This window comes from Arthrobacter sp. NPDC056727 (assembly GCF_042790555.1).
GTDB lineage: Bacteria > Actinomycetota > Actinomycetes > Actinomycetales > Micrococcaceae > Arthrobacter.
Genome location: NZ_JBHTZA010000007.1, coordinates 174,373 through 228,725 on the forward strand (window position 1 = coordinate 174,373; position 54,353 = coordinate 228,725).

Below are 54,353 nucleotides of genomic sequence, written 5' to 3' on the forward strand. Positions count from 1 at the left end.
TTTTTATCCAACTCGCGTTAGGCGCTGTTATTTATCCGACCGGCCAACAGCGGGTACACCCCCCCGTCCTCACCTGCTCCCGGCCCCCGCGGGTCGGCTCCCCCGGGCACCCCCCTCGGCGGGGGCTTTGTCGTTGCCTCAGTCCTTGCGAACGCTGTAGGTGCTCACGACGTTGCCTTTGCTGGTCCGGTACTGGTCCTTCAGCACCAGCCTGGTCAGCGGGTCGCCGTCCTCGAAGAGCCGCCGCCCGCTGCCGGCCACCACAGGGTGGGTCATGAGTGTCAGCTCATCCAGAAGCCCGCCGAACAGCAGCTGCCGCGTTACCGAGATGCTGCCGCATACAGCGATCTCGCCGCCGTCGCGGGTCTTGAGGCCGGCGATGAACTCCTCCAGCGGTCCCTCGATCAGACGCGAGTTCTCCCATTCCAGGGGCTCCGACAGGGTTCGTGATGCGACGAACTTTTCCACCGGGTTGATGAAGGCCGCGAAGTCCTCGTCCCGGGAGGCGTTGGGCCAGTACCCCGCCCACTCCTGATAGCTGACCCGGCCCAGGACCACCGTGTCCACGGTGTTGATCATCCTGGTCAGACCCTTGCCCAGGTCCTCATCGAAGCTGTCGAACTGAAACTTGAACGGGTCCTGCACCACGCCGTCCACGGAGTGGAACAGTCCGGCAGTAACTTTGCGCATGCGTGCCTCCAATATCCGGTTGTCAGGCCTTACGGTATTTCGCGGCAGCGGCCCTGTGAAGACTCTGGCGCCCGGCTTCTTCTGACGTCCGCGGGCTACCGGCTGTCCAGGACTGTGGTTGCGTAGCGGTAGCCCAGGCTGATCAGCCCGGCCAGTACGGCTTCATCGACGTCGGCCAGCCTGGTGACGTAGAGGCACCCGGCCCCGGTCTTGTGCTTGCCGAGCCGTCCCAGCAGCGCGGCCGACTCCGGCGCGTTCGTCAGGCCGTACAGCGAGAGGCTGGCCTTGCGGGGAGAGAACCCCACGGCTGCGGTGTCCCCTTCCCGCCCGGTGGCGTACCTGTAGTGCACCCTGCCGAAGCCAACGATGGTGGGACCCCACATCTCCGGCTCCTGTCCTGTCAGCTCCGCCATGAGGACGCGCAGGCGCCGGCCGTCCTGCCGCCGGACCGGGTGGTCCACCGCCGCGATGAAGTCGTCCGCCGAAGCGCCTGTCACCTGGGTCTTGTTTTCCGCCATGGAAGGCATGCTACCGGCCGGGGCCGCGACACCCGGGGTCACAGGGACCGGGGCGGCAGCCCGGCCCGCAGCCCGCCGCCGGAATAAATACTGGTACGCTCAGGTTCAGCAGATAGATGCAAATGCATGTAGAGCCGCAATCAGAGGAGACCATCATGGAGACCCGCCGCATAACCGTCCTGTCCGCCGGCCTGGGGGTCCCGTCGTCGACCCGGCTTCTGGCCGACCAGCTGGCTGTCGCGGCCGCACAGAAATTGACTGCCGCCGGCTACGAGGTGGTCACCGATGTCGTGGAGCTCCGGGAACTGGCCGTGGACATCGCCAACAACTTCGTGACGGGGTTTGCCCCGCCCCGGCTGGCCGAGGTGATTGCCGGCGTGGAAGCCTCGGACGGGATCATCGCCGTCTCCCCCGTGTTCAGTGCCTCCTACAGCGGCCTGTTCAAGTCCTTCATTGACGTCCTCGACCCCAAGTCCCTGGACGGCAAGGCAGCCCTCCTGGGCGCCACCGGCGGAACGGACCGCCACCAGATGGTCCTCGACCACGCCATGCGCCCGCTGTTCAGCTACCTGCGCACGCGCACCACGTCCACGGCCGTCTTCGCCGGCCCCCAGGACTGGGGAAACACGGACGACGGCGGGACTCCCCTTTCGCTGCGGATCGAACGGGCCGCGTCGGAGTTCAGCCACCTCCTGGCAGGGGACCAGCCGGGCCGCAAGCCGGCTCCCCTGGAGTCATTGCCCTTCGAGCAGCTGCTGGCCGGCATCTCTGGCGGACAGTAAGCCGAACTAATCCCGGCTTCTGCTCGTTGTGCCGGGCATGAAATGTCCCATTGATTCTTTAGACCTGGTCATGAGCGAACGCAGCGGGGTGGAAATCGACTACTGCCCGCAATGCCGGGGTGTGTGGCTGGACCGCGGCGAGCTGGACAAGATCATCGACCGGGTCAACTCCGGGGCGCCCGCGGCGCCTCCCGCGCCGATGCCCCCGGCAGCACCCGCGCCCGGCATGGCACCGCCGCCGCTGTACCGTGAACCGCGGCGTGACTTCGAACCGCGCCGTGACCAGCCGCGCTACGACGACCGAAGCTATGGCAAGGGCTATGACCGGGACTACGACCGCCGCCGCCACAAGAAGAAAGAGGGCTGGCTGGGGGATCTGTTCGACTTCTAGCGGACGGCGGACGGCGAGGCGCTTGTCGGTCGGCCCCCTTGTCAGGCGTCCAGTTGTCAGTCGTCCAGCAGGGCGATGAATTCGCGGGCCTGCTTCATGGTGATGTCCGAGTGCCGGGTCAGCGCGGTGGCAGCTGCTTCGACATTGCCGCTCCTGGCGAGGGTGCGGATGCGGCCGTAGATCTCGTCATTGAGCATGTTGCTGCTGACCTCCCGGGTGACGTCGCCCTTGCTGGCAATGGCCCGGTACCGGTACGGGAACCGCTGCGGCGGCTCCTCGTCGTCCTCGGGCTGGCTGGGTTCCTGGGCCGGAGGGCGGAAAGGCTGGGGATGGGCCGCCAGCGCGGCCACCGCGTCCCGCGACGCGCGCAGGCCCAGCCCTGATACCTCGTAGTACAGCTTGATCGCCGCCATGGCCTGGCCCTGGGCAATGAGCGAGTACAGCCTCCGGTGTTCATCCTCGGACAGCTTGGCTGCGGCTTCCCTTGCGAGCTCTGCCGACTCTGCCGGCGGTTGGGAGGGCTCCTTAACAGTGCGCCGGCGCCGGCTCCACGCGCGCGCCGCGAGGGCCACGGCGACGGCAACGGCGATAAGGATCAGGAAGGGGATCAGGAGCGATTCCATGGTTACAGCCGATCTACAAATTGCTTGGCGGTCAAAAGGTCGGAATGGGTGGCCTGGCGCAGGAGCCTGACGGCCTGGAGCTTCTGACCGTTGCGCACCAATGCCTGCAGCTGCAGGGCCAGCTGCGGGTTCAACGTGGTTCCGGTCAGAACCGCCGCAAGGTCGGAGCGCTGTGAATTATCAGGATGGCGGCCGGGATCGCGACCCGGTTGGCCCGGTTGGCCGATGCCTGGCGGCCCGTGCTGCCGGATCTGCTGCCGGTTCTGGCTCGGCAGGGCCGCCGCCTCAATGCGTGCGCGGGCGGCCATGGCAGCCTGGACCTGGGCTGCGTAGTGGGCTTGGGAGCGCCGTGCCAGATCCTGCTGGTAGCGGTCAGCGTCGGACATTCCTCCGTCGCGCGGCTTCAGTGCCGTGGCGAAAGCCCAGAGGGCTGCGGCGAGGACAAGGGCAGGAACCAAAACCGTCAGAACGTCGCCCATACCTAGAGCTTAACGCCAGATCAGCGTTATCCACAGCATATGCCCGGCTACGCATGATAGGGCCCCGCGGTGGACCCTTGGCCGCGGTTGACGGAACGGAGTCGACCGGAAGGCATGCACGCTGCGGAAGATACGGACATATGCCGGTGAGCTGTATCACAAAGCGGGAATCCAGGGGCCAAAAACCCGCCCCAACGGTGGAATTACCGGCCGGTATCCCCAGCCGGCAGTTAAGGCTGTGGATGAAGGTTGGCGCGGAAATTTAATTTGTCCACAGCGAAATTCCGGTGTTTCCGCAGGTCAGAGGCCATATATGCCTCGAAGAAAATTTCTATCCACAGCTTCGCCCACAGGCTGTGCACAAGCAGCAGTATCTTGTGCACACGTTATCCACAGAGGTGCGGATCTGCCGGCTTTGTGAGTGGGCACCCGGGCGCTAACGTAGCGTCAGACACCCCATCCGGGTGCGTTTTCCCTTACGGCCTGAAGGCCGGAGCCTGCGGACAGCTGGACTCCGGGAGATTCGTGCTGCCCTGTGGAAAACCTGTGGATGAGGCGTCGCCCGGGTTCAACGGCCAGGACCAAAAAATGTCAGCGCCTGCTGATTTAGTTGCACTGGCGCGCGCGGCAGATTCAGCCGCGCGGCACCCACGGCACACAGCACACGCGCCGCAGTCCTCCTCCAGGGACTGCGGACACAATGGAGGACGGCAGCTTTGTCAGTTACGCACCTGGACTCAATCGAAGGTACCCGCGAATCCGAGAACAGCCGTAAGCCTCCGCAGGATATTCCCGCTGAGCAGTCCGTCCTGGGCGGCATGATGCTCTCCAAGGACGCGATTGCGGACGTGGTGGAAATCCTGCGCGGGCAGGACTTCTACCGCCCGGCCCACGAGACCATCTACGAGGCCGTCATCGACCTCTACGGCCGCGGAGAACCCGCGGACGCCGTCACCGTATCCGATGAGCTGACCAAGCGCGGCGAGATCAATCGGATCGGCGGTCCGGCATACCTGCACGAGCTCATCCAGACGGTGCCCACGGCTGCGAACGCTGGCTACTACGCCGAGATCGTGGCCGAGCGTGCCGTGCTCCGGCGGCTGGTCAATGCCGGCACCAAGATCGTGCAGCTCGGCTACGGCCAGGACGGCGAAGTGGAGGACCTGGTCAACCAGGCCCAGGCGGAGGTCTACGCCGTCGCCGAACGCCGCACTGCCGAGGACTACGTCGTCCTGAAGGACGTCATGGAGTCCACAGTTGATGAGATCGAGGCCTCCGGCCACCGTGGCGAGGGCATGGTGGGCGTTCCCACCGGTTTCTATGAGCTGGACGAACTGACCCACGGGCTGCACCCGGGCCAGATGATCGTCATTGCCGCCCGCCCTGCTGTGGGTAAGTCCACCTTCGCGCTGGACTTTGCCCGCTCGGCCGCCATCAAGAACAACCTCAGCACCGTCATGTTCTCCCTGGAAATGGGGCGCAACGAGATCGCCATGCGTCTGCTCTCGGCCGAGGCCACCATCGGCCTGCAGGATCTGCGCAAGGGCACCATCAAGGATGAGCAGTGGTCCAAGATCGCCACCACCATGGGACGCATGAATGACGCCCCGCTCTTCATCGATGACAGTCCCAACATGTCCCTCATGGAGATCCGGGCCAAGTGCCGCCGCCTCAAGCAGCAGCATGACCTCAAGCTCGTGATCCTTGACTACCTGCAGCTCATGAGCTCAGGCAAAAAGGTGGAGTCCCGCCAGCAGGAAGTCTCCGAGTTCTCGCGTGCGCTGAAGCTGCTCGCCAAGGAGCTCCAGGTTCCCGTCATCGCTCTGTCGCAGCTGAACCGTGGTTCTGAGCAGCGCCAGGACAAGCGGCCCATGGTCTCCGACCTCCGTGAGTCCGGGTCCATCGAGCAGGACGCAGACATGGTGATCCTGCTGCACCGCGAGGACGTGTACGACAAGGAATCCCCGCGCGCCGGTGAGGCGGACATCCTCGTGGCGAAGCACCGTAACGGCCCCACCAAGGACATCGTCGTTGCCTTCCAGGGGCACTACTCGCGGTTCGCCAACATGGCGGGGGATGCCGGAGGCGGCGGCGGCTTCTAAGCTGCGCCAGTCCCGGACGGCAGCAGGTGGTTGGGCAGCCTGTTGCCCGGGGCGGCTGCCCTGATTTCCAGGAGGTCCCGGGCGTGGGCGTGCAGACGCCTGTCCTCCTCGGACACCGGCGTCCACGGCGGGATGGGAACAGAAGTGCCCTCGGCGTCGCGGGCGACCATCACCGTGAGGCAATACGTGGTCAGGTTCAGCTCCCGGCCCTTGGGGTCGCCGGAGCGGACGTGTACGGCAATGTGCATGCCCTTGGTGCCCGTGTAGACCAGGCGGGCTTCAACCTCCACCACGTGGCCGATCAGCAGCGGCCGGTAGAAGCGCACTCCGCCGGAGAAGACAGCCACGGTATCCCGGCCGCAGTAGCGCGAGGCGCACACATACGCGGCCTCGTCGATCCATTTCATGACGATGCCCCCGTGGACTTTACCGCCCCAGTTCACGTCGGTGGGCGCCGCCATGAACCGGAGGACGACGCGCTCGGCGGTTCCGGCGTCGGTATATTCCTGGGCGCTCATGGCTTCGACGATCTGCTCGCGGATCCTGATCCGCGCCAGGGCGTGGTCCCGCTGTTCCAGTTGCTCCGGCGTCGCGGGTTCGAACTGCGTGACCGGGACGGGTTTTCCATCCTCGCCGACAGCCACGAAGATCACCATGCACTGGCTGCGCATGGTGGCCGGGCCTCCCTTGGGGTCCCCGGAGGAAACCACTGTCCGGATATGCATTGAGGAGCGGCCCGTGTAGACGATGGTGGCCGTGACCTCCACCATGTCGCCGCTGTTGACCGGATCTGCGAAGTGGATGTTCCCCACATAGGCGGTGACGCAGTAGGACTTGGCCCAACCGACGGCGGCCGCATAGGCCGCCTTGTCCACCCACTCCAGCACGGTACCGGCGTCAACGGATCCGCTGTGGCCCACGTCCATGGGGGCGGCAAGGAAGCGGAGGGTTACAGAATTGGCGGCAGTCTCGCTCATGCCCGCAGTTTACTGAGCGCAGTCCTTCGGGCCGATCCGGGCCTTCACAAACACGTTCATAGGCGCCATAACGCCGGCGGCGCGGGCACCCTTCGTCCATTAGGGGGCGGGAGTGGCAATCGCGCTAACGATAATGATTATCATTAGTTACATGTTTACGAGACCATTCACACCTCCTGTCCCGATCACCGCCCGCCGGCGCGGCCGCTCAATGGATCCAAGGGCCAAGCCGTTCGTAAGGCCAGTCGCGGCGCCGTTGGCTGCGGCCTGTGGTGCCGCCCTGTTGCTGTCAGGCTGCGCCGCCGGTCCCGGGCAGAGTGCGGCCGGGAGTTCCAGCACGTCCCGGGAGGCCGAAGCCGCCGAGGCCAGGGAGCTCCGCGCCCCGAAGACCCGCCTGGTCTACACCTACGCCGGCGGTGTGGGAGTGCTCGACGCCGCAACCCTGGAACCGGAGGGGGACATTGCGCTGGACGGGTACAAGCGCATTAGCCCGGCCGGGGACGCCCGCCATGTCCTGGTGGCGGCGGGCGATTCGTTCAAGGTCCTCGATGCCGGCGTTTGGACCGAGCGGCACGGCGACCATGGCCATTCATATGCCGGCCGGCCTGCGCTGACGGATCACGCATTCGAAGCCAGCAAGCCCGGCCATGTGGTGAGGCATGCCGGGAGGACTGTCCTGTTCAGTGACGGGTCAGGCAAGGTGGAGACATTTGAGTCAGCGGCCCTCGGCGGGCTGGCGGACGGCGGCCTTCCGGAAACGGCCACCTACACCGCACCCAGGGCCCACCATGGCGTGGCCCTGGAACTGGAGGACGGCAAACTGCTGGTGACCGCCGGCGACGAGAAGGCCCGCAACAACGTGGTCCTCCTGGCTCCGGCCGCGGCTCCGGCCGCCTCTTCCGGGGCGCCGGGTTCCGGCGGCGGGGGCCAAAACCGCCGGGAGATCCTGCGGAGCCAGGACTGCCCCGGGGTCCACGGCGAGGCGGTGGCCGGGGAGAACACTGTCATCTTCGGATGTGAGGACGGGATGCTGGTCTTCAAGGACGGCGAATTCGCCAAAATCCCCAGTCCTGACGCCTACGGCCGGATGGGCAACCAGGCCGGATCCCCGGCGTCGCCCGTGGTGCTGGGGGACTACAAGGTGGACCGGGATGCGGCCCTGGAGCGGCCCACTCGGATCTCGCTGGTAAACACCGGCACCAACTCCCTGAAGCTGGTGGAACTCGGGACCAGCTATTCCTTCCGGTCGCTGGGGCGGGGGCCTGCCGGTGAGGCGCTGGTGCTCGGCACGGACGGCGCCCTGCATGTCCTCAACCCCCTGACGGGCGCGACCGTGTCCACGATTCCCGTCGTGCAGGCCTGGCGGGAGCCCGAAGCCTGGCAGGACCCCCGGCCAACCCTGTACGTCCAGGGCAGCACCGCCTACGTGTCCGAACCGGCGGCGCGGAAGCTCCACGCCGTGGACCTGAAGGCGGGCAAGGTGGTCCGCACGGCAACCCTGCCTCACACACCCGATGAACTGACCGGCGTCACCGGCTGAGCAAGCCCAACTAGCAGGCCGCCAACTCAACGGAAGAAAAACAAATGACGGCGGATGCCCGCCGGACGCCAAGCGCCGGGCGGGCATCCGCCGTCGTAATTTACACGCAGGCAGTCCCGTGAGACTTACGCGAGGACCTTGAGCTTGGAGTTGCCGCGGCCGAACAGGGCGGCGTCCGCCGAGATGCGGCCGGCGCCGGCCAGGGTGATGGCTGCTGCCCCGGCTGCCAGCAGGAGGACCAGCTCGTACCCGCCGTTACCGACGAAGACCCCGGCCGAGGCGTGGACCAGGAAGAAGGCGCCGAGCATGTCCAGCGCGAGCAGGGCGGCGAAGACGCGGGTCAGCACGCCGAGGATGAGGGCGATTCCGCCAGCAAGTTCCAGCGTGGCGACCACCGGGGCGGCGAGCTCGGCGGCCGGAACCCCCATCTTGGTGAAGGCTGCCTGCGTGCCGGCGATTGTGAACTCGTTGAACTTCTGCCAGCCATGAGCGGCGAAGAGGAATCCCGCGATCACCCGCAGGATGGTCAGGGCTGTGGTGGTAAGGGTGGACTGGTTCATGGAGATTCTCACCGTTCAGGTCGATTGGGGGTTGTCTCTTGTGGGCACGCGGTCCGGAGCGTGCCGGATAAAGCTTCCTCATCCACTGTCCCGAAGTTTTGTTGAAGTGTCAACTAATGTGTCGCGGTTCTCTTTCCCGCTCCGGCCGTTGCCGGCGGGACGCTAGGCTGAATCCGTGCCCCAATCGCCTTCCGCCGTCTCCCTCCCAAAGCCCGACAGTCACGGCCGTGAAATCCTCCGGCTCGCAGTTCCGGCCTTTGGTGCGCTGATCGCCGAGCCGCTCTTCCTGCTCGCCGACTCGGCCATTGTGGGGCACCTCGGCGTTGCCCAGCTGGCCGGCGTCGGGCTGGCCTCGGCGGTGCTGCATACCGCCGTGGGGCTAATGGTATTCCTTGCCTACTCCACCACCCCCGCCGTGGCGCGGGCGGTGGGGGACGGGCAGCTGGGCAGGGCACTGGCCGCCGGTCGCGACGGCGTCTGGCTGGCCCTGCTGCTGGGGACCGCGCTGGCGCTGGCAGGGTTCCTCGCGGCCGAGCCGCTGATCGGGCTCATGGGACCGGGACCCGAGGTGCGCGCCTTCGCCGTCGACTACCTGCGCTGGTCCATGCCCGGGCTGGTCGCCATGCTGCTGATCTTCGCCGGCACGGGCGTGCTGAGGGGGCTGCAGGACACCCGGACGCCACTGGTGGTGGCCACCGCGGGATTCTCGCTGAACATCGTGCTGAACCTGCTGCTGGTTTACGGGTTCGGGCTGTCTGTTGTCGGGTCTGCGGTGGGAACCAGCATCGCGCAGTGGGCCATGGCCGCGGTGTATCTGGTGATGGTGCAGCGCAATGCCCGTCATCACGGCGTCAGCCTGCTGCCCGACTGGCACGGGATCCACGCCATGACCAAGGTGGGCTCCTGGCTCATGCTGCGGACCCTCAGCCTGCGCATCGCCATCATGGCCACGGTGCTCGTGGTCACGGCCCAGGGTGCCGTGAACCTTGCCGCCCACCAGCTGGCCATGACGGTCTTCACCTTCCTGGCCTTTGCGCTGGACGCCCTGGCTATTGCTGCGCAGGCTCTGATCGGGAAGGAGCTCGGTGCCTCCAATGCAGGCAAGGCACGGGTCCTGACCCGGACCATGATCCGCTGGGGCACCGGTTTCGGTGTGGCCACCGGCGTGCTGCTCGCCGTGGCGGCCCCATTCACGGGGGCCCTCTTCACGTCCGACGCCGGCGTCCAGTCAGTGCTGACGGCGGCACTGTGGGTGCTGGCCGCAGGCCAGCCCCTGGCCGGGTACGTGTTCGTCCTGGACGGCGTGCTGATCGGCGCCGGCGACGCGAAGTATCTGGCGATTGCCGGCGTCGTAAATCTGGCGGTGTACCTTCCGCTGTTGCTGGCGGTGCCGCTGGCCGGGGCCGACGGCGCGGCGGCGCTGGTTTGGGTGTGGGCGGCCTTTTCGCTGGGCTACATGTGCGCCCGGGCCGTGACGCTGGGCCTGCGGGCCAGGACGGACCGCTGGATGGTGCTCGGCTCATAGCCGCGCGTTCCCGCTTGCCCGGCCGGGGGATTCGCCGGCACAGGTGTGCACACTAAACTGGAGCCGTGACTTCCCCCGTGAACCCTGCTGAATCCGACGCGCCTTCCCCCTCGGCGGAGCTGTGGAAACCCGCCCTGCTGCGGGCTGCCGCCGCGCTGGTGTTCGGTGCCGTGACCGTGTTCTGGGCGGCTCCATCCGTGGTCGGTATGTCACTGGCCGGCGGCGCGTATCTGCTGGCCACCGGCCTGATCCTGCTGTGGGGCATTCCCCTGACCGGCTTCCTGCGGGACTCGCCGGCAGGACGCATTATGTCCGCCGCGGGGGCTGCCCTGACCGGCGCCGGAGTGGCCCTGCTGTTCCTGCAGGGCAGCCTGGTGTTCGCGGTGCTTGCCGCCCTGGGCCTGGCCGTGGCCGCGGTGGCCGAGCTGTACCTGGGCATCCGGTTCCGCGGGCGGCATGTCCTGGCCCGCGACTGGCTGGCCTCCGGAGTCGTCGGGCTGGGGACGGCGGGCACCCTGCCGTTCTTTGTTGCGCTCGGCCCGCATGCGCTGCTGGGGGTTGCCGGCGGCGGGGCGATCATTTCGGGAGTGCTCTGGGTCCTGGCCGGCCTCTCACTCCGGCACGATGCGCGGGCGGCTGCGTCAAAGGCCGTAAACTAGTACCAGGGGTTCTACTCGTTGTAGAACAAACGGGGCCCTTCAGGAACAGCACACAGCACAGCGGACAGGCCGCATCGCGCCGCCCGCACGGGAGGAATCACCTTGGCACACCAGAAACCAGGAGAACCGCGCAATCTGCGGACCTCGGTGAAGGGACCCCTGATGTTCTCCGCCTTTTGGGCTGTGGTGGCGTTCTTCGCAGTGCTGATCTTCGCCTCCGGCGGCAGCGCCCGGTCGCCGCGGTTCGACCTTGCCTTCACCGGCGCCGGCATCGCCTTCATCGTTACCCTCGTCATCGCCGCGATGCTGTCCATGAGCTACAAGGACAACGCCGCCCACCTGGGCAAGGGCTCCGGCGTGAACCTGAGCTCGGCCCGCAAGCCCTCGCAGGGTCACGGGGGCCACGGCAGTCCGGGAACCCAGAGCCGCCCTGACGCTCCGGGTGCTCCCGGCACGACGGACGCCGGTGATTCCGGGCCCGACGGCGGAAACTCCTAACGCCCGCCCCTACTCTCCGCTCGCGCGGCGGGCCCGGTAAGCGGCCACATGGGCCCGGTTGGCGCAGTTTCCGGTGTCGCAGTACCTCTTGGACCGGTTGCGGCTGAGGTCCAGTACGGCCGCGTCGCAGTCTTCGGCCGCGCACACCAGCATGCGGTCCATTTCCTTGCTGCGGATCACGTCCACCAGTGCCATCGCGGCCTCGGTGCCCATCCGGTCCGCCAGGGGTGCATCGCGGGTGGTGGCGTGAAGATGCCAGTCCCACTGGTCGTGCTTGAGCAGTTGGGGCAGTGCGTGGGCCTCCCTCAGGAGCCGGTTCACGCCGGCTACGGCAGTGTCCTCATCGGCCGTCCACAGCCTGGCCAGTTCGGTGCGCAGCGCATGGACGCTTGCCAGCTCGGCAGCATCGTGCGCGCGGAAACCGCTGAATCCCTCCTGCTGCAGGAACTCATCCAGGTCCTTTACCGTCGGCAGGTTCTCCTCGCCGTTGGCAGCCGAATTGATGAGGTTCACCACAAAGCGCAGTGAGAGCTCCGTGTCAGGGGCAAAGACCATCTTGACTCCTTACAGTGCGGGGGCGTAGTGTCAGGACCAATACCCCACTTTACTCCTGACGGGAGGCATCCGTGCCCGTATCGAACAGCCGCGCCACCGCGACGCAGACCTCCTCCCTCCCGGTGCGGGCCAACACCACGGCCACTGCCAAAGTCGCTGCCAAGCCCTCCGGCTTCCTGGCGTCAGGACTGGGTATCGCCCTGTTTTCCTCGGCGATCTTCGGGCTTTCGGGCTCCTTCGCCAAGGCGCTGCTGGAAAGCGGCTGGACGCCCGGGGCGGCCGTCACGGCCAGGCTGACTGGCGCCGCGCTCATCCTCGCGGTCCCCGCTGTTCCGGCACTGCGGGGCCGGTGGCACCAGCTCCGGTCGAACTGGCTGACGATTGTCCTGTTCGGCCTGATCGGCGTCGCCGGCTGCCAGCTGTTCTACTTCAACGCCGTGGCCCGGTTGTCCGTCGGCGTGGCACTGCTGCTGGAATACCTCGGCCCGGTGCTGATCGTGCTGTGGCTGTGGGCCGCCAGCCGGAAGCGGCCACGCGGCCTCACCATCGCAGGGACGCTGCTGTCCCTGGGCGGCCTGGTGCTCGTCCTGGACCTGACCGGTTCCGTGAAGGTGGACGCAGTCGGTGTGCTCTGGGGCCTCGCCGCGGCTGTCTGCCTGGCCATCTACTTCTTCCTCACGGCCAAGGAGAATGACACGCTGCCGCCGATCGTCCTCGCCTCGGGCGGGCTCCTGGTGGGGGCCGCGGTCATGTGGCTGACGGCGGCCACCGGCCTCCTGCCCATGGCGATGAGCACTGCGGACACCAGGCTCGGCCCCTGGACCACGCCGTGGTGGGTTCCGCTGGCTGGCCTGGTGGTGCTCGCCACCGTACTGGCTTACGTCTCCGGGATCGTGGCTGCGCGCGCGCTCGGCACCAAGGTGGCATCGTTCGTGTCCCTCACCGAGGTCCTGTTTGCAGTGATCTGGGCCTGGCTGCTGCTGGCCGAACTGCCTGGTGCCATCCAGCTCGCGGGCGGAATGCTGATCGTCGGCGGGGTGCTGTGCGTCCGGCTGGATGAGCTCCGGGGAACCAAAGCCGGGGACCAGGCCGCGGTGGCCCGCCCGCTCGCCCATGCGAACGACGTCGAGCCCGTCCCCTAAGTTTTCCGCGGCGGTCCGCTTGCATGGCGGACCGCTTAAATACCGGAGGACCGGACGCCTGCTGCGTCCGGTCCTCCGGTGCGTTCCCGGCTTAGCGGGAGGCTTCCTCCTGCTGGGATGCGTTGCGGCTGGCCTGCTTGCCGGCCTCGTCCAGCGCCTGTGCCACCTTGGCCAGGGCCGCGGCGTGCTGGCCGTGCCATTCGCTGCGGAACTTGTCGGCGTCCGGGCCCTTCCAGTCGGTGCCCTCGAGCACCTTGGTCAGCAGGGACTTCTGCTTTTCGATTTCGTTCGACCCAGCCTGAAGCTTGGTGCCCAGGTTCTTGAGCTGGGCAATGTCTGCACCCCAAATAGCCATTCGATATCTCCTCTAATCAACGGACCCGATCCATTCGGCATCCCCAGCGGCCTCCGGCTCGTCCGGAAGATCCATTGCCTAAAAACTATCCTCCGCCCCGAAAGGGTGTCGATGGGCAGCGCTCCCCATGGAGTCCTCCCCATGTCACGCGCCCCGCCCGAACCGGGTCTGGAAGGGTCGATCCTCGGCGTTCCAGAGCCTAGCATGGGGGTATGTGCCGGAATATCCGTACCCTCCACAACTTCGAACCGCATGCGACGTCGGAGGAGATCCACGCCGCCGCGCTGCAGTACGTGCGCAAAATCAGCGGCAGCACCAAGCCTTCGAAGGCCAATGAGGAGGCATTCGAGTGGGCGGTGCACGAGATAGCGCACGTCACCCAGCACCTGCTCGAATCCCTCGTGACGCACGCACCGGCCAGAGACCGGGACGAGGAAGCAGCCAAGGCGAAGGCCCGGGCGGCCGTGCGCTTCGGGACGGCCTAACGGCCGGCACTACCCGGTCCGGTACTACCTGCCGAAGCGGCGCAGCCTGAGCGAGTTGGCCACCACCAGCACCGAACTCGCCGCCATTGCCACACCGGCGACCATCGGATTGAGCAGGCCGAGCGCCGCCACCGGAATGCCCACAGCGTTGTAGAAGAAGGCCCAGAAAAGGTTGGTCTTGATGGTGGCCAGCGTGCGGCGCGACAGCTCGATCGCGGTGGCCACCTGCCCCAGGTCGTTGCCCATCACGGTCAGGTCGGCAGCTTCGATCGCCACGTCCGTGCCGGAACCCATCGCGATGCCGAGATCGGCCTGCGCCAGGGCGGCAGCGTCGTTCACACCGTCGCCTGCCATGGCCACCGTCGCACCGCCGGCCTGCAGCCGCCGGACGGCTTCGACCTTGCCTTCGGGCAGGACGCCGGCAAAGACATCGTCCGGGGCGATCCCGACGGCGGCAGCCACACGGTGTGCAACCGCGGCGTTGTCGCCCGTGAGCAGCATTGGCCGCAGGCCCAGAGCCTTCAGGCGCGCAACGGCCGCCTCCGATCCAGTCTTGACGGTGTCCCTCAGCTCGATGATGCCGGCGGCCTCGCCGTCCATGGCCACCCAGATGGCCGTGGCGCCCGACTCTTCCGCATCGCGGAGCACCTGGCCCTGCTCCGGCGTGATCCGGACTCCGTTCTCCACCAGCCATCCGCTCCGCCCGGCGACCACGAGCCGGCCGTCAACGGTTCCCACCACTCCGCCGCCAGGGGCGGAACGGAAGCCGACGACGGCGGGAAGGCCGGCGTCGTCGTCAGTTCCACTTCCGCTGTGGCTGCTGGTCGCGCGCAGGCCTGCGACCGGCACCTCGGACCTTGCAGCTGCTGCGATCGCTTCTGCGATCGGATGCTCGGACGCTGACTCGACCGCCCCGGCGAAGCGCAGGACATCCGGCCCGCTGAACGGGGCAAAAGCCGCCACGGCATCGACGGAGAGTTGCCCGCTGGTAACGGTTCCGGTCTTGTCCAGCAGGATGGTGTCCACCGTGCGCGTGTCCTCCAGGACCTGCGGGCCCTTGATGAGGATGCCCAGCTGCGCGCCACGCCCCGTCCCGGTCAGGAGGCCGACGGGGGTTGCGAGCCCCAAAGCGCAGGGGCATGCGATGACCAGCACGGCCACGGCTGCGGTGAAGGCCGAGCGGAGTTCCGGCCCCGTTATGTCCGGCCCGGCGGCAAGCAGCCATCCGCCGAACGTGAGGGCGGCGATGACCAGGACCACCGGCACGAACACCGCGCTGATGCGGTCAGCCAGCCGGGCGATCGGCGCTTTTCCGGTCTGCGCCTGGGTCACGAGCCTGCCCATCTGGGCCAGTGTGGTTTCAGCCCCGACGCGCGTGGCCCGGACCAGCAGCCGGCCGGACGTGTTGATGGTGGCACCGGTGACATGACTGCCCGGGCCGACGTCCACCGGAATTGATTCGCCGGTGACCAGCGAAGCATCCACGGCCGAGATGCCGTCAGCCACAACGCCGTCGGTGGCGATCTTCTCACCGGGGCGGACAATGACGAGGTCCCCCACGGCCAGCTGGCTTGCCGGAATCTTCACCTCGGTGCCGTTTTCCAGGATGGAGGCATCCTTGGCGCCCAGGTCCAGAAGGGCGCGGAGGGCGTCCCCGGCCTTCGATTTGGCGTTCGCTTCGAGGTACCTGCCCAGCAGAAGGAAGGTGGTGACCACGCTGGCCACCTCGAAATACAGGCCGCCGGAACCTGCACCGCCCATCTGTTCCATGCCGGGCATCTGTTCCATGCCGGGGTGCTCGGTCAGGCGGGGGTCGGCGAGGAGCTGCCAGGCGGAAAACAGATAGGCCGCGATGACGCCGAGGGACACCAAAGTGTCCATGGTGGAGGCGAAGTGGCGCGCGTTGATTGCGGCCGCCCGATGGAACGGCCAGGCCGCCCAGCTGACAACCGGCAGCGCCAGGGCGCCCACCACCCAGCCCCAGTTGGGGAACTGGAAGGCAGGGAACATCGAAATCAGGAACACCGGCACGGCCAGGACCGCCGCCACGAGCAGCCGCGGCTTGAGCTCCGCCGCTTTGCCGCCATGACTCATGTGGTCTTCGTGCTCCGCCGCAGCGTGCCCGGTGTACTCCGCCTCCTGGCCGGTTGGCTCTTCCGGTTCTTCGTAAGCCGGCTTTCTGATCCTTGCCCTGTAGCCGGCTGAGGCCACCTGGTCGGTGATCTGCTGGTCCGTGATGCCCTCGGGAACGGTCACGTGGGCCGTTTCCAGGGGAAGGTTGACCGTGGCCTGGACGCCGTCGAGCTTGGCGAGCTTCTTTTCCACCCGGTTCACGCACGAAGCGCAGGTCATGCCCTCGACGTCGAGTTCGATCACCCGGCTGGCGTTGCCTGCGGGAGGGTGTTCGGTGCCCATGGCCGGTCCTTGTCTGGTCGTGCTGATTGTTCTGGTGCTGTTCAGTGCAGCCGGAGGCGGCCTACGCCTCGTTGGCCACCACCAGGTAGCCCGCCTCGGCCACCGCTTCGCCGATTTCCGAAGGTGAAAGCTTCTCGGTGGATGTGATGGTGACCGTGGAAATGCCACCCGCGTTGAGGTCGATCTCGATCTCCTCGACGCCGGCGAGTGCTTCGAGTTCCTCGCTGACGGCCGACACGCAGTGACCGCAGGTCATACCGGAGACGTTGACTTTGGTGGAGATGGTGCTCATTGCTGGCTCCTCGTTGGTGCGCTGGCCGGGGTGGCCAGCCGGGTGGTTGGTGGTGTGCCGCTAGCGCAGCAGGCGCCCGATGGCGCCCGCCGCCTCCTTGACCTTAATGTCGATGGCTTCAGCCCGCAGGTCCGGGTCAGGTTCGGCGGCCGCTCCGACAACGCAGTGGCCGATGTGCTCTTCCACGAGACCCAGACTGACGGCGTGCAGGGCCTTGGTCACGGCTGCGACCTGCGTCAGGATGTCGATGCAGTATTTGTCCTCCTCGACCATCCGGGCGATTCCGCGGACCTGGCCCTCGATCCGCCGGAGCCGGCGCAGGTACGCATCCTTATCCCCTGTGTAGCCATGCTGCTGCGCGGATTCAGCGATCGCTTCATCGCTGGGTGGTGTTGGCGCCCGTCCTTCGGAAGTCTCCATGGCCCAAAACTATACCCCTAGGGGGTATCCGTCAAGGAGGATGCGGGCATCCGGTGTTCCCGCGGAAAGGGCTGCCGGAACGGAAGGATTCGGCGCTGGGAGGTTGTCCCGTAGCCCGGTTTCGGGCGGCCGGCCCGGTTTTCGGGCAACAAAAAGCTCCGGAGCGCGTTATTGGGGGATACGCACTCCGGAGCAGTCTTTGGGCGGCCTTTGGATCGGCCTGCCTGACCCAGCTTACTTGCCGGTAGCCAGGTTGGCCACCGCCTCGAATAACTACTTTCGCTTTACTTTCCTGCGCCGGTTCCTGAGTCGACGGCGGGGCAGCCACCGGCTACTCCGCCGTGTCCTGATGCGCTGCCATCCGGAACGGGACCACCAGCACTGGCCGGCTCTGGTGGTGGGTGAGCCAAGCCGCCACGGAACCATTCAAAAGCTCGGTCAGGCGGTGCCCGAAACCACGTTCCGGCGTGCCCACAATGATCATTGGAGCATTGACCTCGGACGCCAGCCTGCCCAGGGCCCGGGCGGGGTCACCGGCCAGCGTGCGCAGGGTCCATGCCAGTCCGCCATTCTGGACGGCCGACGTGATGGCCGACTTTAGTTCCGTCGTTACGGAGCGGATATCGTCGTCGTCCCTGTCCGGATGGAGGGAGAGGCGGTGTGCGGAGCGCGCGGGATCCCATTCCACGAGATAGCTTGCCTCGTCCACGTAGGCGCAAAGCAGCGGGGCGGAAAGCTTCTGGGCGAGGTTGACGGCGGTCTTGAGGACCTCCGGATGCTGCCCTGGAACCATCCCCACAAGGAGGGGAGGCGGGCCGCTGAAATGCTCTGCATCCATACCCAATTGTCTGCCCGCGGCGTCACGAAATACCAGAGCAACCCATGGCTTTCGCCCAGCTCAGGGACCATTTGCAAGCCTCGGGACGGTTGTGGCGCGGTGTTGAAGAGTGCCGGTTTTACCCTTGAATCCCGGGCCCGGCGAGCCTAGCGTGGAGACGTAGAAAGGCGGCGTCCCATGCAGATTCACATGTGGTGGCTTGATCTGGACCTGAAAAGCAAGGAGTGGCTTCGCGAGAACCTGCGGGCCGGTGATGTTCCGCAGTTCGTGATGCAGGGGATTGCCGCGGCGGGAGGTCCGCACCCTGACACCCCGCAGGCGGTCCTGACCGAAGCGGAGTGGGATTTCATCGAGACGCAGTCTGAATTCGTGGACTGAGGATCAGGCCGCGCGCACCACCGGCAGCTCATCCCAGTGCGTGGTGTAGCGCGGGGACCGCATTCCCCGCTTCATGCTCCAGTCCGGGCCGCTCCTCAAGCCCGCGAACCCGAGCCCGATGCTGCCCCTGCCGTACTTCCGGCTGATCCCCTCCACCAGCGGGCCGATGCCCCGGTCCTCATGCGGGTTGCTGGGTAAGTCCTCGCAGATCGGCGAGGGTGACAGGAAGCGGATCGACAAGACCATCCAGTTCACCGGCAAAGTCTCCGTGAAGCTCTATGAAAAGGACACCGAAGGTGACGACGACCTGGGACAGCAGGTCCTCGAACCCGGCAGCAAGAGCGGGATCATGGAGTTCGCGAAAGACGGTGCCAGGTACCGTCTGAGCTACAAACTGGCGGGAGTCCCCGCCCCTGAAATGATGCCTCCTGCCGCGTGCTGGCCAGGACGACGCGGTTGTGTTCATCACACGTCCGCCGTGCCGTCCCCGGTGCAATGAGTCTGCGTCGCATACTGGACTCATGGGGAAGCAAGGCGCAGGAGGATCAGTGGTGGAAACCTTGAAAAGGGTGGTGCGGAACGAGTACTTTCCGGCAGCGGCCGTGCTGACGCTGGTGGTGCTTTTCTGGGTTGCCGGCCTGTTCGGCGGCCTGTCCCTGCTGAGCCGGAGCCAGCCACCGATCGCCACGCTGACCTGGCTCCTCTTTGTCTATGCCGCCGCCGTCCTCACGCCTCTGGCCGGAATCCTTGCGGCCGCCGACCTGCTCCGCCGGTGGTGGCGAAACCGCCGTGCCGCGAAATCCGGCACCGCCAAGGACGGGCCTGCCAAGAATGGCACTGCCAGGGACGGTACCGCCAAAGACGGCGCGGGGATCGGGTCCTAGGACCGCCAGCGGCAGCCGGGCAAGGCGGATCCAGACGGGCGAAACCCGTGGCCGCCAAAACCATTGCACCCCCTCGGCCGGAGTGGTTGCATGGGGTGCATGACTGCCCCTGAGAGTTTCGTCTTAGCAATCGGGACCAAAAAAGGCCTTTGGCTGGCCACCAGCCAGGACCGGAAGCAGTGGTCCCTGTCCGGCCCGCATTTCCTGATGAGCGAGATACCGAGCATCGGCATCGATACTCGGAACGGCCGCACGCGCATCATGGTGGGGGTGAGGTCCGAGCACTGGGGACCCACAGTTGCCCATTCGGATGACCTCGGTGCCAGCTGGACCGAGCCCGAACAGGGGGCCATCAAGTTCCCCGAGGGCACGGACGCCGCCGTTGAACGGATCTGGCAGATCTACCCCGACGCCGACTCCCGCCCGGGGGTGGTCTGGGCCGGTGCGGAGCCGATTTCGGTGTGGAAATCGACGGACGGCGGTGAACACTTCGAGCTGAACCGTGGTCTGTGGGACCACCCGCACCGCAGCGAGTGGGGTGCCGGCTATGGCGGCGCGGCCGCCCACTCGATCGTGGTCAATCCCTCCGGCGACAACGTGCATGTTGCCATGAGCACGGGGGGCGTGTACCGCTCGCTCGACGGCGGGACGTCCTGGGAGCCGCGGAACAAAGGCATCTCCGCCTACTTCATGCCCGATCCCAACCCGGAATTCGGCCAGTGCGTGCATAAGATTGCGGCGGATGCCGCCGTCGAAGGCCGCCTTTACGCGCAGAACCACCACGGCGTGTACCGCACCGATGACAATGCCGAGAACTGGGAGTCAATAGCGGAGGGCCTGCCGGCCGATTTCGGCTTCGTCATGCTGACGCACCCGAGGCGGGCCGGCACCGCTTGGGTTGTCCCCCTGAAGGCCGACGGCGAACGCATCCCGCCGGACGGAAAACTCGCCGTGCACCGCACGGACGACGCCGGGGGAACCTGGAAGCGCCTGGATTCCGGGCTGCCGCAGTCAGAGTTCAATGCCGTGCTCCGTGATGCGGCCAGCGTGGATTCCGCTGAACCCGCCGGGGTGTACTTCGGAACGCGCGGGGGAGCGGTGTACGCCAGCGCCGACGAAGGTGAAACCTTTGCCGAAGTGGCCTCCCACCTGCCGGACGTGCTGTGCGTCCGGGCCGCCGTCGTGGCGGGTGCCCCCGTAACAGCGGAGGCCTCCGCATGAGGTTGTGCAGTGGCTGAGATCAGCGTTGTCCTTCCCAGTGTCCTCCAGCCCCTCGCCGGCGGGCAGTCCATACTGACTACACCCGCCGACGCGGCGGTGACTGTGGGCAGATTGCTGGATTCCGTGACCGGGGGATACCCGGTGCTTGCCAGGCGGCTGCGGGACGAAACGGGTGCGCTCCGCCGCTACGTGAATATTTACGTGAACGGTGAGGAGGTCCGGCGTCTTCGGGGCCTGGAAACGGAAGTTTCTGCCGGCCAGGAGGTGCTGATTATTCAGTCCGTGGCTGGCGGCTAGCTGGCTCAGGCGACGCGCCAAACGCTGCACTCGTCCGTATTGATGGCCTTGCGCATGCCGGTGTGGTGATCCATGATCCACACGACGCCGATGCCCGGGGCTGTCTCCTGGACGCTGCCGCGGCGGATGATGACGTCGTCATAGCTTGGGCCCACCGACAGGCGGGCCTCGATCTCGTCGCCGCGATGCAGCTGGTCCAGGGCACGGACCCGGGTGATGTGGGGTTTGGCTTCCTTCAACATGGCGTGGCCTCCTGAGCTGGAGCTGGTGCCTGCAATTGCCGGCACATCCAGTGTGGCGGGGCAATGTTGCGTAGGCGTTTCCTGCCCGTTAGCGCCCGGTTAGTTTCCGGCGCCGAAGCGGTTTCCGCGTGCCGTCAGCGGTCCAGAGGCACCTGTATGGCCAGCCGGGGAGCCCGTGACGGGGTCTGTAAACCTAGGAGGAAGCCTGCATCCTGTGCCGCATTTCGCCGACGCCGAGCATGTAGGTGACGAGTTCGTCGCCGTCGGCGAGGAAGCGCTGGGGCGTGCGGCCGACTCCAACTCCGGGAGGCGTGCCCGTGAAGATGAGGTCTCCGGGGAACAGCTGGGTGACTTTGGACAGGCGGGCGATGATCTCGGAAACCGGGAAGACCATGTCCGAGGTGTTGCCCTTCTGGACCTGTTCGCCGTTGATGGAGCAGCCCAGTTCGACGCTGTCCGGGTCCTCGAATTCGTCGGGGGTGACCAGCAGCGGACCGGCAGGCCCGAACCCGGGGAAGGACTTGGCGAGGCTGTACTGCGGCGCCGGCCCGGCCGCCTGCATGGTCCGTTCGGACAGGTCCTGGCCGACGGTGATTCCGGCGACGTGGTCCCACGCCTTGTCCGCCGGGATGTTCGCGCCGCCGCGGCCGATGACAGCTACGAGCTCGACCTCCCAGTCCACGGTCCCCGGCGGGAGGGTGACGGTTCCGTACGGTCCGGCGAGGGAGCTGGAAAACTTGGTGAAAACGGTGAGGTCCTCGGGCACGGCAAGCGAGGCTTCGGCGGCGTGGGCGGCGTAGTTGAGCCCGATCGCGAACACCTGCCGCGGCCGGGGCGCCGGGTTGCCGAAGTCCTCAAGCGGAATATCGGCCAGGGGCTTTCCCGGCGTGGCTTCGAACGGGCGGGCAAGCCCGAGAAGCTCATCCCAGCGTTCGTAGCAGTCCTGGGCCGAAGGACTGAAACGGCCGCCCGTCGCCTGCGAGAGGTCGACGACTTCATTCTTCGGCGTGACGAGTGTCAGCCGGTTCGCGATGTTGGCCAGGCGCACCGTTTGTCCTTTGGTTGGCGTGTGTTCTTTGGATGGATTGCTCGGTTGGGTCAGTTTGCGCCGGTGTGCCCGGCCAGTTCGTGGACATGGGCCGGGCACACCGGACTGGTACTTTGGCCCGCGGGCCGTGTTTGGCTAGAGCGCTACATCGAATTCGATCGTGCCCCAGCCTTCGAAGGTCCCCGACCAGCGGCCGGCCCCGTTCATGGGGACCGCCTGCAGGCAGCTGCCGGGCAGGATGACCTGGCCGGGTTCGAACTCGACGCCGTAGTCCGCGAGGCGGTTGACGAGCCAGGCGACGGCGGCGATCGGGTTGCCGAGGATGTTGCCGGTGGTGCCGGAGATGACCTCCCGGTCGTTGAACCGCAGCACCCCACGTGTGTCCCGCAGGTTCATCTCGGTGAGACGCCGCGGGGTGCCGCCGAGAAGAATGGCCCCGGTGGAACCGTTGTCAGCCAGCGTGTCCGGAAGTCCGATCGCCCAGTTCTTGACCCGGGAGTCGATGATTTCGATGGCCGGCAGTGCGTAGTCAATGGCGTTGATGACATCGGCAACGGTGGTATTCTTGCCGCCGAGGTGGCCCCGCAGGACGAACGCGGGCTCGAGTTCCACGAAGGGCTCGATGAACGCGCTCCGCTGCAGGGTGGTTCCCTCATAGGCGAAGGTGCTGGCCAGCAGGTGACCGTAGTCCGGCTGGTCGAGGCCGAAGGCGTCCTGCATGACCTTGGCGATGTTGCCGAGCTTGTAGCCCACCAGGCGGTCGCCGTTTTCGACGGCGTGGCTGACGTTGATCTTCTGCACCTCGAACGCGGCATCCGCGTCGAGGGACGGCCAGGTCTCGGTGGGCGCCGCGATCGGTTCGCCTTGCAGCCGTGCGGTGCGGAGGGTGTCCGCGATGTCTTCGATGGTGATGGTGGGCATGTGGTGTTCCGTTCGATTGGTTCTCCGGCCCCGGACGGTGTCTGTTGCGGGAGCCTGTCCGGGGCCGGAAGTATGGAAATTTAGAGGGCCTGTTCGGGCTTGCCGTCTACCAGGCGGTTGACGTTCCAGGGGTTGGCGTCCTGCAGTGGTGCCGGCCGCAGCTGCTCGGGGAAGTTCTGGTAGGCGACCGGACGCAGGAACCGGTTGATCGCCAGCGTGCCCACCGAGGTGGTCTTGGAATCGGAGGTCGCCGGGTAGGGGCCGCCGTGGACCACTGCGTGGCCGACTTCCACGCCGGTGGGCCAGCCGTTGATGACGATCCTGCCGACCTTGCGTTCCAGCGTCGGAATGAGGGGTGCCGCGCTCGGGTAGTCGTCCTCGGTGACGTGCAGCGAGGCGGTGAGCTGTCCCTCAAGCTTGCCGGTGGCCTCGATCAGGTCTTCGGCTCCCTTGTACCGGACCACCAGAGACGCGGCGCCGAAGATTTCCTCGTGCAGGACCGGGTTGTTGACGAAGACGTCCAGGTCCGCGGTGAACACCGCCGGGGCCGGGGAATTTTCGCCGTGGCCCTCCGTGCCCCGGCCGATCAGTTCGACGCCGGCAGCTGCCTCGAGCGCGTCGTGGCCGTGCTGCCAGGCAGTGGCGATCCCGCCGCTGAGCATGGTCTGGCCGGACAGCTCGCTGATGGCTTCCGTGATGGCCGCGGTGAAGCGGTTCCCGGCGTCACCTTCCGGAACGAAAACGAGTCCGGGTGAGGTGCAGAGCTGTCCGGAGCTGCCTGTGACAGAGGCGACGTACTGCCGCGCGAGCGTCTGGACGTCACCTTCCAGCGCGCCCGGGAAAACGTAGACGGGGTTGATGGAGGACATTTCGGCGTAAACCGGGATCGGTTCAGGGCGTGTGGCGGCAGTGCGCATGAGTGCCGTTCCGCCGGCCCGGGAGCCGGTGAAGCCCACGGCCTTGATGGCCGGATCGGCCACGAGTGCCTGGCCGATGCTGGCGCCGGAGCCGTACACGAGGGAGAAGACGCCGGGGTGCAGGCCAAAGTCGCGGACGGCCTTGGTGATGGCCTGGCCCACGAGTTCGGCGGCGCCCGGGTGGGCATTGTGTGCCTTGACCACCACGGGGCAACCCGCGGCGAAGGCCGAGGCCGTGTCTCCGCCGGCGACGGAGAAGGCGAGCGGGAAGTTGCTCGCGCCGAACACGGCCACGGGTCCCAGCGGGATCTGCCGCTGCCGGATGTCGGCACGGGGCAGGGGAGCGCGGCCGGGCAGTGCGGGGTCGATGCGGACGCCGCGGAAGTCGCCGTGGCGGACGACGTCCGCGAAGAGCCGCAGCTGGCCGGTGGTGCGGGCGCGCTCCCCGCGCAGGCGGTCCAGGCCAAGCCCGGTTTCGACGGCGGTCCGTTCGGTCAGCTCGTCGCCGAGGGCCTCAATGTTGTCGGCGATCGCTTCCAGGAACCGGGCGTGCTGTCCGGGCTCGAGGGTGCTGAAGGAGTCGAAGGCATCGGCGGCCGCAGCGGTGGCCGTCTTGAGCTGCTGCTCGCTGATCAGGGTGTAGGCAGGTTCCAGCTGTTCGTTCGTGGCGGGGTTGAAGCCGTACGCTGTGCCGCTGGTGCCGGCAGTGGCCCCGCCGGCGATGAGGGAGTGTCCGTGAAGTGTCATTTGTGGCGCCTCCTGGGGCTGTTGGAATCAGAAGTGTGTGGTCATTCCGAAGGCGGCCTGCCTAGGCGTTGCCGGCTCCCAGATGCCAGATGCCGAGGGCGGAGAGGAGTTCGCGCGGGTCCCAGATGACCCATTCTTCTGCGAGCTTGTCGCCGTCGAACTGGAGGAAGGAGGCGCCGGTGACGGTGATGCTGCGCCCGGTGGCGGGGACGTCCATGAATTCGCCCTGGTGCGTGCCCGTGGTCTGCCAGTGGACCGCCACTTTTGCGCCGTCCTCGATGATGTCCAGAATGTCAGTGCTGGAGTCCGGAAACGCGGTGTGCATGGCCTCGATGGTTTTGCGGAGGCTGGCGTAGTCCTCGCTGCCTGACTTGGAGCGGCGGACGTAACCGGGTGCGAGGAGCTGCTCGAACGCGGACAGGTCCCCGTCTCCCCAGGCGCCGTTCCAGGCTTTGAGGATGGTGTCGCGGCGGCTCATGATGCGCTCCTTGCTACTGTTTCGGCGGGTGCCGGGATGTCGATGGGCTGGTACTGGCCGAACTTCCCGGCCCGGAAGAGCAGGGCGTCGCCGGTCCCTTCGTCCATGTTGGTCACAGAACCGACCACCATGTAGTGGTCACCCACGACGACCTCTGCGGTCACGACGCAGTCGATGTAGGCGGTGGCACCGTGCAGGTGCGGGGTGCCAAGCGGACCGGGGGTGCAGGGCAGGCCCTCGAATTTCTCCGGTCCCTTGCGGGACAGCGACCGGCAGATGGTGATCTGGTCGTCGGAGAGGATGTTGGCGGTGAATTTCTGCAGTTTGCGCAGCTTTGGCCAGCTGGAGGAGGACTTGTCCACGCAGAACATGACCAGCGGCGGCTCGAGCGAGAGCGACTGGAAGGTGCCGACCACCAGGCCGAGCTTCTCGTCGTCGTCATTGACGCCGGTGATGGCGGTGACTCCCGTGGGGAGCTTGCCCAGGATCTGGCGGTAGTAGGCGGGAGTGATGTCGGCCACGGGGGTGGCGGCAGGAGCTGGGGTGATATCCATATCAGTGTTCCTTGATCAAGTGAATTGGATCAGGCGACTTCGCGGAAGCTTCCGAAGCGGCCGCCGTGGAAGATGAGGGGAGCGCCCTCACCGGGGGTCATGTCCAGCACGCTGGCGATGACGACGACGTGGTCCCCGGCCGTGAACTGCTGTTCAACCCGGCAGTCGAACCAGGCAAGGGATCCGGAGATGTGCGGGGTGCCCCACCCGGACTCGGACCAGTCCACGGCGCTGAGTTTGTCCTCGCCCTTCGCCGAGAGCGCGCGGCACACCTGCTGCTGGTCCTCGGCGAGCAGGCTGACGCTGAAGGTCGCCGCTTCGGAGATCCTGGGCCAGCTCGTGGAGGAGTGCATCACGCTGAACGTCACCAGCGCCGGCTCCATGGACAGCGAGGCGAACGTCCCAACGACCATGGCGTTCTGCGTGCCGGTCAGCGGATCGGTGGAGCAGACGGCGGCGACGCCGGTGGGCAGATGCCGCATGACGGCCCGGTAGGTGTCGGAATCGATCCGGCGGGTTTCCAGTGCGGGAGCGCTCATGACTGTGCTTTCCCTTCTGCGCGCAGCTCGGTGTGGATGTGGCGGCCAACCCGGAGGCCGCTTTCGATGGCGCCGTCGAAGAAGCCGGCCCAGATGTTCGCGGTGTCGCTGCTGGCGAAGTGCAGTGCGCCTTCGGACGCCTGCTGTACCGCGTGGTACTTGGTGAGCTGGCCGGGACGCTGGATCTGCCAGGTCTCCTCGGCGTAGGGGTCTTCGCCCCACTTGTGGCCGGTGACCTCGAGGACCTCCAGGTCGTCGCGCCATACCTTGATGGCCTCCTGGACCTGGACGGGGTCGGTGACGTCGATGCGGTTCGCGTCGGCGCCGAAACCCACCAGCACGGCGTCCTCTTCTCCGACGAACTCGGTGCGGATCACGGAGAGTGGCTTGTCCTGGGCGGAGTAGGCGAAGAATGGCTTGATGGGTCCCTTGACCCGGATCCAGGCCTTGACGCCCTGGGATGCGGTCTTTTCCCGGCTGGGGGCGAGCTTCCCCTCGGACAGGGCGGGCTCGACGTCGAGCTTGTGCAGAATGTTCTGCGGCAGGGTGATGACCACCTTCTTGGCCTGGATTTCCTGGCCGTCGCCGTAGGTGACGGTGGCGCCGTCGCTGTTGTGGCGGACGGACGTGACCGGGCTGTTGAGGCGGATGTCGGCGGTGGTGTCCTCGGCGATGGCGTTGGCCAGTCCGTCGTTGCCGTCCTTCAGGCGGTAGATGGCGGAAGCCTCGTGCATGAGGTGCCAGTGGCCGGAGGAGCCGGCGGTCCAGCGGAGGGCGTTGACGTAGGCGCACTGGTCCAGGGGTGCGTTGAAGTGGCCCACCCAGGCGGCCTCGTTGGCGTTCCGCTCGTCCTCGGAGAGGTCCAGCTTGTCCAGCATTTCCTGCAGGTTGTACTGGTCCACCTCGGCCAGGTTCTCCACGGTCAGCGGTGCATCGGGGCGGGGGAGCCACTTGACGGTGTCCTCCAGCAGGCGGGTCATGCCGGGGTCGATCAGCTTCATGAAGTCGTCCAGGTTGCCGCGGCGGACCTCGTTTCCGGCCAGCCAGTACGTCTCCTCCGAGCGCGGGCCGCGGGAGACCTCCAGGCCGTAGCGGGTAACCTCGGCCCAGACGTGGGGCTGGGTCCAGTGCAGCCAATTGCCGCCGAGCTCCAGGTTCTGTCCGAGACGGCGCTCGGTGTACAGGCGGCCGCCAAGACGGTTCTGGGCTTCCAGGACAACCACGCTGTGGCCGCGGTTGCTCAGTTCACGGGCCGTGATGAGGCCGGCAAGACCGGCGCCGATGACGACTACGTCAGTCTGTTCAGTCATTGAAGTATCTTTCGTTGTTTTGTCTCGTGATGCTTAGATACCGGCCGGTGCGAGCCGGGCGGTGCGGTAGCCGGTGGCCGGGTGGCCGTCCAGGGTGTACTTCTGGCCGAAGAGCTTCTCCCGCAGGGTTACCGGCTCCTGATCGGTGGCGGGTGCCGGGGCGATCAGGCCCTGGGCACGCAGTTCCGGCAGGGCCAGTTCAATGAAGTCTTCCCAGCTGCCCGGCTTGGTGATGTAGCTGAGGTTGACGCCGTCGATGTCGGCCTCGTCGCGCCAGCGGCGCAGCTCTGCGGCCACCGTCTCCGGGGAGCCGACGATCGTGGAACCGGTGCCCCCCACGGCGAGGAACTCGGCGATCTGGCGCGGGGTCCAGTCGCGGTCCGGGTCGGCCTTGGAGAACATGTCCACCATGGACTGCCCGGCCTTGGTATTGACGGACCGCAGCGGGGTGTCCAGTTCGTATTCGGACATGTCGATGCCGGTCCAGCCGCTGAAGCGGGCCAGGATCCCGTCGATCGGTGCGGTCTCCACGGCCTTGCGGTACTTGGCCTGTGCCTCTTCGTCGGTGGGGGCGACGATGACGGTGAGGAGGATGACGATCTTGACGTCGCGGGGGTCGCGGCCGGCGTCGGCCACGGCCTGGCGGAGCTTGGCCACACTGCGCGCGGTGCCCTCCACGGAGGTGCCCTGGAGGAAAACGGCTTCGGCGTGCTTGCCGCCGAATTCCATGCCCCGGGAGGAGGCGCCGGCCTGGAACAGGACCGGGGTGCGCTGCGGGGAAGGTTCGCAGAGGTGGAAGCCGGGCACCGTGAAGTGCTTGCCGGAGTGGTTTATCGGGTGCACCTTGGCGGGGTCGATGTACGTTGCGGATTCGGCGTCCCGGACCACGGCGTCCTCCTCGAAGGAGCCTTCCCAGAGCTTGTAGACCACGTCCATGTACTCGTCGGCCATGTCGTAGCGCTCGGCGGGGCTCAGCTGCTGTTCCTTGCCGAGGTTGCGGGCGGCGGCCTCCGAATAGGAGGTCACGATGTTCCAGCCCACGCGGCCGGACGTGAGGTGGTCCAGGCTGCTGTACTTGCGGGCCAGCAGATAGGGCGGCTCGTAGGTTGCGGAGCAGGTCACGCCGAAGGTGAGGTGCTTCGTGACTGCAGCCATGCCGCTGACCAGAACTGTCGGGTCGTTGATCGGGAACTGCGCGGCGTCGCGCAGGGCGGCATCCCCGTTTCCGCGGAAAACGTCATGGTAGCCGACGTTGTCGGCAAAGAAGATCCCGTCGAAGCCGGCGTTCTCCAGCGTCTGTGCGATGCCCGTCCAGTACTGGAGGTCCGTGTACCGGTGGCCCTGATCGCCTTCGGCCCGCCAGGAACCGGAGGTCAGGTGGCTCGGGGCGAAGACGTCAAAAGCGAAAAGGCTCAGTGGTGCGTTTTTCATGGCAGCGGTGCTTCCTTGGACTCGTGCCTGACAAGGCGACAACTTGAGTGACGTTCATAAAATGAACACTGCGTTCAATTTAGAGTGTAAGCCAACTCACTGTCAAGGGGCTTTTTCGGGTGAGGCGCTTTACGCGTCCGCTATTGACACCCGATGTGGCGCATGCCATATTTTTGACCACGACGTTCGAAAGATGAACGAATCGGATCTGACTCTTCAGTTTCCCCAACCGCCGCCGTGCTGACACCGCCGGCGCATCCTCCCCTTCGAATTGGCACGATCTACAAGGAAGTCCTTCGTGAATACACCTGTTACACCGGCCCCCGGGCCGTCTTTGCAGTCATCGGTCGCACCGGATCCGCAGAAGAAGCGGTTCCTGTACAAGCTCAGTGCGGTGATCGCCGGGGGCATGTTCATCGACGGCTTCATCCTGGGTGGCATCGGTCTGGTCATGCCGGCGCTGACCAACGACCTCTCCCTGTCCGCCACCTGGCAGGGACTGATCGGCGCCTCGGCCCTGATCGGTATCTTCTTCGGCGGGCCCATCGGCGGATACCTGGCCGACAAGATCGGGCGCAAGCCGATGTTCATCGTCGACCTCGCCATCTTCCTGCTGGGCTCCGCCGCGCAGTTCTTTGTTGCGGACGCCTGGCAGCTGTTCCTGATCCGCCTGCTCATGGGCATGGCCATCGGCGCCGACTACGCCATTGGCTGGCCGCTGCTGGTGGAATTCTCCCCGGCCAGGCTGCGGGGCAAGCTCATGGCCTTCCAGGAGGTCGCCTGGTACGTCGGCTACCTGCTTTCCTACGCCGTCGGCTACTACATGTCCACGTCGATCCACGCCGACTGGCGCATCATCCTGGGCATGAGCACCGTTCCTTCGCTGATCGTCTTCCTGCTCCGGCTGGGTTCCCCCGAATCCCCGCGCTGGCTGATCAGCAAGGGACGGAACGAAGAGGCGTTCGCCATCGCCCATGAGTTCATGGAGGAAGAGGACGTCCGGGACCTGGCCCACGAGAAGCCCCAGCGACCCAGCTTCGGCAAGCTGTTCTCCCCGCAGTACCGCAATTCCACGATCTTCGTCTGCATGTACTGGGTCTGCAACGTGACCCCCTACTTCGCCATCGCCACCTTCGCGCCCATCGTGCTCGAAAGCCTCGGCGTTGAAGATGGCCTGACCGGAGCGCTGCTGCTCAACGGCGTGGTGGTGGCCGGCTCCCTGGCAGCCATGTTCCTGATTGAAAAGGTGGGACGCCGCAAGCTGTCCATCCCGCCGATGTGGATTGCCGCCGTCGCCCTCGTGGTCATCGGCCTGTTCTCCCACGTCTCACCGATGGTTATCCTGGTCTGCTTCATTGCCTTCTCCTTCTTCAACGCCATCTCCACGGCCCTGACCGGCGTCTACCCCGGCGAGGTCTTCCCGACGGAAATCCGCGGCGCCGGCGTGGGCTTCGCTACCGCCTTCTCGCGGATCGGCGCAGCGGCAGGAACGTTCATCCTCCCGATGTCCGTCGACAGCCTGGGCGTGGGAACCACCATGCTGATCGCCGCCGGCATCTGTGTGCTGGGTGCAGTCATCTCGCAGTACCTGGCCCCGGAAACCAAGGGCCTGAGCCTGAGCGACACCTCAGCGCCGCTGGCCAAGGCACCACTGGCCAAAGCCGCAGCGAATTAGTACCGACCTCACTGGATTATGTGAGCGGAAGGGTGCCCTGCCCGGACTTGTGCCGGCAGGGCGCCCTTCCGTGCGACGCGCCCATACGCGGGTACCAAACGATCTTTGACACGAAGGAGAACAAAACAAGTGAAGATTTACGGTGAAAGTGAACGGGACAGCGGCCTGCAGACCCCGCAGCTGATCCTTGACGACGGCGGGACCCACCCGGGTGCCTGGGTCAGCTTCCGCGACCCGGCTGTTGTGGACACGTTGGCGGCCGAAGGGTTCGACTGGATCTGCATCGACGGCCAGCACGGAGGCGCGGAAACCCACGAAATGCAGCCCCTCATCGAGGCCGCGCACCTCTTTTCGGTCCCGTCCCTCGTCCGCGTTCCCGGCCACGACATGGGGACCATCGGCCGGGTCCTGGACGCGGGTGCCGGCGGGATCATCTTCCCGACTGTGGAGACGGCGGCGGCGGCAGCGTCACTCATTGCCGCCTGCCGCTTCCCCTCCCGCGGCAACCGCAGCTATGGTCCCACCCGCCGCAGCCCCCGGTACCCAAAGCCTGTTCCCGGCAATCCGCAGGACGACGCACTGTGCATCCTGATGATCGAAACGGCCGCCGGCCTGGCCAACCTGAACGAGATCCTCGCGACCGGACCGGACGGCATTTTCGTGGGACCCTACGACCTGTCCCTCAGCCTGGGCATGAGCCTGGAGGAGCTGACCGGTGAAGGGCCAGACGGAATTCTCGCGGACATCGCACGCCGCTGCTCGGCAGCCGGCGTCACCCCCGGCATCTACACCGGAGAGTCCGGGCTCTCCGAAAAGATGGCCAGCCTCGGCTTCCGCTTCATGCCCACGGCGTCGGATACGGGGCTGCTCGCCGTCGCGGCCCGCAACGCCGTTTCCGCAGCTCGCCGGCTGACCGCGGCAAAGGTCATGAGCTGAGCGCCGCGATGCCTTACGCCATGCAGATCACCGGGCCCGGAGGCCCGGAGGTATTCGAGCGGATCCACGTTCCGCGTCCGGTCCCCGGGCCGGGCCAGGTGCTGGTGCGCGTTGCTGCGGTGGGGGTGAACTTCATCGAGACGTACCAGCGTTCGGGCGTGTACGCCGTCGACTATCCCTTTGTCCCGGGAGTCGAGGCTGCGGGCACCATCGAGGAGATCGGTGCCGGCGTCGCCGGGTTTGCTGTGGGTGACCGGGTTGCCACGACGGAGGGCGCGGGCACTTACGGGGACTACATGGTGCTCGACGCAGAGAAGGCGCTTCCTGTGCCGGACGGCGTCTCCAACGACGCCGCCGCGGCACTGCCGGCGCAGGGCATCACCGCCCACTACCTCATCAGTTCCAGCTACCGGGTCCAGCCCGGTGACACGGTTCTTACCTATGCCGGTGCCGGAGGGGTGGGGCTGCTGCTCATACAGCTCCTCAAGCTCCGCGGCGCCACCGTGATCACCACGACGTCGACGCCGGAAAAGGCCGTGGTGGCCAGGGAAGCCGGCGCCGACCACGTCCTGGACTACGCTGACGTCCCCGAACGCGTGCGGGAGCTCACGGGCGGCCGAGGGGCAGACGTCGTCTATGACGGCATCGGCAAGGACACCTTTGAAGGGTCCCTGGACGCACTGCGCGTGCGCGGCACGCTGGTGCTGTTCGGCGGCGCGTCCGGGCAGGTGCCGCCCTTCGATCTGCAGCAGCTCAACGCCCATGGTTCCCTGACAGTCACGCGCCCTAAAATCGACGACTTCCTGCTCGACGCCGGGGAGCGGCGCTGGCGCTCCGAGGAAATTTTTGGCCTGATGGCCGACGGAAAACTCAGGGTCAATATCGGCGCCCGGTACCCCCTGGAACGTGCCGCCGACGCCCACACAGCGATGGAGGCGCGGGCGACCACCGGCAAGGTCATCCTGGTCCCGTAGCTCCGGCTGAACGCCCCGTTCGCTAATTGAAAGGGCATAGGATGGTGTGGACAGCACGGGCCTTGCGGCCCTGAGCGAATGCGAACCGGGAGCAGACATGGCGGCGGGACGAAGCGCAGCAGAAGCAGGCGAAGCACAAGGAACCGATGCCACGCCTGCCGATGAATCGGCGGACCTGACCAACAAGTCCGTCATTAAGGCAACTGTCCTGCTTGCCGAACTGGGCCGCCACCGGCAGGGCATCACCGTTACGGAACTGGCCCAGGCCGTGGGGATGACCCGCCCCACGGCCTTCCGACTGCTCCTGAGCCTGGAACAGACGGGCTTTGTGGACCGCGTGGACAACAGGTATCTGCTGGGCTGGCAGGTGGCGAGGCTGGGCAGGCTTGCCGATCCCCACACCGGGGCGGTGGCCAGGATCCAGCCCATTCTGGACGAGTACGCTGCGAAGCTCAACGAGACGTTCAGCTTCGCCATGATGCGGGGTGAACTGGCCTACGACGTGATCGCCGAGGCATATGCGTCACGCTACCTGAATGCCTCCCACGTCTACCTCGGGGGAACCTACCCCATCCACGCCAGTGCCACAGGAAAGGTCCTGCTGGCCGAGCTGACCGACGACCAAATTGCAGCGGAACTGCCGGAGAAGCTGGAAGCCTACACTCCCCACACCATCACCAACCGCAAGGCCCTGATGAAGGAGTTGCGCCAGGTCCGGGAGCAGGAATACGCCATCCTCGACGACGAACTTGAAGAGGGCCTCTTTGTGGTCGCCTGCCCCGTCCGCGACGCTGCGGGTGCGATGGTGGGAGTACTCTCCATCAACGGCCCGTCCCAGCGCCTGAAATCAGACCATCTGCCCGACACCATCGACCAGCTGCGCCAGGCCGCCCGCGACATCGCAAAGGCTTTGTCCTAGCCAGCTGAGGCGATCAGGTGCCCGCGATGGCCATCAAATGCTCGCGCGAGGGGTACTTCCATTCCACGTACTGGACGGGAACACCGACGCGCTCAGCCACCAGGCCGTGGGTGACACTCTCCGGGCCCTCGCTGCTGCTCACTTCGGTGATGCAGGCGATCAGGGCCGCAGTTCGCCTTTCATCACGTTCGCGGAGAACATCCGCTGCCCGCTTGGGTGTCTTGCGTCTTGCCTTCTGGCGCCAGTGAGTCATGTCTAGCCCCGGGACGTCAGGAGGCGCCGGGGCCTTCAACGTACAGGCCGGCCCACGGTGTGCAGGTCAGCACCTCGGAGCCCATGGACGGCCGGGCGGTGACGCCCGCGCCGCCCGCCCGCCTGCGGCCGGCGAGGGAGTGGCCGGAACGGGTGAACGCGATGAGAAGGATGCGGTGAACGGTGCTCATGGTGGGCTCCTCGCGGACTGCTGGGGGAACCACGGGTTCCCGGGGATGAAGTATTCGGATACCGGAAGGCCGCCTTTGGCACTCCGGCGGATTGAGTAGCTTTTGAACGTGACGTTCATTTCCTGAACGTGCTTCCATTGTGGGCCGTGTCACGGGATTTTGCAAGGGCCCTGGCTTCACCCGCCTTGCCGCCGTCTCCGCGGCGGAAGAAGGGCGAATTGGGCGGGGCTTGACGGTGAAGTGGATCACTCTTATGCTGAACGTCACGTTCATTAAATGAACGTCAAGAACGTTCCCGCCACCTAGCTCATGGACCGAACATGCGCCTACATTCCAAAACGCCAATCAGCCACGCCACCCGCCTGCCAGCCGCGCCAGTGCCCGACTGGTCCAAGCTCTCCCGCGATGACGCCGTCAGGGTGCTCCTGCGGGACGGCAGGATCATCTCGGGGCAGATTGACATGATCGCCGTGGACCGCAGCGTCTTTTGGGTGATCCAGTCGGCCGGTCGGGGGAGGGTGATGGTGTGCAGCTCCGACAAGCCCGTGGTGGTCCGCGCCGCAATGCCGTAATCCATTGCGGCAGGGCGTGAGCCGTGCCACAATAAGGCTAGGTTCATAAAATGAACGTCACGTTCACTTTTTTGGGACTGAGTAGCAAGTCCACCAGACAAAGAAGTCGGCCGGTACACAGGTGTACCGGGCGGCAAGGCAGAAGGGAAGGAACCATGTCCATCTCAGTAGGTCACCGAGCAATCGTCAGCGCCTTTGGCTGGGGGCACGGCCCCGCCCGCCGGACCGCCGCGGCCGTGCCGGCCGTGGAACGGCCGGTCACGACGACGGCGGTACCGTCCGCCGCCGAATCGGCCGCACTGGTGTGCTCCCCCTGGGAGGGCCTCTATCTCGAGCCGGCCCACCCCGTGTCCGCACGCGGGAACAGTGCAAAGGGAAACAATGCCACGACAGGCCAGCAGCTGGACTCGTTCCTCAGCAGCCTGATGTACGGCGAGTAAGCAGCAAAAGGCAAGCGCCATGACCGCCAAGATTTACTCCGACGCGGCGAGCGACGAGTCATCCACAGCATCAGCGGCCGACGACTGCGACGCCAACACCTGCTTTTACTGCACCAGCCCGGAAACGGACTGAGGAGGAACCCGGGCAGCCATTGACCGCCGATTCTTCTGGAACAAGACTTTCAGTGGGCCAGCAGCCCGCCACCGTCGACCAGGAGGAGCCAGCGATGACCACGCAGGAAACCGAGGCAGAGGAGGCCTACCGGGCCGGGAGGGAATGGTTCAAGAGTGCGGTGGTGTACCAGATCTATCCGCGCAGCTTCGCAGACTCGGACGGCGACGGCATCGGCGACCTCCGCGGAATCATCGGCAAGCTGGACTACCTGCAAAAGCTGGGCGTCGACGTCGTCTGGCTGTCCCCGGTGTACCGCTCGCCGCAGGATGACAACGGCTACGACATCAGCGACTACCAGGACATCGATCCCGTCTTCGGTGACCTGGAGACCCTCGACGAACTGCTCGACGGCCTGCACTCCCGCGGCATGAAGCTGGTGATGGACCTCGTGGTGAACCACACTTCGGACGAGCACCCGTGGTTCGTGGAATCCCGCTCCAGCCGGGACAACCCGAAGCGCGACTGGTACTGGTGGCGGCCGCCGCGCGAAGGAGCCGAACCCGGACCAGCAGCCCCCGGAGCCCCCGGCGCGGAGCCCAACAACTGGGGCTCGGCCTTCTCCGGGCCCGCGTGGGAGTACGACGACAGCACCGGGGAGTACTACCTGCACCTGTTCTCCAGGAAGCAGCCGGACCTCAACTGGGAAAACCCGGAGGTGCGGGCCGCCGTCTACGACATGATGAACTGGTGGCTGGACCGCGGCGTGGACGGCTTCCGGATGGACGTCATCAACTTCATCTCCAAGGAACAGTCGCTGCCGGACGGCCCGAAGGCCGAAGGCATGCTTTATGGCGACGGCGGCCCGCACTTCATCTGCGGGCCGCGCATCCACGAATTCCTGCAGGAGATGCACCAGGAAGTCTTCGCGGGACGGGACAAGGATCTGCTGACCGTGGGCGAGATGCCGGGCGTCACCGTCGAGGACGCCGTCCTGTTCACTGATCCGGGCCGCCGGGAGGTGGACATGGTGTTCCAGTTCGAGCACGTGGCATTGGACCAGGAGGGCGGCAACAAGTGGCGGCCCAAGAAGCTGCAGCTCACCGACCTAAAGAAGTCCCTGGGCCGCTGGCAGGACGGGCTTGCCGGGCGCGGGTGGAACAGCCTCTACTGGGGGAACCACGACCAGGCCCGGGCCGTTTCCCGGTTCGGCGACGACGGCCAGTACCGGGAGCTGTCGGCAAAAATGCTGGCCGCGGTCCTGCACCTGCACCGCGGCACGCCCTACGTGTACCAGGGCGAGGAGCTCGGCATGACCAACATGGCGTTCGGCGCCATCAGCGACTACCGCGACATCGAGGTCCTTAACCACCACCGGGAGGCCACCACGCATCTGGGCCACACCGATGCGGAGGTCCTGGCCGCCTTGGCACCTCTGAACCGGGACAACGCCCGGACACCGGTGCAGTGGGACGCCGGCCGGCACGGCGGCTTCACCACCGGCGCTCCGTGGATTGCCGTGAACCCGAACGCGAACACCATCAACGCCGCGGCGCAGGTTGACGACCCCGGGTCCGTGTTCAGCTTCTACCGGCAGGTGATCGCCCTCCGGCACTCGGAGCCGGTGGTGGCATACGGGGATTTCAGCATGCTGCTGCCTGACGACGAACACATCTATGCGTTCAAGCGATCGCTCCCGGAGGCCGAGCTTTTGGTGCTGGCCAACTTTTCGGGGACCGGCCGGTCCGCGGACGTCGACGGCGGCACTTGGTCGGGAGCCGAACTGGTCGTGGGGAACTACCCGCCCGAGCCTGACGGCGCCCCCCAATCTAACTCAGGGCAGCCGTTCGACCTGCGTCCGTGGGAGGTGAAGGTGTTCCGCCGGAGCCGCTAGCGCCCTTACGGCGCCAGCCGGTCGCCGGGGCGGTGGACGCGGAACCAGCGGTAGCCGTACCGTCCCAGCTCAACGGTGAACCCGCCGTCGGCCGCCAACGGTACGTTCCCGCCGTCGAACAGATCCAGCAGCATGGCGTCCCGGTAAGCCCGCCGCCCACCGTCCCTGGCCCCGGCGTTTGTTTCAGTCCCGACGTTCGCAGTGACCTTGACCGGTGCGTCGCCAAAGTTGTGCAGCAGCACCACGGTGGCCTCCGCCGAGCTGCAGCGGTGCGCGAAAACGGCCGGCTCCGGCTGGTCGAGGACGGCGAATTCGCCCCAGCCCAGTTCCGGTGATTCGCGGTACCGCTGGATAAGCGTCGCCATGAAGTTCCACAGGGACTTCGGATCCCGTTTGGCGGCGGCCGCGTTGACCTTTTCCGGTCCGTACTCGCCGCGGGGCAGCGGAACCACCAGCTCCGACACCTTGGCACTGGAGAAGCCGCCGTTCTTTCCGCCGTTCCACTGCATGGGCGTGCGGACGGCGGCGCGGCCCTTCTGCCGCAGGTCCTCGCCCATGCCGATCTCCTCGCCGTAGAAAAGCACCGGCGTGCCGGGCAGGGAGAACATCAGCGAGTAGACCATCCGGATCCTGTCGGCGTCGCCGTCCAGCATCGGCGGCAGCCGGCGCCGGAGCCCGCGGCCGTAGAGCTGCATGTTCTTGTCCGGGCCGAACGCGGCGAAAACCTCCTCCCGCTCGCCGTCGCTGAGCTTGTCCAGGGTGAGCTCGTCATGGTTGCGGACGAACATGGCCCAGTGGTTGTCCGGATGCAGCCGCGGACGGGTCTTTAGCGCCTCGGCCAGCGGGCGGGCGTCCTGCCGGGCGAGCGAGAGGTAGATGTGCTGCATGGACATGAAGTCGAACTGCATGTTCAGCTCGTTGCCCTCGGCGCCGCCGAAATACTCCAGCTGCTCCTTGTACGGCAGGTTGACCTCTCCCAGCAGCACCGCGCCGCCGTTTCGCCGGTTAACGAAGCTGCGCAGGGCGCTGAGGTAGTCGTGCGGATCGACGTTGGCTGCTTCATCCTTGGGCGCGCCGCGGGTCTCCAGGAAAAACGGGACCGCATCCAGCCGGAAACCGTCCAGCCCCAGCTCCAGCCAGAGGCCCATGGCCTTGGCGATCTCGTTGCGGACGCCGGGATTGGTGACGTTGAGGTCCGGCTGGTGCTCCATGAACATGTGCAGGTACCACTCGCCGGTGGCATCGTCCTGGGTCCAGATGGAGGTCTGTTCGCCGGGAAACACCACTTCCGAGGAGGTGTCCGGCGGCGGGTCGCTCCGCCAGACGTAGTAGTCCCGGTACGGGTTGTCCACGGATTTGCGGGCCTCAATGAACCAGGGGTGCTGGTTGGAGGTGTGGTTGACCACGAAGTCGGCGATCACCCGGATGCCGCGGTCCTTCGCGGTGCGGATGAACTCCACGAAGTCACCGAGGGTGCCGAAGCGGCGGTCGATGTCGAAGAAGTCCGTCACGTCGTAGCCGTCGTCCCGGTCCGGGGACGGATAGAACGGCATGAGCCAGATGCAGTTCACGCCCAGCGCCGCCAGGTAATCCACGCGCTGGGTCAGGCCGGCGAAATCACCGGTGCCGTCGCCGTCGCAGTCAAAGAACGTTTCCACGTCCAGGCAGTAGACGACGGCGGTCTTCCACCACAGGTCCGATGTCTCGGCGATGTTCATGCCACGGGCACCTTCCGCAGCTGCGGCAGGACGCTCTGGGCAAAGGCGTCGATGAAGGGCGCCTGGTCCTGCCCCACGAAGTGCAGGTACAGCTCGTCGAAGCCGAGGTCCAGGTACTCGCCCAGCCACTGCACGTGGCGGTCAAGGCTGGCGGAGACGTTGACGGACTTCCGCACCCGGGCCTCCCCGACGTCGGTGCTGACGCCGTCGAAGTGCGCCGCGGTCGGCAGGTCCCAGGGGATGGGCGGGGCGAAGACATTGGAACGCCACTGGTCCATCGCAATGGCGACGGCGTCCTCCTCCCGGGGAGCCCAGGACAGGTGGATCTGCAGCACGGCTTTCCCCTTGCCGCCCCCGGCCCGGTACGCCGCCAGCATTTCCGTGAGTTTTTCGGCCGGCTGGTTCACCGTCACCAGGCCGTCAGCCCAGCCGGCGGCCCGGCGGGCCGTGTCCACGCTGATGGCCGGTGCAATCAGGGGCGGGGGCGGCGACGGCACATCCCAGATCCGCGCCTGCTCCACGGTGACCAGCCCATGATGGGTGACCTCCTCGCCGGCATGCAGCCGGCGGATGACGTCCACGCATTCCTCCAGCCGCTGCTGCCGGGTTTCCTTCAGCGGCCAGGGGTCGCCCGTGACGTGCTCGTTCATGTTCTCGCCGCTGCCCGGAGCCATCCAGAACCGGCCGGGAAACATCGAGGCCAGCGTGGCGGAGGCATGGGCGATGATGGCCGGGTGGTACCGCTGCCCGGGTGCGGTGACCACGCCGAAGCGCAGGCCGGTGCTGGCAAGGGCGGCCCCCAGCCAGGACCACGCGAAGCCGGAGTGCCCCTGCCGGGCCGACCACGGCTCGATGTGGTCGGAGCACATGGCGGCGTCGAAGCCTGCCTCCTCGGCAAGCCGGACGTCCTTCAGGAGCTGGCCGGGGCTGATCTGTTCATGCGAAGCGTGGAAACCGATAGCTGCCATCCCTCATGTCTACCGGCGGCCGCGGGCCGTGTCGAGGGTGCACGCGCCGAAGCGGTGACATCAAACGGGGGTGGCATCCGGGCGGGCGCCGGGCAAGAATGGGGCCTATGCAGCTGCCGGTAATGCCCCCTGTCGCCCCGATGCTGGCCAAAGCGGTCGGCGCCATCCCCGAAGGCCGCCTGAGCTACGAGCCGAAGTGGGACGGATTCCGCTCCATCATCTTCCGTGACGGCGACGACGTGGAGATCGGCAGCCGCAACGAGAAGCCGATGACGCGCTACTTTCCGGAGCTCGTGGAGGCGCTGAAGGCCAACCTGCCGCCCAAATGCGTGATCGACGGCGAAATCGTCCTGGTGGGTGCCTCCGGGGACCGGCTGGACTTCGACGCCCTGCAGCAGCGGATCCATCCCGCGGCCAGCAGGGTCAAGCTGCTCTCCGAACAGACGCCGGCCAGGTTCGTCGCCTTCGACCTGCTGGCCCTCGGCGAGGAGGATTTCAGCGGCCGTCCCTTCGCCGAACGCCGCGCGGCCCTGGAACAGGCTTTGGCCGCGGCCAAGGCCCCGGTCCACCTGACCGCCGCCACGCAGGACGCGGAGCTGGCAGGAAAGTGGTTCCACCAGTTCGAGGGCGCCGGCCTGGACGGGATCATTGCCAAGCCGCTCGACGGGGCGTACCAGCCGGACAAGCGCGTGATGTTCAAGATCAAGCACGAACGGACCGCCGACGTCGTCCTGGCCGGCTACCGGGTACACAAGAGCGGCGCCGACTCCATCGGGTCGCTGCTGCTGGGCCTGTACAAGCCCGGCGGCGAACTAGCCAGCGTTGGCGTCGTCGGTGCCTTTCCGATGAAGCGCCGCAAGGAGCTTTTCGAGGAACTCCAGCCCCTGGTCACCAGCTTCGACGAGCACCCGTGGGCCTGGGCCAAGCAGGAGGAGGGCAGCCGGACACCGCGCAACGCGGAGGGCAGCCGGTGGAGCGCGGGCAAGGACCTGTCCTTCACGCCGCTGCGGCCGGAGCGGGTGCTGGAAGTGAAATACGACCACATGGAGGGTGAACGGTTCCGCCACACGGCCCAGTTCGTGCGGTGGCGCCCGGACCGGGACCCTGAGTCCTGCACCTGCGGACAGCTCGAGGAACCGGTGAAGTTCGACCTCGCCGAGGTGCTCGCCACCTGAAGGTGCGGACCGCCGTCGTGACCTTCTTTAAAACCAAAACGCCCTGAAAACGCCGCGACCCGCCGTGTGGCGATCCTGTTGGGAAGCAAACAGGGGCACGACGGCGGGTCGCAGGTCATGCGGGCGGGCGGAGGCTACTTGAGGCCGAGCTCCTTGGTGGGAACCTTGAAGGTCTCCTTCGCCGTGAGGGCCGAGACGGCTGCGATGACGCAGATGACCGCGGTGAAGATGCTGATCTGCACCCAGCCGCCGGGTTTGATGCCGCCCATGGCAGCCACGATCGCCGGAGCGAAACCGGCCATGAGGAAGCCGAGCTGGGTGCCGATGGCCAGGCCGGAGAAGCGGACCCTGGTGCTGAACATCTCGGCATAGAAGGAGGGCCAGACGGCGTTCGCTGCAGCATAGCCGCAGGAGAAGAAGGCGATGGCAGCCAGGAACATCAGCAGCACGTTGCCGGACTCGAGGCTCAGCAGGAACAGCGGGGCCAGCGCGGCGCTGGACAGGGCGCCGTAGATGTAGACGGGCTTCCGCCCGATGCGGTCGGCCAGCTTGCCGAACAGCGGCTGGGTGCCAAGGGCCACGAGGTTGGCGCCCACCACGAGCCAGAGGGTGATGGTGCCGTCCACGCCGGCAACGGTCTTGGCGTAGCTGATGGCAAGGGTGCCGAACACGGTGGAGACGGCGGCGATGAAGGCGCAGCAGATGACCCGGAGGACGTCGCGCCAGTGGGCCTTGAGCAGGTCGGCCACGGGCAGCTTGGCGATCTGGGCTGACTTCTGGGCGGCTTCGAAGGCCGGCGGCTCGTGCAGGGAGCGGCGGATGAAGAAAGCGACCACAACAACCACGGCGCTGAGCCAGAAGGGGATCCGCCAGCCGATGCCGTACTTGATCTCGTCCGGCAGGGCGAGGACCGGGATGAAGACGAGCGCGGCCAGGATCTGGCCGCCCTGGGTGCCGGTGAGGGTCCACGAGGTGAAGAAGGAGCGCTGGTTGTCCGGGGCGTGCTCCAGGGTCATGGAGGATGCGCCGGCCTGTTCACCGGCTGCGGAGAGGCCCTGGCAGAGACGGGCCAGCACCAGCAGGGCCGGAGCCCACCAGCCGACGGTGTTGAAGTCCGGCAGGCAGCCGATCAGGAAGGTGGACGCACCCATGAGGACCAGGGTGAACATGAGGACCTTGCGCCGGCCCACCCGGTCACCGAAGTGGCCCAGGATCACAGCGCCGACCGGCCGTGCGACGTAGGCGAAGCCGAACGTCGCAAAGGACATGATGGCTGCGTTGGCGTCAGCGCTCGGGAAAAACACGTGCGGGAAGATCAGCGCGGCTGCCGAGCCGAAGATAAAGAAGTCGTAGTACTCGACGGCGCTGCCGAGGAAGCTGGCAAGGGCTGCCTTCTTCGGGGTCCCGGCCGGGGCAGCGGTGCCCGGCGTGGTGGACGGAATGGTCTGGCTCATGGTGTTCCTTCGGGGGACGACGTTGTCGCGGGACAGATCAGGTGTCGCTGCCGCCGTCCTTGTTGAGGAAGGGGGCGGTTGGAGGTCCTTGGATAAACCCGGACTGAGTAGCCACATGGTGGGAGCTACTTGTGCGATACAGCAACTATGGCTGTGAGGGCAGTCACCTGTCAAGAAAGTTATCCGCCATCTAGAAATAGCTCTCACATTGTGGCAACATCGACATATGAATGTGAAGGAAGCCACAAGCGCAGAGGTCGTTAAAACAGCCGGCGCAGTTGAAGAAGCCGCCGCGGATGCCCCCGTCGAGGAAGTAAAGCCCGCGAAGGGTGAAGCCCGCACAGACATGGTGGGCAAGGCGCTGGGCCTGCTGGTCCTGCTGGGGGATGAGCCCCGCGGGGCCAGTGCGGCGGAGATTTCCCGGCGCGCGGACCTTCCGTTCAGCACCACATACCGTCTCCTCGGCTCACTCACCCGCGACGGCTTTGTGGACTACGAGCCCGACGGCCGCCGCTACCACCTCGGCCTGCGCATCTTCCAGCTGGGCCAGGCCGTCTCCAACCACCATGGCTTCGCCGGCACGGCGCTGCCCATTCTGCGCCGCGTGACCGAGCAGACGGGGGAAGCCACCATCCTCTCCGTCCGCGACGGCATCCACCATCTCACCGTGAACAAGGTGGACGGCCCGCAGACGTTCCGGGTGACCAGCGATCCGGGCTACCTCGGCGCGCTGCACACTACCTCCGTGGGCAAGGCGCTTGTCGCGTTCGCGGAGGACGAGGACCGCGAACGGCTGCTCGAAGACCTCCCGCTGGAGCCGCTGACCAGCCTCTCCATCACGGACCGGGATGCCTTCCGCGCCGAGATCGAGAAGGTCCGGCGGCAGGGTTACGCCGTCATGGACGAGGAGAACGAGCTCGGCATGCGCGCCGTGGCGGTGCCCGTCTTCAACTCCCAGGGCACCGCCTTCGCCTCCCTGGCCACCGCGGTTCCGGTCTTCCGGCTCAGCATGGAGGCGCTGGTGGCGACGGTGCCCCTGCTGCAGGCGGCCGCCGTCGAGCTTTCTGCCCGGCTGCCGCAGCGCTGAGCCGAACGAACGAATAAATTTGTTCGCATCTAGAACACTAGTGCAATATGTGAACTTTGCTGTACTGTTATTCCCATCACCCAGCCAGCAGGGGGCGTCACCGGCGCCATCAGTGGCCGAGTGCCGTTGTCGAAGGAGCCGAACGCATGAGCAATCGAACCGAGTCCTACCTCATAGGACTTGTCGGGGATGGCGTGATGCCGTCGCTTTCACCCCACATGCACGAGCGTGAAGGCGACGTCCAGGGTGTCCGGTACCTGTACCGCCCCATCGACCTGCACGAGCTCGACCTTCCGGCCTCCGCCGTCGGCGACCTGCTGCAAAGCGCGTACCGGATGGGCTTCAACGGGCTGAACGTCACCCACCCCTGCAAGCAGCTGGTCCTCCAGCACCTCGACGAAATCGCCCCGGACGCCGAACGGCTGGGCGCCGTCAACACGGTGGTGATCCAGGACGGCCGGTTCATCGGCCACAACACAGACTTCTCCGGCTTTGCCGCCGCCCTCGCCTCCGGACTTCCGGGCGCCAAGCTGGACCGGGTGGTGCAGCTGGGAGCGGGCGGGGCCGGATCGGCTGTCGCCTACGCCCTACTCACCGCCGGCGTGCAGACGCTGGAACTGGTGGACATGGATCCGGCGCGCTGCGCCGAACGGGCCGCCGAGCTGGCCGGCTTCTTCCCGGACCGCACCGTCACGGCCCGCACGACGGCGGAGCTGCCGCAGCTGATGCCCGCCGCCGACGGGCTGGTGCACTGCACGCCCGTGGGGATGGCGGCCCACCCGGGAACGCCGCTGGACATGGCACTCGTCGAGCCCCGGCACTGGGTGGCGGACATCGTCTACCGCCCCATCGAAACCGAGCTGGTCCGGGAGTCGCGGGCCAAGGGCTGCCAGGTGCTCGACGGCGGACGCATGGCCGTGGGCCAGGCCGCCGACGCCTTCCGGATCTTCACAGGGCTTGAGCCCGACGCCGACCGGATGCGCGCCCACTTCCTGGAGCTCATCGCCGCCGAAGAGGTGGCCGTTTAATGCGCACCGGAATCGCCACCGTCTGCCTCTCCGGCACGCTGAAGGAAAAGATGCAGGCCTGCGCCATTGCAGGCTTCGACGGCATCGAAATCTTCGAGCAGGACCTGGTCACCTCCCCGCTGAGCCCCGAAGACGTCCGCAGGATGGCCGCGGACCTGGGCCTCACGCTGGATCTCTACCAGCCGTTCCGCGACTTCGACAGCGTCCCCGGGGACCTGCTGGCGGCCAACCTCCGCCGGGCGGAAGCCAAGTTCCGGCTCATGTCCCGGCTGGGCATGGACACCATCCTGGTCTGCTCCAACGTCGGCACCGCCACGATCGACGATGACGACCTCCGCGCGTCGCAGCTTGCCGCCCTGGCGGAGCTCGCCGGCGGGCACGGCGTCAAGGTCGCCTACGAGGCCCTCGCGTGGGGCAAGTACGTCAACGACTACGAACACGCCCACCGCCTCGTTGGGATGGTGGACCACCCCAGCCTCGGCACCTGCCTGGACTCATTCCACATCCTGTCCCGCGACTGGGACACCGCGCCGATCGAGGACTTCAACGCGGACAAGATCTTCTTCGTCCAGGTGGCCGACGCCCCCAAGCTCTCCATGGACGTGCTCTCCTGGAGCCGGCACTACCGCGTCTTCCCGGGCGAGGGCCAGTTTGAGCTCGCCAAGTTCATGGGACACGTGGTCCGCGCCGGCTACACCGGGCCGGTATCGCTGGAGGTCTTCAACGATGTTTTCCGCCAGTCCGACGTCGAACGCACCGCCGTCGACGCCATGCGCTCGCTGATCTGGCTGGAGGAGCAGAGCGCCAAATGGCTGGAGACGAACGCTCTGGCCCCCTCCGGGAGCGCCGCCGGTGCCACTGGCACCCAGGCTGCCGCCCGCCGTCGTTATCCGATGGAACTGGCAACACTGCCGCAGGTGGCAGAGCCCGCCGGCTTTAACTTCGCCGAGGTCAAGGCCGCGGACACCGGGGTGCTGGAAACGGTCCTCGGCCAGCTCGGCTTCGAGTTCAACGGCCGCCACCGCACCAAGGACGTCCAGCTCTGGACCATGGGCCACGCCCGCGTGATCATCAACGAACAGGCCCCCGAAGCGGCCGAACCGGCCATCGCCGCCTTGGGGTTCGACGTCGACTCCCCGGTGATTGCCTCCGCCCGCGCCCAGCAGCTCAAGGCCCCCGTGGTTCCACGCAAGAGCCAGGCCAACGAGGAAGTTTTCCAGGGCTTCGCGGCCCCCGACTCCACCGAAATCTTCCTGTGCCAGGGCAACCCGGACGGGACCGCTGCGTGGACCCGCGAATTCGGCGAGGGGCTGGAAGTGCCCTCCGGCGCCCGGACCGCGGTGATCGACCACGTGAACCTGGCCCAGCCGTGGCAGCACTTCGACGAGGCCGTCCTCTTCTATACGAGCGCGCTGGCGCTGGAGCCGCTGCCGTACGCGGAGGTTGCGAGCCCCAGCGGGCTGGTCCGCTCGCAGGTCATGCAGACCTCGGACCGGGACGTCCGGCTCGTCCTGAACCTCGCGCCGCTGATCCAGCAGGAGGGGGCGCGCAAGAGCTACCAGGAGCACATCGCCTTCGCGGTGGATGACCTGGTGGCCACCGCCCGCGCCGCGCGCGACCGGGGACTGGCCTTTCTGCAGATCCCGGAGAACTACTACGAGGACCTGGCCGCCCGGTTCGACCTCGACCCCGGGCTCCTGGCCACGCTGCGCGACCTGAACCTGCTCTACGACCGCGACGCCGACGGCGAGTTCCTGCACTTCTATACCGCCACGGTGGGCAGCGTGTTCTTCGAAATGGTGGAACGGCGCGGCAACTACGACGGCTACGGAGCACCTAACGCGCCGGTGCGGCACGCAGTCCAGTACGACCACCTGCACCAACTGACCCAAACCAACCGCTGATCTCAACCGCAGATCGAATTGCCCAACCACAGATTGAAAGGAGGCTGCTGTGCCTGAAGACGTGAATCTCGCAACGTACAACGCCGACGCGCTGACCGAGGACCTGTCGGACGCAGTACCCGCAACCCCGGCCGCAACCCAGGCCGTCCCCACGGTCCCCGCAGAGAAGCCCCGCGTGGAAACCCAGCAGGATCTCAACGCGGAGATCAAAGCCATCGGAGACGCCTACTCCCGGGCGCTGAAGGACGGCGCGGCACCGGAAACCCAGCCGCGCCTGGACTTTCCGCCCTACCGCAGCAGCCTCCTGCGCCACCCCACCAAGAGCCTGCACCACGCGGACCCGGAAACCATCGAGCTGTACTCCCCGGCGTTCGGCCACCAGGACGTCCACGAGCTGGAAGCGGACCTGACCATCCAGCACAACGGCGAACCGCAGGGCGAACGCATCATCGTCGCCGGCCGCGTGCTCGACGGTGACGGCCGCCCGGTTGCCGGCCAGCTGGTGGAGATCTGGCAGGCCAACGCCGCCGGCCGCTACATCCACAAACGCGACCAGCACCCCGCACCGCTGGACCCCAACTTCACCGGCGTGGGCCGCTGCATCACCGGCCCGGACGGCTCCTACCGCTTCACCACCATCAAGCCCGGCGCGTACCCGTGGAAGAACCACCTGAACGCCTGGCGGCCTGCGCACATCCACTTCTCGCTGTTCGGCCAGGAGTTCACCCAGCGCATCGTCACCCAGATGTACTTCCCGGGCGACCAGCTCTTCCCGCTGGACCCGATCTACCAGTCGATCGTGGACCAGGACGCCCGCGACCGCCTCGTGGCCACCTACGACCACGACCTGACGGAGCCGGAATGGGCACTGGGCTACAACTGGGACATCATCCTGACGGGCTCCAAGCGGACCTGGACCGAGAACGAGGCGCTGGGCGCGGAAGGCGACGACCATGAGTAACTCCACCAAGCTTGTTCCCACCCCGGGCCAGACCGTGGGCCCCTTCTACGGCTACGCCCTGCCCTACAACAAGGACCGCGAACTGCTGGCCCCCGGGTCCCCGGGCTCCATCCGCCTGCAGGGTACCGTGTACGACGGCGCGGGGCACGCCATTCCGGACGCCATCCTTGAAATCTGGCAGCCGGACACAGAGGGCAACGTCGTGCACCGGACCGGTTCGCTCGTCCGCGACGGCTACACCTTCACCGGCTTCGGCCGCAGCGCCGTGGGCAACACCGGCGTCTACACCTTCACCACGGTGAACCCCGGCCCCACCGAACCCGGCGCGGCGGCCTTCATCTCTGTGGCAGTCTTTGCCCGCGGCCTGATGAACCGGCTCTTCACGCGCGTTTATCTGCCGGAGAACGAGGAAGCACTGGCCAAGGACCCGCTGCTGTCCTCGCTGGATCCCGAGCGGCGCAAGACGCTGATCGCACGCCGCGACGCCGACGGCGGCCTCACCTGGGACATCCGCCTGCAGGGCGAGGGCGAAACCGTCTTCCTCGACTTCCAGGGAACTGAAACCAACACCGGAACCGGGGGCGCCGCAAAGTGACCGGGTTCCAGGCAGCGGGTTCCGGCGGTGCCGGGCTCCAGGGCGACGTCGGGCTGCTCAGTCCCGTGTCGGCGTCGCCCCTCGTGACGGCGCTGACCGGCGACCGTGCCGTCCTCGCGGCGATCCTCGCCGTCGAGGCCGGCTGGGCCGCAGTGCTCGAGCAGCACGACCTCGCGCCGTCCGGTTCCGCTGCCGTGGTGGCCCACGCCGCCGACGCCTCCCGGTACGACCTTGCCGATATCGCCCGCCGCGCCCAGGGCGGAGGGAACCCCGTGATCCCGCTGCTGGCCGACCTCCGGACCCAGGTTAAGGCACTGGACGGTGCCGGTGTCGGCGCCAATGGCGTTGGTGCGCAGCGTGCGGTGCACACCTCGCTGACCAGCCAGGATGTTCTGGACACCGCCCTGATGCTGGTGGCCCGCAACACCGTTGCGGCGCTGCTCGCCGATGTGAAGGGTACGACGGCGGCGCTCGCCCGCTTGGCGGAACAGCATGCGGACACGCTGTGCGTCGGCAGGAGCCTGACCCAGCATTCGCTGCCGTTCACGTTCGGACTCCGGGCTGCGCAGTGGTTCCAGGGGCTCGCGGCTGCGGCGCGCCGGCTCGAGGCGCTGGAGCTGCCGGTGCAGTTCGGCGGCGCGGCGGGAACGCTGGCCGCCGGGACTGTGCTGACGTCAGGCTCGGGCACGGACCCCTTTGCACTGTCTGACGCTCTTGCCGCCCAACTGGGCCTCGCCGCCGCGCCGGCACCCTGGCACACCAACCGGCTGGCCGTGACGTCGCTCGGCGACGCCGTGGCCGCCGTCGTGGATGCCCTCGGCAAGATCGCCGCCGACGTCCTGTTCCTGAGCCGTCCCGAGGTGGCCGAGGTGGCCGAACCGCGCGCCCCCGGCCGCGGAGTTTCCTCGGCGATGCCGCAAAAGCAGAACCCGGTGCTGTCCGTGCTGGTCCGCAGCGCTGCCCTGCAGGCTCCCGGCCTGGCTGCGCAGCTGCACCTTGCCGCAGCCACCTTCAACGACGAACGTCCCGACGGTGCGTGGCATACCGAATGGCCGGCCCTGCGCCACCTGCTCGCCCTGGCCCTCGGAGCCGCTGGCCACCTGAGGGAACTTGCCGAGGGTCTGCAGGTCCTCCCCGAGGGCATGCGGCGGAACCTGGACCTGTCCGGGCCGCTGCTGCTCAGCGAAGGGGTCTCCGCTGCCGTGGCGCCGCTTCTTTCGGCTGCCGGAGCTGGTGCCGACGGGAAGCAGCAGCTGCAGGCCGTCGTCGACAAAACGCTCGAGGCCCCGGCCGCCGAACAGGCAGCCGTCTACCGAAGGCTGCTGCGCGATGCCGTCCCCGCGGACCGGCTCTCCGACGATCGGCTCGAGGAGCTGCTGGACCCCGCCAGCTACCTCGGGCAGGCCGCCGAGATCTCGCGGCGGATCCTCGCTGTCTTCGCGGATTTTGCGGGTCCTTCAACTTCAACAGCTTCAACCGAACCCGACGGAAACGGAGATTCCCGTGGCTAAACCAGCAGTGAAGGCAGTGCTGCTTTCCCCCCAGCGCGCGCTGGGCGACAGACCGCTCCTGATCGTGGGGCCGTCGCTCGGCACCTCCTCCGTGCTGTGGTCCCAGGCCGGCTCCCTCCTGGGCAACGACTTCGATGTGGTCGCCTGGGACCTGCCCGGCCACGGTGTCTCTCCGGCCGCTGCTGAAACCTTCAGCGTCGCCGACCTGGCGGACGCCGTCGTCGAGCTTGTCGACTCAATCGCGCCCGGCGAGAAATTCCACTACGCCGGCGTCTCCCTGGGCGGCGCCGCCGGCCTGCAGCTGGGCATCAAGCACGGTGACCGACTCAAGAGCCTCTCCGTCCAGTGCTCCGGCGCCAAGCTCGGCACCCCCGAGGGTTGGCTTGAGCGCGCTGAGACCGTCCGAAACCAGGGCACCCCGGTGATGATCCAGGGCTCGGCCGAACGCTGGTTCGCCCCCGGATTCATGGACCGCGACCCCGAGTTCAGCAGCCGGCTCCTGCACTCCCTGCGCGACGCCGACCGCTTCAGCTATGCCTTCTGCTGCGAGGCCCTGGCCGGCTTCGATGTCCGCGACCAGCTCGGCAGCATCACCGTCCCGACGCAGGTGGTGGCCGGCGCGCTGGACGGCGTGGCGCCGCCGTCGATGGCCGAAGAGGTAGCCGCAGGAATCACCGCTGGCGGCGGCACTGCCTCCGCCGCGACCCTTGAGGGCGTGGCACACCTGGCTCCCGCAGAGGCACCGGCCCACGTGACCGAGCTGATGCGCAGCCTCATCACCTGGGCCGAATCACGGGGAGCAGCCAAATGAGCGGCACCGAAGCCACCGGCACGCAGGCGGCCGGCACGGTGGCATCTGGAACCCAGCGCAACGGGGTGGTCCAGCCTGACGCCACCAGCCAGGAGATTTACGACGGCGGCATGGTGGTCCGGCGCGAAGTGCTCGGTGACGCGCACGTGGACCGGGCCAACGCCAACATGGACGCCTTCACCGAGGACTTCCAGGACATGATCACCCGCATCGCGTGGGGCGGAATCTGGACCCGTCCGGGCCTGCCGCGCCAGATGCGCTCCGCCGTCACCATCACCGCCATGGTGGCGCACGGGCACTGGGAAGAGCTGGCCATGCACATCCGCGCGGCCATCCGCAACGGCCTGAGCAGGGACGAGATCAAGGAGATCCTGCTGCAGACCGCCATCTACTGCGGAGTCCCCTCCGCCAACACCGCCTTCAAGACAGCCCAGCAGGTCTTCCAGCAAATGGACAACGCGGCCATGGACAACGCAACCATGGACACCCCTGCAACTGACACCCCACCCAACTAGCTCGCATTAATTGCCAGCCAGTTGGGCCCAGACAATTCGAGGAATTCATGAACCAGGCTTTTGTTTACGACGCCGTACGCACGCCGTTCGGGAAGTTCGGCTCCGGGCTTGCCGGTGTGCGGCCGGACGACCTTGCCGCCCATGTGATCAAGGAGTCCGTGAAGCGCGCTCCGGGACTTGATGTGGAGCGCATCGACGAGGTGGTGTTCGGCAACGCGAACGGCGCCGGCGAGGAGAACCGCAACATCGCCCGGATGGGTACACTGCTGGCCGGGCTCCCGGTTTCGATCCCGGGCACCACGGTGAACCGTCTGTGCGGTTCGTCGCTGGACGCGGCGATCATCGCGTCCCGGCAGATAAACGCCGGCGACGCGGATCTGGTGCTGGTGGGCGGCGCGGAATCGATGTCGCGGGCGCCGTGGGTGCTGCCGAAGACGGAGAAGCCGTACCCGGCCGGGGACATGACGCTGGCATCCACCACACTGGGCTGGCGCCTGGTGAACAAGGCCATGCCGAAGGAGTGGACCATCTCGCTGGGCGAGGCCACCGAACGGCTGCGGGAGAAGTACGGGGTGACCCGGGCCCAGCAGGACGAGTTTGCCGCTGCCTCGCACAACCTGTCCGCCGCCGCGTGGGACGAGGGCTTCTACGACAACCTGGTGGCCCCGGTGCCGGGCACCGACCTGGTCCGCGACGAAAGCATCCGCCCCGGCTCGTCGGCCGAGAAGCTCGCCGGGCTGAAGACCGTGTTCCGTCCCGAGGCCGACGACGCCGCGTCCGGCGCCACGAAGGGCGGCACGGTCACCGCCGGGAACGCGTCCCCGCTCTCCGACGGTGCGTCGGCGGCGTGGATCGGGTCCGAGAGCGCTTCGTCGATCCTGGGTTTGGAGCCGCTGGCGCGGATCGCCGGGCGCGGCGCGCACGGCAACGACCCCCAGTTCTTTGGCTTCGCGCCGGTGGAGGCGGCGAACAAGGCTCTCGCGAAGGCGGGCATCGGCTGGGACCAGGTGGGCGCCGTCGAACTTAACGAAGCGTTCGCCGCGCAGTCCCTGGCCTGCATCAACGCCTGGGGCATCGACCCGTCCATTGTGAACCGGCACGGCGGCGCGATCGCGATGGGCCACCCCCTCGGCGCCTCCGGCACCCGCATCCTGGGCACCCTCGCCCGCTCCCTGCAGGCCTCCGGGCAGCGGTGGGGTGTCGCGGCGATCTGCATCGGCGTCGGGCAGGGTCTCGCCGTCGTCCTCGAAAACGTAACCGCCACTACCGGAAAGGCATAGGCGATGCTGAAGTTCGTTGACACGGTCGACGAGGCCGTCGCGGCCGTCAAGGACGGCTCCACCGTGATGATCGGCGGGTTCGGCAACGCCGGGCAGCCGTTCGAACTGATCGACGCGCTGCTGGACTCCGGCGCCACCGACCTCACCGTGGTGAACAACAACGCCGGCCAGGGCGACCAGGGCCTCGCTTTGCTGATCAAGGAAGGCCGGGTGCGGAAGATGATCTGTTCCTTCCCGCGGCAGTCCGACTCCTGGCACTTCGACGCCAAGTACAAGGCCGGGCAGATCGAGCTCGAGCTGGTGCCGCAGGGCAACCTGGCCGAACGGATCCGCGCCGCCGGCGCCGGGATCGGCGGGTTCTTCACGCCCACCGGGTATGGCACCATGCTGGCCGAGGGCAAGGAAACCCGGATCATCGACGGCCGCGGCCAGGTGTTCGAAACCCCCATCCACGCCGACGTCGCGCTGATCAAGGCGCTGAAGGCCGACGGCGTGGGGAACCTCGTGTACCGCAAGACGGCCCGGAACTTCGGTCCGATCATGGCCGCCGCCGCGAAACACACCATCGTGCAGGTCTCCGAGATCGTGCCCACCGGTTCCCTGGACCCGGAGAACATCGTGACCCCCGGTATTTACGTCAACAGCATCGTCCGTATTGATTCCAGCGGTGCAGCAGTCGCCGGCACTGACCTGAAAGGACAGGTGGCCTGAGATGAGCCTTGTAGAAACGTCCATCCAGACGTCCGAAACCCCGCTGGGCCGGGACGACCTCGCCAAGCTGGTGGCCCGCGACATCGCCCCCGGCTCGTTCGTGAACCTCGGCATCGGCCAGCCCACCCTGGTCTCGAACTACCTCAAGCCCGAGCAGAACATCACCCTGCACACCGAAAACGGCATGCTCGGCATGGGACCGGTCGCCACCGGAGACCAGGTCGACGGGGACCTGATCAACGCCGGCAAGATCCCCGTCACCGAACTCCCCGGAGCCTCGTACTTCCACCACGCCGACTCGTTCGCGATCATGCGCGGCGGGCACCTGGACATCTGCGTCCTCGGCGCGTTCCAGGTCTCCGCCACCGGGGACCTCGCCAACTGGCACACCGGCGCACCCGACGCGATCCCCGCCGTGGGCGGTGCGATGGACCTGGCCACCGGCGCCAAGGACGTCTTCGTGATGATGACCCTGCTGACCCGGGAAGGCGCGTCCAAGATCGTCGAGGCGTGCACGTACCCGCTCACCGGCGTCGGCTGCGTCACCCGCGTCTACACCGACAAAGCCGTCTTCCTCACCGGCCCCGACGGCGTCCGCGTCCGCGAAACCTTCGGCTGCACCCTCGAGGAACTGCAGGCCCTGGTGCCCGTCCCCCTCACCGCAGCCCCCGCCGTCGGACAGTAACGTTTTCCCACATCCCAGCGCGAACGTACAGTTGTGGCCCCAAATTGCCCGGTTCAAGGGGCCACAACTGTACGTTCGCGCTTGTGGCTGGGGCCTAAGGTGTCCGTTCGCGCTGGAAAAGGGCTAATAGGATTGGTAACCATGACCGACGCAGCAGCAGGGACCACGCCACGGGCGGGCCGCCCGCCCAAGGACGGGGCGGCGCCGACGGCGAGTGACCAGTATGTGCAGTCGCTGGCGCGGGGGCTCGCGGTGATCCGCGCGTTCGACACGGAGCACGCTGACATGACGCTTACCGAGGTGGCTGCACGCACCGATCTCACCCGCGCCACAGCCCGGCGATTCCTGCACACGCTTGTGGAGCTGGGCTACGTCCGCACCGACGGCAAGACTTTCGCGCTCACGGCCCAGGTGCTGCAGCTCGGCTACGCCTATCTTTCCGGTCTCTCGCTGCCGCAGCTGGCCCAGCCGCACTTGGAGGAACTGTCCCTGAAGCTTGGGGAGTCGACGTCGGCAGCGGTGCTGGACGGAACCGACATCGCCTACATCGCCAGGGTGACCACCCGCCGGATCATGACGATTGGCATCACCGTGGGCACCAGGTTCCCCGCCTATGCCACGTCGATGGGCCGGGTACTTCTTGCCGGGCTCCCTCCCGAGCAGCTGAAGGAATACCTGGCGGCGGCGGAGATCAAGCCGCTCACTCCGCGCGCGATCGGCACAGTGAAGGACCTGCTGGCCGTCCTCGACAAAGTCCGGGCACAAGGCTGGTGCCTGCTGGACCAGGAGCTCGAACTGGGGCTGATGTCCGTGGCCGCGCCTGTTTATCACGGCCCGAAGGTGGTGGCAGCCGTCAACGTTTCGCTGCAGGCCCAGTCGGTGGCAGCCAAGCCGGATCCCCAGGCGTACCTCGAGTCCGTGACGAAGGAAATCGTGGCCACGGCAGAGCGGATCTCCTTGGATTTCTCCAGCGGCCGATAGCCGTAGTCAGGCGCCACCCGCGAACGCATGTCCCGCTATTCCCCGTCGGTCCGCGCTCATTCGCGGTGGGGTCGTGAGCGGAAGTATTGGTTGCGGCGGGGTTTTCGGTGGGGGTCGAGTTCTGGTGGGGGTTTGAACCAGGGGACTTCGTTGGTGACTTCGATGGTCCAGTTTTCTTTGTGGATGAGGTG

The 54,353-nt window shown here is 66.9% G+C and carries 60 protein-coding genes and 1 pseudogene (1 of these 61 running past the window's edge); 33 read left to right on the forward strand and 28 right to left on the reverse strand.

Going from position 1 to position 54,353, the window contains the following annotated elements; genetic code table 11:
- Positions 1-138: 138 nt before the first annotated feature.
- Positions 139-690: a dihydrofolate reductase family protein gene (locus tag ACFRAH_RS09440; RefSeq protein ID WP_377990631.1), complete on the reverse strand. Its 552-nt coding sequence runs from the start codon at positions 688-690 to the stop codon at positions 139-141.
- Positions 691-785: 95 nt separating this feature from the next.
- Positions 786-1,208, reverse strand: a complete 423-nt coding sequence (locus ACFRAH_RS09445; RefSeq protein ID WP_377990632.1) for a DUF1801 domain-containing protein — start codon at positions 1,206-1,208, stop codon at positions 786-788.
- A gap of 155 nt (positions 1,209-1,363) precedes the next feature.
- On the opposite strand from ACFRAH_RS09445, the gene ACFRAH_RS09450 reads away from it, so the two are divergent.
- A complete protein-coding gene (locus ACFRAH_RS09450; protein WP_377990633.1) occupies positions 1,364-1,990 on the forward strand; it encodes an FMN reductase in 627 nt (208 codons plus the stop codon).
- A gap of 37 nt (positions 1,991-2,027) precedes the next feature.
- Positions 2,028-2,381, forward strand: coding sequence for a zf-TFIIB domain-containing protein (locus tag ACFRAH_RS09455; protein ID WP_377990634.1), 354 nt, complete (start codon positions 2,028-2,030; stop codon positions 2,379-2,381).
- Positions 2,382-2,437: 56 nt separating this feature from the next.
- Here the strand turns inward: ACFRAH_RS09455 and ACFRAH_RS09460 are convergent, their stop codons facing one another.
- A complete protein-coding gene (locus ACFRAH_RS09460) occupies positions 2,438-3,004 on the reverse strand; it encodes a hypothetical protein (protein WP_377990635.1) in 567 nt (188 codons plus the stop codon).
- 2 nt (positions 3,005-3,006) lie between these two features.
- Entirely contained in the window at positions 3,007-3,483 is a 477-nt protein-coding gene (locus tag ACFRAH_RS09465) for a hypothetical protein (protein ID WP_377990636.1), read from the reverse strand.
- Positions 3,484-4,199: 716 nt separating this feature from the next.
- On the opposite strand from ACFRAH_RS09465, the gene dnaB reads away from it, so the two are divergent.
- The gene (gene dnaB, locus ACFRAH_RS09470; protein WP_377990637.1) at positions 4,200-5,585 is read left to right on the forward strand and encodes a replicative DNA helicase; all 1,386 of its coding nucleotides are present in this window, start codon (positions 4,200-4,202) and stop codon (positions 5,583-5,585) included.
- On the opposite strand, the gene ACFRAH_RS09475 is transcribed toward dnaB, so the two are convergent.
- On the reverse strand, positions 5,582-6,562 hold the full coding sequence (locus ACFRAH_RS09475) for an acyl-CoA thioesterase (RefSeq protein WP_377990638.1): 981 nt from the start codon (positions 6,560-6,562) through the stop codon (positions 5,582-5,584). The two genes, dnaB and ACFRAH_RS09475, sit on opposite strands and share 4 nt — an antisense overlap.
- A 151-nt stretch (positions 6,563-6,713) precedes the next feature.
- Here ACFRAH_RS09475 and aztD point away from each other — a divergent pair, with 151 nt between their 5' ends.
- Positions 6,714-8,102, forward strand: coding sequence for a zinc metallochaperone AztD (gene aztD, locus ACFRAH_RS09480; protein WP_377990639.1), 1,389 nt, complete (start codon positions 6,714-6,716; stop codon positions 8,100-8,102).
- Positions 8,103-8,227: 125 nt separating this feature from the next.
- On the opposite strand, the gene ACFRAH_RS09485 is transcribed toward aztD, so the two are convergent.
- Complete coding sequence (locus tag ACFRAH_RS09485; RefSeq protein WP_377990640.1) at positions 8,228-8,662, reverse strand: DoxX family protein; 435 nt, start codon at positions 8,660-8,662, stop codon at positions 8,228-8,230.
- 175 nt (positions 8,663-8,837) lie between these two features.
- On the opposite strand from ACFRAH_RS09485, the gene ACFRAH_RS09490 reads away from it, so the two are divergent.
- From ACFRAH_RS09490 to ACFRAH_RS09500, 3 genes are all read left to right on the forward strand, one after another.
- A complete protein-coding gene (locus ACFRAH_RS09490) occupies positions 8,838-10,187 on the forward strand; it encodes an MATE family efflux transporter (protein WP_377990641.1) in 1,350 nt (449 codons plus the stop codon).
- 65 nt (positions 10,188-10,252) lie between these two features.
- Entirely contained in the window at positions 10,253-10,846 is a 594-nt protein-coding gene (locus ACFRAH_RS09495) for a hypothetical protein (RefSeq protein ID WP_377990642.1), read from the forward strand.
- A gap of 102 nt (positions 10,847-10,948) precedes the next feature.
- Positions 10,949-11,344 carry a hypothetical protein gene (locus tag ACFRAH_RS09500; RefSeq protein ID WP_377990643.1) on the forward strand — a complete coding sequence of 132 codons (396 nt, stop codon included), beginning with the start codon at positions 10,949-10,951 and terminating at the stop codon, positions 11,342-11,344.
- Between the two features lie 9 nt (positions 11,345-11,353).
- Here the strand turns inward: ACFRAH_RS09500 and ACFRAH_RS09505 are convergent, their stop codons facing one another.
- On the reverse strand, positions 11,354-11,899 hold the full coding sequence (locus tag ACFRAH_RS09505; RefSeq protein WP_377990644.1) for a CGNR zinc finger domain-containing protein: 546 nt from the start codon (positions 11,897-11,899) through the stop codon (positions 11,354-11,356).
- A 122-nt stretch (positions 11,900-12,021) separates the two neighbouring features.
- On the opposite strand from ACFRAH_RS09505, the gene ACFRAH_RS09510 reads away from it, so the two are divergent.
- The gene (locus ACFRAH_RS09510) at positions 12,022-13,041 is read left to right on the forward strand and encodes a DMT family transporter (RefSeq protein ID WP_377990691.1); all 1,020 of its coding nucleotides are present in this window, start codon (positions 12,022-12,024) and stop codon (positions 13,039-13,041) included.
- 91 nt (positions 13,042-13,132) lie between these two features.
- Here ACFRAH_RS09510 and ACFRAH_RS09515 read toward each other — a convergent pair whose 3' ends face one another.
- Positions 13,133-13,396, reverse strand: a complete 264-nt coding sequence (locus ACFRAH_RS09515; RefSeq protein ID WP_307098374.1) for a hypothetical protein — start codon at positions 13,394-13,396, stop codon at positions 13,133-13,135.
- Between the two features lie 212 nt (positions 13,397-13,608).
- On the opposite strand from ACFRAH_RS09515, the gene ACFRAH_RS09520 reads away from it, so the two are divergent.
- The gene (locus ACFRAH_RS09520; RefSeq protein WP_377990645.1) at positions 13,609-13,881 is read left to right on the forward strand and encodes a DUF2277 domain-containing protein; all 273 of its coding nucleotides are present in this window, start codon (positions 13,609-13,611) and stop codon (positions 13,879-13,881) included.
- 24 nt (positions 13,882-13,905) lie between these two features.
- Here the strand turns inward: ACFRAH_RS09520 and ACFRAH_RS09525 are convergent, their stop codons facing one another.
- From ACFRAH_RS09525 to ACFRAH_RS09540, 4 genes are all read right to left on the reverse strand, one after another.
- Positions 13,906-16,296 carry a heavy metal translocating P-type ATPase gene (locus ACFRAH_RS09525; protein WP_377990646.1) on the reverse strand — a complete coding sequence of 797 codons (2,391 nt, stop codon included), beginning with the start codon at positions 16,294-16,296 and terminating at the stop codon, positions 13,906-13,908.
- A gap of 61 nt (positions 16,297-16,357) precedes the next feature.
- Positions 16,358-16,588, reverse strand: coding sequence for a heavy-metal-associated domain-containing protein (locus ACFRAH_RS09530; protein WP_377990647.1), 231 nt, complete (start codon positions 16,586-16,588; stop codon positions 16,358-16,360).
- A 60-nt stretch (positions 16,589-16,648) separates the two neighbouring features.
- Entirely contained in the window at positions 16,649-17,008 is a 360-nt protein-coding gene (locus ACFRAH_RS09535; protein ID WP_377990648.1) for a metal-sensitive transcriptional regulator, read from the reverse strand.
- A 331-nt stretch (positions 17,009-17,339) separates the two neighbouring features.
- Complete coding sequence (locus tag ACFRAH_RS09540; protein ID WP_377990649.1) at positions 17,340-17,846, reverse strand: universal stress protein; 507 nt, start codon at positions 17,844-17,846, stop codon at positions 17,340-17,342.
- Between the two features lie 177 nt (positions 17,847-18,023).
- Here ACFRAH_RS09540 and ACFRAH_RS09545 point away from each other — a divergent pair, with 177 nt between their 5' ends.
- Positions 18,024-18,224: a hypothetical protein gene (locus ACFRAH_RS09545; protein ID WP_377990650.1), complete on the forward strand. Its 201-nt coding sequence runs from the start codon at positions 18,024-18,026 to the stop codon at positions 18,222-18,224.
- A 3-nt stretch (positions 18,225-18,227) separates the two neighbouring features.
- On the opposite strand, the pseudogene ACFRAH_RS09550 reads toward ACFRAH_RS09545, so the two are convergent.
- Positions 18,228-18,413, reverse strand: a pseudogene (locus tag ACFRAH_RS09550) (DUF4113 domain-containing protein); the annotation flags it as partial.
- A gap of 362 nt (positions 18,414-18,775) precedes the next feature.
- Here ACFRAH_RS09550 and ACFRAH_RS09555 point away from each other — a divergent pair.
- The 3 genes from ACFRAH_RS09555 (at position 18,776) to ACFRAH_RS09565 (ending at position 20,626) form a co-directional block, all read left to right on the forward strand.
- Complete coding sequence (locus ACFRAH_RS09555; RefSeq protein WP_377990651.1) at positions 18,776-19,108, forward strand: hypothetical protein; 333 nt, start codon at positions 18,776-18,778, stop codon at positions 19,106-19,108.
- Positions 19,109-19,198: 90 nt separating this feature from the next.
- On the forward strand, positions 19,199-20,329 hold the full coding sequence (locus ACFRAH_RS09560) for a WD40/YVTN/BNR-like repeat-containing protein (RefSeq protein WP_377990652.1): 1,131 nt from the start codon (positions 19,199-19,201) through the stop codon (positions 20,327-20,329).
- A 9-nt stretch (positions 20,330-20,338) separates the two neighbouring features.
- Positions 20,339-20,626, forward strand: a complete 288-nt coding sequence (locus tag ACFRAH_RS09565) for a MoaD/ThiS family protein (protein WP_377990653.1) — start codon at positions 20,339-20,341, stop codon at positions 20,624-20,626.
- A gap of 5 nt (positions 20,627-20,631) precedes the next feature.
- Here the strand turns inward: ACFRAH_RS09565 and ACFRAH_RS09570 are convergent, their stop codons facing one another.
- The 9 genes from ACFRAH_RS09570 to ACFRAH_RS09610 all read right to left on the reverse strand — a co-directional run bounded on the left by ACFRAH_RS09570 (position 20,632) and on the right by ACFRAH_RS09610 (position 28,813).
- Positions 20,632-20,868 carry a hypothetical protein gene (locus ACFRAH_RS09570; RefSeq protein WP_306920070.1) on the reverse strand — a complete coding sequence of 79 codons (237 nt, stop codon included), beginning with the start codon at positions 20,866-20,868 and terminating at the stop codon, positions 20,632-20,634.
- A 193-nt stretch (positions 20,869-21,061) separates the two neighbouring features.
- Positions 21,062-21,916 carry a fumarylacetoacetate hydrolase family protein gene (locus ACFRAH_RS09575; RefSeq protein ID WP_377990654.1) on the reverse strand — a complete coding sequence of 285 codons (855 nt, stop codon included), beginning with the start codon at positions 21,914-21,916 and terminating at the stop codon, positions 21,062-21,064.
- A gap of 135 nt (positions 21,917-22,051) precedes the next feature.
- On the reverse strand, positions 22,052-22,837 hold the full coding sequence (locus ACFRAH_RS09580; RefSeq protein WP_377990655.1) for a 2-keto-4-pentenoate hydratase: 786 nt from the start codon (positions 22,835-22,837) through the stop codon (positions 22,052-22,054).
- Between the two features lie 80 nt (positions 22,838-22,917).
- Positions 22,918-24,501, reverse strand: a complete 1,584-nt coding sequence (locus ACFRAH_RS09585; protein ID WP_377990656.1) for an aldehyde dehydrogenase (NADP(+)) — start codon at positions 24,499-24,501, stop codon at positions 22,918-22,920.
- A gap of 61 nt (positions 24,502-24,562) precedes the next feature.
- On the reverse strand, positions 24,563-24,979 hold the full coding sequence (locus tag ACFRAH_RS09590) for an ester cyclase (RefSeq protein ID WP_377990657.1): 417 nt from the start codon (positions 24,977-24,979) through the stop codon (positions 24,563-24,565).
- A complete protein-coding gene (locus ACFRAH_RS09595) occupies positions 24,976-25,533 on the reverse strand; it encodes a flavin reductase family protein (RefSeq protein ID WP_377990658.1) in 558 nt (185 codons plus the stop codon). Before ACFRAH_RS09595 ends, ACFRAH_RS09590 begins: the two co-directional genes overlap by 4 nt.
- 29 nt (positions 25,534-25,562) lie before the next feature.
- A complete protein-coding gene (locus ACFRAH_RS09600; protein WP_377990659.1) occupies positions 25,563-26,072 on the reverse strand; it encodes a flavin reductase family protein in 510 nt (169 codons plus the stop codon).
- Positions 26,069-27,382, reverse strand: a complete 1,314-nt coding sequence (locus ACFRAH_RS09605) for a flavin monoamine oxidase family protein (RefSeq protein ID WP_377990660.1) — start codon at positions 27,380-27,382, stop codon at positions 26,069-26,071. Before ACFRAH_RS09605 ends, ACFRAH_RS09600 begins: the two co-directional genes overlap by 4 nt.
- Before the next feature lie 33 nt (positions 27,383-27,415).
- Positions 27,416-28,813, reverse strand: coding sequence for an LLM class flavin-dependent oxidoreductase (locus tag ACFRAH_RS09610; protein WP_377990661.1), 1,398 nt, complete (start codon positions 28,811-28,813; stop codon positions 27,416-27,418).
- Positions 28,814-29,111: 298 nt separating this feature from the next.
- On the opposite strand from ACFRAH_RS09610, the gene ACFRAH_RS09615 reads away from it, so the two are divergent.
- The 4 genes from ACFRAH_RS09615 (at position 29,112) to ACFRAH_RS09630 (ending at position 33,317) form a co-directional block, all read left to right on the forward strand.
- Positions 29,112-30,488, forward strand: a complete 1,377-nt coding sequence (locus ACFRAH_RS09615; RefSeq protein WP_377990662.1) for an MFS transporter — start codon at positions 29,112-29,114, stop codon at positions 30,486-30,488.
- Between the two features lie 129 nt (positions 30,489-30,617).
- Complete coding sequence (locus tag ACFRAH_RS09620) at positions 30,618-31,424, forward strand: HpcH/HpaI aldolase/citrate lyase family protein (RefSeq protein WP_377990663.1); 807 nt, start codon at positions 30,618-30,620, stop codon at positions 31,422-31,424.
- An 8-nt stretch (positions 31,425-31,432) separates the two neighbouring features.
- Entirely contained in the window at positions 31,433-32,398 is a 966-nt protein-coding gene (locus ACFRAH_RS09625; protein WP_377990664.1) for a quinone oxidoreductase family protein, read from the forward strand.
- A 46-nt stretch (positions 32,399-32,444) separates the two neighbouring features.
- Positions 32,445-33,317, forward strand: a complete 873-nt coding sequence (locus ACFRAH_RS09630) for an IclR family transcriptional regulator (RefSeq protein WP_377990665.1) — start codon at positions 32,445-32,447, stop codon at positions 33,315-33,317.
- 13 nt (positions 33,318-33,330) lie between these two features.
- On the opposite strand, the gene ACFRAH_RS09635 is transcribed toward ACFRAH_RS09630, so the two are convergent.
- Both ACFRAH_RS09635 and ACFRAH_RS09640 read right to left on the reverse strand, forming a co-directional pair.
- A complete protein-coding gene (locus ACFRAH_RS09635) occupies positions 33,331-33,570 on the reverse strand; it encodes a hypothetical protein (protein ID WP_377990666.1) in 240 nt (79 codons plus the stop codon).
- Between the two features lie 16 nt (positions 33,571-33,586).
- Complete coding sequence (locus ACFRAH_RS09640; protein ID WP_377990667.1) at positions 33,587-33,760, reverse strand: hypothetical protein; 174 nt, start codon at positions 33,758-33,760, stop codon at positions 33,587-33,589.
- A 320-nt stretch (positions 33,761-34,080) separates the two neighbouring features.
- On the opposite strand from ACFRAH_RS09640, the gene ACFRAH_RS09645 reads away from it, so the two are divergent.
- The 3 genes from ACFRAH_RS09645 (at position 34,081) to ACFRAH_RS09655 (ending at position 36,778) form a co-directional block, all read left to right on the forward strand.
- Positions 34,081-34,332: a hypothetical protein gene (locus ACFRAH_RS09645; protein WP_377990668.1), complete on the forward strand. Its 252-nt coding sequence runs from the start codon at positions 34,081-34,083 to the stop codon at positions 34,330-34,332.
- 155 nt (positions 34,333-34,487) lie between these two features.
- The gene (locus ACFRAH_RS09650; RefSeq protein WP_377990669.1) at positions 34,488-34,772 is read left to right on the forward strand and encodes a hypothetical protein; all 285 of its coding nucleotides are present in this window, start codon (positions 34,488-34,490) and stop codon (positions 34,770-34,772) included.
- A 227-nt stretch (positions 34,773-34,999) separates the two neighbouring features.
- A complete protein-coding gene (locus tag ACFRAH_RS09655; protein WP_377990670.1) occupies positions 35,000-36,778 on the forward strand; it encodes an alpha-glucosidase in 1,779 nt (592 codons plus the stop codon).
- 5 nt (positions 36,779-36,783) lie between these two features.
- On the opposite strand, the gene ACFRAH_RS09660 is transcribed toward ACFRAH_RS09655, so the two are convergent.
- Both ACFRAH_RS09660 and ACFRAH_RS09665 read right to left on the reverse strand, forming a co-directional pair.
- Positions 36,784-38,496, reverse strand: coding sequence for an alpha-amylase family protein (locus tag ACFRAH_RS09660; RefSeq protein ID WP_377990671.1), 1,713 nt, complete (start codon positions 38,494-38,496; stop codon positions 36,784-36,786).
- Complete coding sequence (locus ACFRAH_RS09665) at positions 38,493-39,464, reverse strand: TIGR03885 family FMN-dependent LLM class oxidoreductase (protein ID WP_377990672.1); 972 nt, start codon at positions 39,462-39,464, stop codon at positions 38,493-38,495. The genes ACFRAH_RS09660 and ACFRAH_RS09665 overlap by 4 nt, the downstream gene beginning before the upstream one ends.
- Before the next feature lie 107 nt (positions 39,465-39,571).
- On the opposite strand from ACFRAH_RS09665, the gene ACFRAH_RS09670 reads away from it, so the two are divergent.
- Positions 39,572-40,639: an ATP-dependent DNA ligase gene (locus tag ACFRAH_RS09670; RefSeq protein WP_377990673.1), complete on the forward strand. Its 1,068-nt coding sequence runs from the start codon at positions 39,572-39,574 to the stop codon at positions 40,637-40,639.
- 134 nt (positions 40,640-40,773) lie between these two features.
- Here ACFRAH_RS09670 and ACFRAH_RS09675 read toward each other — a convergent pair whose 3' ends face one another.
- Positions 40,774-42,093, reverse strand: coding sequence for an MFS transporter (locus ACFRAH_RS09675; protein ID WP_377990674.1), 1,320 nt, complete (start codon positions 42,091-42,093; stop codon positions 40,774-40,776).
- A gap of 226 nt (positions 42,094-42,319) precedes the next feature.
- Between ACFRAH_RS09675 and ACFRAH_RS09680 the strand changes: the two genes are divergently transcribed.
- From ACFRAH_RS09680 to ACFRAH_RS09735, 12 genes are all read left to right on the forward strand, one after another.
- A complete protein-coding gene (locus ACFRAH_RS09680; protein WP_377990675.1) occupies positions 42,320-43,180 on the forward strand; it encodes an IclR family transcriptional regulator in 861 nt (286 codons plus the stop codon).
- 146 nt (positions 43,181-43,326) lie between these two features.
- The gene (locus tag ACFRAH_RS09685; protein ID WP_377990676.1) at positions 43,327-44,208 is read left to right on the forward strand and encodes a shikimate dehydrogenase; all 882 of its coding nucleotides are present in this window, start codon (positions 43,327-43,329) and stop codon (positions 44,206-44,208) included.
- Positions 44,208-46,112: a bifunctional sugar phosphate isomerase/epimerase/4-hydroxyphenylpyruvate dioxygenase family protein gene (locus ACFRAH_RS09690; RefSeq protein ID WP_377990677.1), complete on the forward strand. Its 1,905-nt coding sequence runs from the start codon at positions 44,208-44,210 to the stop codon at positions 46,110-46,112. Before ACFRAH_RS09685 ends, ACFRAH_RS09690 begins: the two co-directional genes overlap by 1 nt.
- A 49-nt stretch (positions 46,113-46,161) precedes the next feature.
- Positions 46,162-47,073, forward strand: coding sequence for a protocatechuate 3,4-dioxygenase subunit beta (gene pcaH / locus ACFRAH_RS09695; protein WP_377990678.1), 912 nt, complete (start codon positions 46,162-46,164; stop codon positions 47,071-47,073).
- Entirely contained in the window at positions 47,066-47,668 is a 603-nt protein-coding gene (pcaG, locus tag ACFRAH_RS09700; protein ID WP_377990679.1) for a protocatechuate 3,4-dioxygenase subunit alpha, read from the forward strand. The genes pcaH and pcaG overlap by 8 nt, the downstream gene beginning before the upstream one ends.
- Complete coding sequence (locus ACFRAH_RS09705; protein WP_377990680.1) at positions 47,665-49,179, forward strand: lyase family protein; 1,515 nt, start codon at positions 47,665-47,667, stop codon at positions 49,177-49,179. The genes pcaG and ACFRAH_RS09705 overlap by 4 nt, the downstream gene beginning before the upstream one ends.
- Positions 49,172-49,990 (forward strand): alpha/beta fold hydrolase, encoded by an 819-nt coding sequence (locus ACFRAH_RS09710; RefSeq protein WP_377990681.1) that lies wholly within the window; start codon positions 49,172-49,174, stop codon positions 49,988-49,990. Before ACFRAH_RS09705 ends, ACFRAH_RS09710 begins: the two co-directional genes overlap by 8 nt.
- Complete coding sequence (gene pcaC, locus ACFRAH_RS09715; RefSeq protein WP_377990682.1) at positions 49,987-50,505, forward strand: 4-carboxymuconolactone decarboxylase; 519 nt, start codon at positions 49,987-49,989, stop codon at positions 50,503-50,505. Before ACFRAH_RS09710 ends, pcaC begins: the two co-directional genes overlap by 4 nt.
- 47 nt (positions 50,506-50,552) lie before the next feature.
- Positions 50,553-51,785, forward strand: a complete 1,233-nt coding sequence (locus ACFRAH_RS09720) for a thiolase family protein (RefSeq protein WP_377990683.1) — start codon at positions 50,553-50,555, stop codon at positions 51,783-51,785.
- Positions 51,786-51,788: 3 nt separating this feature from the next.
- Entirely contained in the window at positions 51,789-52,496 is a 708-nt protein-coding gene (locus tag ACFRAH_RS09725; RefSeq protein WP_377990684.1) for a 3-oxoacid CoA-transferase subunit A, read from the forward strand.
- A gap of 1 nt (position 52,497) precedes the next feature.
- Entirely contained in the window at positions 52,498-53,181 is a 684-nt protein-coding gene (locus ACFRAH_RS09730; RefSeq protein WP_377990685.1) for a 3-oxoacid CoA-transferase subunit B, read from the forward strand.
- 141 nt (positions 53,182-53,322) lie between these two features.
- Complete coding sequence (locus tag ACFRAH_RS09735; protein ID WP_377990686.1) at positions 53,323-54,162, forward strand: IclR family transcriptional regulator C-terminal domain-containing protein; 840 nt, start codon at positions 53,323-53,325, stop codon at positions 54,160-54,162.
- A 56-nt stretch (positions 54,163-54,218) separates the two neighbouring features.
- On the opposite strand, the gene ACFRAH_RS09740 is transcribed toward ACFRAH_RS09735, so the two are convergent.
- Positions 54,219-54,353: part of a DUF222 domain-containing protein coding region (locus tag ACFRAH_RS09740; RefSeq protein WP_377990687.1), annotated on the reverse strand (this coding region is incomplete at its 5' end). 782 nt of the annotated region lie beyond the right edge of the window; the window shows 135 of its 917 annotated nt.

What these genes read in the sequence shown, in the direction of transcription:
- ACFRAH_RS09445 (WP_377990632.1), bottom strand. Translation starts at nt 1,208, where the DNA reads ATGGCGGAAAACAAGACCCAGGTGACAGGCGCTTCGGCGGACGACTTC.
- ACFRAH_RS09680 (WP_377990675.1), top strand. Translation starts at nt 42,320, where the DNA reads ATGAATGTGAAGGAAGCCACAAGCGCAGAGGTCGTTAAAACAGCCGGC.
- ACFRAH_RS09675 (WP_377990674.1), bottom strand. Translation starts at nt 42,093, where the DNA reads ATGAGCCAGACCATTCCGTCCACCACGCCGGGCACCGCTGCCCCGGCC.
- ACFRAH_RS09645 (WP_377990668.1), top strand. Translation starts at nt 34,081, where the DNA reads ATGCGCCTACATTCCAAAACGCCAATCAGCCACGCCACCCGCCTGCCA.
- ACFRAH_RS09690 (WP_377990677.1), top strand. Translation starts at nt 44,208, where the DNA reads ATGCGCACCGGAATCGCCACCGTCTGCCTCTCCGGCACGCTGAAGGAA.
- ACFRAH_RS09670 (WP_377990673.1), top strand. Translation starts at nt 39,572, where the DNA reads ATGCAGCTGCCGGTAATGCCCCCTGTCGCCCCGATGCTGGCCAAAGCG.
- ACFRAH_RS09525 (WP_377990646.1), bottom strand. Translation starts at nt 16,296, where the DNA reads ATGGGCACCGAACACCCTCCCGCAGGCAACGCCAGCCGGGTGATCGAA.
- ACFRAH_RS09540 (WP_377990649.1), bottom strand. Translation starts at nt 17,846, where the DNA reads ATGGATGCAGAGCATTTCAGCGGCCCGCCTCCCCTCCTTGTGGGGATG.
- ACFRAH_RS09595 (WP_377990658.1), bottom strand. Translation starts at nt 25,533, where the DNA reads ATGGATATCACCCCAGCTCCTGCCGCCACCCCCGTGGCCGACATCACT.
- ACFRAH_RS09655 (WP_377990670.1), top strand. Translation starts at nt 35,000, where the DNA reads ATGACCACGCAGGAAACCGAGGCAGAGGAGGCCTACCGGGCCGGGAGG.
- ACFRAH_RS09685 (WP_377990676.1), top strand. Translation starts at nt 43,327, where the DNA reads ATGAGCAATCGAACCGAGTCCTACCTCATAGGACTTGTCGGGGATGGC.
- ACFRAH_RS09640 (WP_377990667.1), bottom strand. Translation starts at nt 33,760, where the DNA reads ATGAGCACCGTTCACCGCATCCTTCTCATCGCGTTCACCCGTTCCGGC.
- ACFRAH_RS09730 (WP_377990685.1), top strand. Translation starts at nt 52,498, where the DNA reads ATGAGCCTTGTAGAAACGTCCATCCAGACGTCCGAAACCCCGCTGGGC.
- ACFRAH_RS09665 (WP_377990672.1), bottom strand. Translation starts at nt 39,464, where the DNA reads ATGGCAGCTATCGGTTTCCACGCTTCGCATGAACAGATCAGCCCCGGC.
- ACFRAH_RS09455 (WP_377990634.1), top strand. Translation starts at nt 2,028, where the DNA reads ATGAAATGTCCCATTGATTCTTTAGACCTGGTCATGAGCGAACGCAGC.
- ACFRAH_RS09560 (WP_377990652.1), top strand. Translation starts at nt 19,199, where the DNA reads ATGGGGTGCATGACTGCCCCTGAGAGTTTCGTCTTAGCAATCGGGACC.
- ACFRAH_RS09535 (WP_377990648.1), bottom strand. Translation starts at nt 17,008, where the DNA reads ATGGAGACTTCCGAAGGACGGGCGCCAACACCACCCAGCGATGAAGCG.
- ACFRAH_RS09485 (WP_377990640.1), bottom strand. Translation starts at nt 8,662, where the DNA reads ATGAACCAGTCCACCCTTACCACCACAGCCCTGACCATCCTGCGGGTG.
- ACFRAH_RS09580 (WP_377990655.1), bottom strand. Translation starts at nt 22,837, where the DNA reads ATGCCCACCATCACCATCGAAGACATCGCGGACACCCTCCGCACCGCA.
- ACFRAH_RS09625 (WP_377990664.1), top strand. Translation starts at nt 31,433, where the DNA reads ATGCCTTACGCCATGCAGATCACCGGGCCCGGAGGCCCGGAGGTATTC.
- ACFRAH_RS09545 (WP_377990650.1), top strand. Translation starts at nt 18,024, where the DNA reads ATGCAGATTCACATGTGGTGGCTTGATCTGGACCTGAAAAGCAAGGAG.
- ACFRAH_RS09520 (WP_377990645.1), top strand. Translation starts at nt 13,609, where the DNA reads ATGTGCCGGAATATCCGTACCCTCCACAACTTCGAACCGCATGCGACG.
- ACFRAH_RS09605 (WP_377990660.1), bottom strand. Translation starts at nt 27,382, where the DNA reads ATGACTGAACAGACTGACGTAGTCGTCATCGGCGCCGGTCTTGCCGGC.
- ACFRAH_RS09440 (WP_377990631.1), bottom strand. Translation starts at nt 690, where the DNA reads ATGCGCAAAGTTACTGCCGGACTGTTCCACTCCGTGGACGGCGTGGTG.
- ACFRAH_RS09530 (WP_377990647.1), bottom strand. Translation starts at nt 16,588, where the DNA reads ATGAGCACCATCTCCACCAAAGTCAACGTCTCCGGTATGACCTGCGGT.
- pcaC (WP_377990682.1), top strand. Translation starts at nt 49,987, where the DNA reads ATGAGCGGCACCGAAGCCACCGGCACGCAGGCGGCCGGCACGGTGGCA.
- ACFRAH_RS09650 (WP_377990669.1), top strand. Translation starts at nt 34,488, where the DNA reads ATGTCCATCTCAGTAGGTCACCGAGCAATCGTCAGCGCCTTTGGCTGG.
- ACFRAH_RS09720 (WP_377990683.1), top strand. Translation starts at nt 50,553, where the DNA reads ATGAACCAGGCTTTTGTTTACGACGCCGTACGCACGCCGTTCGGGAAG.
- ACFRAH_RS09610 (WP_377990661.1), bottom strand. Translation starts at nt 28,813, where the DNA reads ATGAAAAACGCACCACTGAGCCTTTTCGCTTTTGACGTCTTCGCCCCG.
- ACFRAH_RS09635 (WP_377990666.1), bottom strand. Translation starts at nt 33,570, where the DNA reads ATGACTCACTGGCGCCAGAAGGCAAGACGCAAGACACCCAAGCGGGCA.
- ACFRAH_RS09465 (WP_377990636.1), bottom strand. Translation starts at nt 3,483, where the DNA reads ATGGGCGACGTTCTGACGGTTTTGGTTCCTGCCCTTGTCCTCGCCGCA.
- ACFRAH_RS09515 (WP_307098374.1), bottom strand. Translation starts at nt 13,396, where the DNA reads ATGGCTATTTGGGGTGCAGACATTGCCCAGCTCAAGAACCTGGGCACC.
- ACFRAH_RS09505 (WP_377990644.1), bottom strand. Translation starts at nt 11,899, where the DNA reads ATGGTCTTTGCCCCTGACACGGAGCTCTCACTGCGCTTTGTGGTGAAC.
- ACFRAH_RS09735 (WP_377990686.1), top strand. Translation starts at nt 53,323, where the DNA reads ATGACCGACGCAGCAGCAGGGACCACGCCACGGGCGGGCCGCCCGCCC.
- ACFRAH_RS09725 (WP_377990684.1), top strand. Translation starts at nt 51,789, where the DNA reads ATGCTGAAGTTCGTTGACACGGTCGACGAGGCCGTCGCGGCCGTCAAG.
- ACFRAH_RS09570 (WP_306920070.1), bottom strand. Translation starts at nt 20,868, where the DNA reads ATGTTGAAGGAAGCCAAACCCCACATCACCCGGGTCCGTGCCCTGGAC.
- ACFRAH_RS09475 (WP_377990638.1), bottom strand. Translation starts at nt 6,562, where the DNA reads ATGAGCGAGACTGCCGCCAATTCTGTAACCCTCCGCTTCCTTGCCGCC.
- aztD (WP_377990639.1), top strand. Translation starts at nt 6,714, where the DNA reads ATGTTTACGAGACCATTCACACCTCCTGTCCCGATCACCGCCCGCCGG.
- ACFRAH_RS09450 (WP_377990633.1), top strand. Translation starts at nt 1,364, where the DNA reads ATGGAGACCCGCCGCATAACCGTCCTGTCCGCCGGCCTGGGGGTCCCG.
- pcaG (WP_377990679.1), top strand. Translation starts at nt 47,066, where the DNA reads ATGAGTAACTCCACCAAGCTTGTTCCCACCCCGGGCCAGACCGTGGGC.
- ACFRAH_RS09460 (WP_377990635.1), bottom strand. Translation starts at nt 3,004, where the DNA reads ATGGAATCGCTCCTGATCCCCTTCCTGATCCTTATCGCCGTTGCCGTC.
- ACFRAH_RS09590 (WP_377990657.1), bottom strand. Translation starts at nt 24,979, where the DNA reads ATGAGCCGCCGCGACACCATCCTCAAAGCCTGGAACGGCGCCTGGGGA.
- ACFRAH_RS09585 (WP_377990656.1), bottom strand. Translation starts at nt 24,501, where the DNA reads ATGACACTTCACGGACACTCCCTCATCGCCGGCGGGGCCACTGCCGGC.
- ACFRAH_RS09600 (WP_377990659.1), bottom strand. Translation starts at nt 26,072, where the DNA reads ATGAGCGCTCCCGCACTGGAAACCCGCCGGATCGATTCCGACACCTAC.
- ACFRAH_RS09660 (WP_377990671.1), bottom strand. Translation starts at nt 38,496, where the DNA reads ATGAACATCGCCGAGACATCGGACCTGTGGTGGAAGACCGCCGTCGTC.